Annotated in this window: 50 protein-coding genes, 1 pseudogene and 1 riboswitch (1 of these 52 cut by a window edge); of the genes and pseudogenes, 9 read left to right on the forward strand and 42 right to left on the reverse strand. The window is 42.6% G+C overall.

The features are described from left to right. Positions 1–71: riboswitch (TPP riboswitch) on the reverse strand; it reaches 61 nt to the left of the window's first position. A gap of 120 nt (positions 72–191) precedes the next feature. The 14 genes from K5R16_RS10400 to K5R16_RS10465 form a co-directional block, all read right to left on the reverse strand. Beyond that, on the reverse strand, positions 192–581 hold the full coding sequence (locus K5R16_RS10400) for a YcfL family protein (protein ID WP_220737492.1): 390 nt from the start codon (positions 579–581) through the stop codon (positions 192–194). A gap of 51 nt (positions 582–632) precedes the next feature. Further along, positions 633–1,103 carry a PaaI family thioesterase gene (locus K5R16_RS10405; protein WP_220737493.1) on the reverse strand — a complete coding sequence of 157 codons (471 nt, stop codon included), beginning with the start codon at positions 1,101–1,103 and terminating at the stop codon, positions 633–635. Next, positions 1,096–1,599 carry a PaaI family thioesterase gene (locus tag K5R16_RS10410; protein WP_220737494.1) on the reverse strand — a complete coding sequence of 168 codons (504 nt, stop codon included), beginning with the start codon at positions 1,597–1,599 and terminating at the stop codon, positions 1,096–1,098. The genes K5R16_RS10405 and K5R16_RS10410 overlap by 8 nt, the downstream gene beginning before the upstream one ends. Further along, complete coding sequence (gene hinT, locus K5R16_RS10415; RefSeq protein ID WP_220737495.1) at positions 1,596–1,952, reverse strand: purine nucleoside phosphoramidase; 357 nt, start codon at positions 1,950–1,952, stop codon at positions 1,596–1,598. Before hinT ends, K5R16_RS10410 begins: the two co-directional genes overlap by 4 nt. 237 nt (positions 1,953–2,189) lie before the next feature. Further along, a complete protein-coding gene (locus tag K5R16_RS10420; protein ID WP_220737496.1) occupies positions 2,190–2,825 on the reverse strand; it encodes a LuxR C-terminal-related transcriptional regulator in 636 nt (211 codons plus the stop codon). 682 nt (positions 2,826–3,507) lie between these two features. Beyond that, on the reverse strand, positions 3,508–4,602 hold the full coding sequence (locus K5R16_RS10425) for a tetratricopeptide repeat protein (RefSeq protein ID WP_220737497.1): 1,095 nt from the start codon (positions 4,600–4,602) through the stop codon (positions 3,508–3,510). Between the two features lie 128 nt (positions 4,603–4,730). After that, positions 4,731–6,527 (reverse strand): bifunctional protein-serine/threonine kinase/phosphatase, encoded by a 1,797-nt coding sequence (locus tag K5R16_RS10430; RefSeq protein ID WP_220737539.1) that lies wholly within the window; start codon positions 6,525–6,527, stop codon positions 4,731–4,733. Between the two features lie 58 nt (positions 6,528–6,585). Next, complete coding sequence (locus tag K5R16_RS10435; RefSeq protein WP_374758392.1) at positions 6,586–8,067, reverse strand: NarK family nitrate/nitrite MFS transporter; 1,482 nt, start codon at positions 8,065–8,067, stop codon at positions 6,586–6,588. 15 nt (positions 8,068–8,082) lie between these two features. Continuing rightward, on the reverse strand, positions 8,083–8,409 hold the full coding sequence (nirD, locus tag K5R16_RS10440; protein WP_220737498.1) for a nitrite reductase small subunit NirD: 327 nt from the start codon (positions 8,407–8,409) through the stop codon (positions 8,083–8,085). Next, a complete protein-coding gene (nirB, locus tag K5R16_RS10445; RefSeq protein WP_220737499.1) occupies positions 8,406–11,036 on the reverse strand; it encodes a nitrite reductase large subunit NirB in 2,631 nt (876 codons plus the stop codon). The genes nirD and nirB overlap by 4 nt, the downstream gene beginning before the upstream one ends. Positions 11,037–11,344: 308 nt before the next feature. Next, complete coding sequence (locus tag K5R16_RS10450) at positions 11,345–11,902, reverse strand: ANTAR domain-containing response regulator (RefSeq protein WP_220737500.1); 558 nt, start codon at positions 11,900–11,902, stop codon at positions 11,345–11,347. Next, positions 11,893–13,074, reverse strand: a complete 1,182-nt coding sequence (locus tag K5R16_RS10455) for a glycosyl transferase (RefSeq protein WP_220737501.1) — start codon at positions 13,072–13,074, stop codon at positions 11,893–11,895. Before K5R16_RS10455 ends, K5R16_RS10450 begins: the two co-directional genes overlap by 10 nt. Next, positions 13,067–13,984, reverse strand: a complete 918-nt coding sequence (cobA, locus tag K5R16_RS10460) for a uroporphyrinogen-III C-methyltransferase (protein ID WP_259649837.1) — start codon at positions 13,982–13,984, stop codon at positions 13,067–13,069. Before cobA ends, K5R16_RS10455 begins: the two co-directional genes overlap by 8 nt. Beyond that, positions 13,984–16,800 (reverse strand): molybdopterin-dependent oxidoreductase, encoded by a 2,817-nt coding sequence (locus tag K5R16_RS10465; protein WP_308440811.1) that lies wholly within the window; start codon positions 16,798–16,800, stop codon positions 13,984–13,986. Before K5R16_RS10465 ends, cobA begins: the two co-directional genes overlap by 1 nt. Here K5R16_RS10465 and K5R16_RS10470 point away from each other — a divergent pair. Further along, positions 16,682–17,053 carry a hypothetical protein gene (locus K5R16_RS10470; RefSeq protein WP_220737544.1) on the forward strand — a complete coding sequence of 124 codons (372 nt, stop codon included), beginning with the start codon at positions 16,682–16,684 and terminating at the stop codon, positions 17,051–17,053. The genes K5R16_RS10465 and K5R16_RS10470 overlap by 119 nt on opposite strands. A gap of 1 nt (position 17,054) precedes the next feature. On the opposite strand, the gene K5R16_RS10475 is transcribed toward K5R16_RS10470, so the two are convergent. From K5R16_RS10475 to bioB, 6 genes are all read right to left on the reverse strand, one after another. After that, positions 17,055–17,402, reverse strand: coding sequence for a cytochrome c3 family protein (locus tag K5R16_RS10475; RefSeq protein ID WP_220737503.1), 348 nt, complete (start codon positions 17,400–17,402; stop codon positions 17,055–17,057). Between the two features lie 302 nt (positions 17,403–17,704). Next, positions 17,705–18,568 carry a protease HtpX gene (htpX, locus tag K5R16_RS10480; RefSeq protein WP_220737504.1) on the reverse strand — a complete coding sequence of 288 codons (864 nt, stop codon included), beginning with the start codon at positions 18,566–18,568 and terminating at the stop codon, positions 17,705–17,707. A gap of 296 nt (positions 18,569–18,864) precedes the next feature. Continuing rightward, entirely contained in the window at positions 18,865–19,530 is a 666-nt protein-coding gene (gene bioD / locus K5R16_RS10485; protein WP_220737505.1) for a dethiobiotin synthase, read from the reverse strand. Positions 19,531–19,555: 25 nt separating this feature from the next. Further along, positions 19,556–20,326 carry a methyltransferase domain-containing protein gene (locus K5R16_RS10490; protein ID WP_220737506.1) on the reverse strand — a complete coding sequence of 257 codons (771 nt, stop codon included), beginning with the start codon at positions 20,324–20,326 and terminating at the stop codon, positions 19,556–19,558. A 55-nt stretch (positions 20,327–20,381) separates the two neighbouring features. Further along, the gene (locus K5R16_RS10495) at positions 20,382–21,569 is read right to left on the reverse strand and encodes an 8-amino-7-oxononanoate synthase (protein WP_220737507.1); all 1,188 of its coding nucleotides are present in this window, start codon (positions 21,567–21,569) and stop codon (positions 20,382–20,384) included. 103 nt (positions 21,570–21,672) lie between these two features. Continuing rightward, positions 21,673–22,725: a biotin synthase BioB gene (bioB, locus tag K5R16_RS10500; protein WP_220737508.1), complete on the reverse strand. Its 1,053-nt coding sequence runs from the start codon at positions 22,723–22,725 to the stop codon at positions 21,673–21,675. A gap of 249 nt (positions 22,726–22,974) precedes the next feature. Between bioB and bioA the strand changes: the two genes are divergently transcribed. Continuing rightward, complete coding sequence (gene bioA / locus K5R16_RS10505; protein WP_220737509.1) at positions 22,975–24,315, forward strand: adenosylmethionine--8-amino-7-oxononanoate transaminase; 1,341 nt, start codon at positions 22,975–22,977, stop codon at positions 24,313–24,315. A gap of 51 nt (positions 24,316–24,366) precedes the next feature. On the opposite strand, the gene K5R16_RS10510 is transcribed toward bioA, so the two are convergent. Together K5R16_RS10510 and K5R16_RS10515 are read right to left on the reverse strand one after the other, a co-directional pair. Continuing rightward, positions 24,367–25,236 (reverse strand): hypothetical protein, encoded by an 870-nt coding sequence (locus K5R16_RS10510; protein ID WP_220737510.1) that lies wholly within the window; start codon positions 25,234–25,236, stop codon positions 24,367–24,369. Positions 25,237–25,477: 241 nt separating this feature from the next. Further along, positions 25,478–27,433, reverse strand: a complete 1,956-nt coding sequence (locus K5R16_RS10515) for a methyl-accepting chemotaxis protein (protein WP_220737511.1) — start codon at positions 27,431–27,433, stop codon at positions 25,478–25,480. A 399-nt stretch (positions 27,434–27,832) separates the two neighbouring features. Between K5R16_RS10515 and fusA the strand changes: the two genes are divergently transcribed. Beyond that, positions 27,833–29,923 carry an elongation factor G gene (gene fusA / locus K5R16_RS10520; protein ID WP_220737512.1) on the forward strand — a complete coding sequence of 697 codons (2,091 nt, stop codon included), beginning with the start codon at positions 27,833–27,835 and terminating at the stop codon, positions 29,921–29,923. Positions 29,924–30,174: 251 nt separating this feature from the next. Further along, on the forward strand, positions 30,175–31,116 hold the full coding sequence (locus tag K5R16_RS10525) for a hypothetical protein (RefSeq protein WP_259649838.1): 942 nt from the start codon (positions 30,175–30,177) through the stop codon (positions 31,114–31,116). An 8-nt stretch (positions 31,117–31,124) separates the two neighbouring features. On the opposite strand, the gene K5R16_RS10530 is transcribed toward K5R16_RS10525, so the two are convergent. Together K5R16_RS10530 and cobB are read right to left on the reverse strand one after the other, a co-directional pair. Then, positions 31,125–31,595 carry an AAA family ATPase gene (locus K5R16_RS10530; protein WP_220737513.1) on the reverse strand — a complete coding sequence of 157 codons (471 nt, stop codon included), beginning with the start codon at positions 31,593–31,595 and terminating at the stop codon, positions 31,125–31,127. Positions 31,596–31,600: 5 nt separating this feature from the next. Then, positions 31,601–32,335 (reverse strand): Sir2 family NAD+-dependent deacetylase, encoded by a 735-nt coding sequence (gene cobB, locus K5R16_RS10535; protein ID WP_220737514.1) that lies wholly within the window; start codon positions 32,333–32,335, stop codon positions 31,601–31,603. Between the two features lie 268 nt (positions 32,336–32,603). Between cobB and fur the strand changes: the two genes are divergently transcribed. Continuing rightward, positions 32,604–33,035 carry a ferric iron uptake transcriptional regulator gene (gene fur, locus K5R16_RS10540; protein WP_220737515.1) on the forward strand — a complete coding sequence of 144 codons (432 nt, stop codon included), beginning with the start codon at positions 32,604–32,606 and terminating at the stop codon, positions 33,033–33,035. A 71-nt stretch (positions 33,036–33,106) separates the two neighbouring features. Here the strand turns inward: fur and K5R16_RS10545 are convergent, their stop codons facing one another. Then, positions 33,107–33,607, reverse strand: a complete 501-nt coding sequence (locus K5R16_RS10545) for a GNAT family N-acetyltransferase (protein ID WP_220737516.1) — start codon at positions 33,605–33,607, stop codon at positions 33,107–33,109. Positions 33,608–33,824: 217 nt separating this feature from the next. Between K5R16_RS10545 and K5R16_RS10550 the strand changes: the two genes are divergently transcribed. Beyond that, entirely contained in the window at positions 33,825–35,501 is a 1,677-nt protein-coding gene (locus tag K5R16_RS10550) for an FMN-binding glutamate synthase family protein (RefSeq protein ID WP_220737517.1), read from the forward strand. Positions 35,502–35,517: 16 nt separating this feature from the next. Here the strand turns inward: K5R16_RS10550 and K5R16_RS10555 are convergent, their stop codons facing one another. From K5R16_RS10555 to sdhC, 10 genes are all read right to left on the reverse strand, one after another. Then, positions 35,518–36,441 (reverse strand): AEC family transporter, encoded by a 924-nt coding sequence (locus K5R16_RS10555; protein WP_220737518.1) that lies wholly within the window; start codon positions 36,439–36,441, stop codon positions 35,518–35,520. Between the two features lie 233 nt (positions 36,442–36,674). Then, complete coding sequence (locus K5R16_RS10560; protein WP_220737519.1) at positions 36,675–36,983, reverse strand: hypothetical protein; 309 nt, start codon at positions 36,981–36,983, stop codon at positions 36,675–36,677. Between the two features lie 296 nt (positions 36,984–37,279). Then, positions 37,280–38,152 carry a succinate--CoA ligase subunit alpha gene (sucD, locus tag K5R16_RS10565; RefSeq protein ID WP_220737520.1) on the reverse strand — a complete coding sequence of 291 codons (873 nt, stop codon included), beginning with the start codon at positions 38,150–38,152 and terminating at the stop codon, positions 37,280–37,282. Continuing rightward, the gene (sucC, locus tag K5R16_RS10570) at positions 38,152–39,318 is read right to left on the reverse strand and encodes an ADP-forming succinate--CoA ligase subunit beta (protein WP_220737521.1); all 1,167 of its coding nucleotides are present in this window, start codon (positions 39,316–39,318) and stop codon (positions 38,152–38,154) included. The genes sucD and sucC overlap by 1 nt, the downstream gene beginning before the upstream one ends. 81 nt (positions 39,319–39,399) lie before the next feature. After that, positions 39,400–40,590 (reverse strand): 2-oxoglutarate dehydrogenase complex dihydrolipoyllysine-residue succinyltransferase, encoded by a 1,191-nt coding sequence (gene odhB / locus K5R16_RS10575; protein ID WP_220737522.1) that lies wholly within the window; start codon positions 40,588–40,590, stop codon positions 39,400–39,402. A gap of 32 nt (positions 40,591–40,622) precedes the next feature. Beyond that, the gene (gene sucA, locus K5R16_RS10580; RefSeq protein ID WP_220737523.1) at positions 40,623–43,445 is read right to left on the reverse strand and encodes a 2-oxoglutarate dehydrogenase E1 component; all 2,823 of its coding nucleotides are present in this window, start codon (positions 43,443–43,445) and stop codon (positions 40,623–40,625) included. 205 nt (positions 43,446–43,650) lie between these two features. After that, positions 43,651–44,358 (reverse strand): succinate dehydrogenase iron-sulfur subunit, encoded by a 708-nt coding sequence (locus tag K5R16_RS10585; protein WP_220737524.1) that lies wholly within the window; start codon positions 44,356–44,358, stop codon positions 43,651–43,653. A gap of 12 nt (positions 44,359–44,370) precedes the next feature. Continuing rightward, a complete protein-coding gene (gene sdhA, locus K5R16_RS10590) occupies positions 44,371–46,137 on the reverse strand; it encodes a succinate dehydrogenase flavoprotein subunit (protein ID WP_220737525.1) in 1,767 nt (588 codons plus the stop codon). Then, positions 46,138–46,485 (reverse strand): succinate dehydrogenase, hydrophobic membrane anchor protein, encoded by a 348-nt coding sequence (gene sdhD / locus K5R16_RS10595; RefSeq protein ID WP_220737526.1) that lies wholly within the window; start codon positions 46,483–46,485, stop codon positions 46,138–46,140. Then, the gene (gene sdhC, locus K5R16_RS10600) at positions 46,479–46,874 is read right to left on the reverse strand and encodes a succinate dehydrogenase cytochrome b556 subunit (RefSeq protein WP_220737543.1); all 396 of its coding nucleotides are present in this window, start codon (positions 46,872–46,874) and stop codon (positions 46,479–46,481) included. The genes sdhD and sdhC overlap by 7 nt, the downstream gene beginning before the upstream one ends. A 410-nt stretch (positions 46,875–47,284) precedes the next feature. Here sdhC and K5R16_RS10605 point away from each other — a divergent pair, with 410 nt between their 5' ends. Both K5R16_RS10605 and gltA read left to right on the forward strand, forming a co-directional pair. After that, complete coding sequence (locus tag K5R16_RS10605; protein WP_220737527.1) at positions 47,285–48,574, forward strand: citrate synthase; 1,290 nt, start codon at positions 47,285–47,287, stop codon at positions 48,572–48,574. 86 nt (positions 48,575–48,660) lie between these two features. Beyond that, positions 48,661–48,813: pseudogene (gene gltA / locus K5R16_RS22695) on the forward strand (citrate (Si)-synthase); the annotation flags it as partial. Positions 48,814–49,205: 392 nt separating this feature from the next. Here gltA and K5R16_RS10610 read toward each other — a convergent pair. The 3 genes from K5R16_RS10610 to K5R16_RS10620 all read right to left on the reverse strand — a co-directional run bounded on the left by K5R16_RS10610 (position 49,206) and on the right by K5R16_RS10620 (position 51,715). After that, entirely contained in the window at positions 49,206–50,168 is a 963-nt protein-coding gene (locus K5R16_RS10610; protein ID WP_220737528.1) for a hypothetical protein, read from the reverse strand. Between the two features lie 165 nt (positions 50,169–50,333). Further along, complete coding sequence (locus tag K5R16_RS10615) at positions 50,334–51,218, reverse strand: pirin family protein (RefSeq protein WP_220737529.1); 885 nt, start codon at positions 51,216–51,218, stop codon at positions 50,334–50,336. A 65-nt stretch (positions 51,219–51,283) separates the two neighbouring features. Further along, entirely contained in the window at positions 51,284–51,715 is a 432-nt protein-coding gene (locus K5R16_RS10620; RefSeq protein ID WP_220737530.1) for a DoxX family protein, read from the reverse strand. 55 nt (positions 51,716–51,770) lie between these two features. Here K5R16_RS10620 and K5R16_RS10625 point away from each other — a divergent pair, with 55 nt between their 5' ends. Continuing rightward, a complete protein-coding gene (locus K5R16_RS10625; protein ID WP_220737531.1) occupies positions 51,771–52,658 on the forward strand; it encodes a LysR family transcriptional regulator in 888 nt (295 codons plus the stop codon). A 514-nt stretch (positions 52,659–53,172) separates the two neighbouring features. On the opposite strand, the gene K5R16_RS10630 is transcribed toward K5R16_RS10625, so the two are convergent. From K5R16_RS10630 to K5R16_RS10645, 4 genes are all read right to left on the reverse strand, one after another. Further along, positions 53,173–53,958 carry a hypothetical protein gene (locus tag K5R16_RS10630; protein ID WP_220737532.1) on the reverse strand — a complete coding sequence of 262 codons (786 nt, stop codon included), beginning with the start codon at positions 53,956–53,958 and terminating at the stop codon, positions 53,173–53,175. A gap of 117 nt (positions 53,959–54,075) precedes the next feature. After that, positions 54,076–54,615: a hypothetical protein gene (locus K5R16_RS10635; RefSeq protein WP_220737533.1), complete on the reverse strand. Its 540-nt coding sequence runs from the start codon at positions 54,613–54,615 to the stop codon at positions 54,076–54,078. Between the two features lie 124 nt (positions 54,616–54,739). Next, positions 54,740–54,994: a hypothetical protein gene (locus K5R16_RS10640; protein ID WP_220737534.1), complete on the reverse strand. Its 255-nt coding sequence runs from the start codon at positions 54,992–54,994 to the stop codon at positions 54,740–54,742. 137 nt (positions 54,995–55,131) lie between these two features. Next, positions 55,132–55,413, reverse strand: coding sequence for an Imm27 family immunity protein (locus K5R16_RS10645; protein ID WP_220737535.1), 282 nt, complete (start codon positions 55,411–55,413; stop codon positions 55,132–55,134). Positions 55,414–55,746 lie beyond the last annotated feature (333 nt).

The following is a 55,746-nucleotide window of genomic DNA, read 5'->3' on the forward strand; positions in this document are numbered from 1 at the left end:
TTCAACATCTCAGTTAAGCCTATAAAATTACAACTTTCGCTCTATAGACTTTAACACCCCTTGGCGCGACTGATTATACATGAATTTTACAAAACCATGACACCCTTCTTGCGTTACTTGAACGTTTCGCATAAAAAAACGCCAGATCTACTGACGTTTTATTAACATATGTGAACCTGAGCGGTTAACGCTTAATTTGAAAATGCTTTTCTTACGTACAATTCAAAACGACTAGCATTAGCATTTGGTGCAACGGCTGAGACTTGTAGTTGTTGCTTACCGTGAAGCTTTACCGATTTCCAACTGACACCTTCATCATCGATTGTCATACCGCTAGTATCGAACCAAGTAAATTTATACTGTAGGCGTAAATCTGTAGAGACTTTGCTGATAATCGTTCCACTGCCTTGTAGAAAGCCTCCCTCAGGACGAGCCATTACGCTTTGAACTTCGACCTCTTTACCAAAGGTACTGTTATCTATTCGGACTTCGCCTTTTGAACCAGCCATCAAGCCTGCAGTATGTGGCGCACAAGCCGTTACAAGTAAGGCGGTAAACAAGCCTAGGATCAGTTTTTTCATATTAGTCCCCTGAAATATACTCTTTGATTGTTAATACAAGAATAAGCTAGTTTAATCGATTAAGAAATGTGCTCTTGCGGTTGCGATTAAATGCTTACGGTTAGTCTGCCAACAATTAATACTCACATTTGCCACTCGTCGACCTTGGCGGGTTATTTTACACTCTGCAAAGCTATCTTTATGATAACCAGCCCTTAAATAATCAATTGAAAAATCGACAACTTTAGGCACTTTACTGGTTTGCATAAATACCATTAATTGAACGATTGCGGACATCTCCATGAAGCCCGCAATAACACCACCATGAAGTGCCGGCAATACAGGGTTACCAATATTGTCATCGTTTGCGGGTAGTTTAAAAATTAACTCGTCACCAAACCGATCGACTTCCATGCCAATGAATTTTGCATAGGGGACATGTTCAAGTAGATGGCCAAAATCATTGAGCTCTGTGGCTTTACGAATAATACTTTTTACATCGAGCTTGGCTTGTTCACACTCATCAGCGCTTGGGTTAGTCATTACGTGGTTCCCCCATTAAAGCCTGTCTAAACTCTTCACCGACCATTTCGGGGCTAATACGCATAAATGAACCCACCGCATGGGCAATCGGATCATCTATAGAGTCTTGATAAGCAATCGCTCGAGTAAAAGCAACGCTAGATGACAATTTATAGCACTGGGCGAAGCCGTATACTGGTTTAAAAGGCTCTGCAGGTTTCATGTAATCAACTCTAAGATCGAGCGTTGGTGAAATTTCTAACGAGCGAAACTTATCAAAAATAGAGCAAACAACGGCGCAACCACTAGCAGTATCCATTAAGGTTGTGATAACACCGCCATGAATGACGCCAGTATCTGGATAACCGATAAGTTGAGTGTCATAGGGAAGCTCCATCAGGACATGTTTGCTACTGCCTTCCAGCACTTTCAGTTTTAACTTTTGGCATTGTGTGAGCTGCGCTACAAATCGACTTGCCATCTCCGTTAACGGGAAAACATCGGCAGTTTCTTTCATCGGTTTTTACTCAACATAGGGCCTAATGAGTGGCCTCCAACTAGGTGCATATGAATATGAAACACCTCTTGTCCAGCGTGTTCATTGCAGTTCATGATCAATCGATAACCATCTTCAGCAATTCCCTCTTCTTGCGCTAACTTAGCCGCTACAGACATCATTCTTCCAAGCGCCTTTTCATCAGATGCTTTTATATCGTTTGCTGTAGGGATAAGGTGGTTAGGAATGATTAGAATATGGGTAGGAGCTTGAGCACTAATGTCTCTAAACGCAGTTACCAGCTCATCTTGGAATAGAATATCTGCAGGGATCTCACGTCGAATAATTTTACTGAATATGGTTTCTTCGGCCACTTTGCTGTCCTCATTAACATAAGTTATGTACTAGTATACTCGAAAAAGCGCATCAAGCGATTGACGAATTTTAGCGTACAAACAGCAAACTAAGTATGGATAAGAGCAATTGTGTAGTGATAAAGGCTAAAATAAATAAACTTAATGTCGCCATACATAAAAGCGACAAAATCTAAGATCAATGTATCGGTGTTGCGCTTAGGTAAGCGCTAATGAAATCAGCTTAAATGATGCTAATTACAACACCACTTCATGCATGTTCGTTTGCGCCCATGCGATCGCTTGACCACGGCTCGATACACCTATTTTTCTAAAGGCTCTATAGAGATGAGTTTTAATGGTACTTTCACTTACAAATAATTGATTTGCAATATCAATATTAGTACTGCCAGATCGCAATACCTGCAATACCTCTCGCTCTCGCATTGTTAACGTATCAGACTCTTCATCTTCTTCAACATTATTTAAATGCGCACGATTAAACTCATCAGGGATTGCAGTTTGTCCTTGCACAATTTTAGACATTCCAATACCTATGCTGTCCAAGGTTGCATCAGAGTAGAACACACCTGCGGTGATATTATGCTGTACTAAAAAACGTGCATCGACTTGCTGAGGGTAATGTATAAACACCACCCTTACGCCACTGCGCTCTTTATCTAATTTTTTCTGGATTTGATATGCCTTTTGAATATCTACACTTGAAAGATCGATTAGCACTAGACCAACACGGTTCTCAGTAAAATTATCAATAATATTATCTGGTGCAACATTATGAATTTTGACTAAAAACTGTTGGGGCCAACGAGAATTAAGCAGATCAACTAATATTTGTGAGCGGGTAACCATAACCCAGTGCATAACCTTAAACATCCTACTCTCCATGTTTTTCGTATAACAATCCTTGTGTGTATAAGTGTAATACACATTAAAGATAATAAACGAACGAAAAGAATTAAATATTGAAATATTCTAATGTTTAAGCTGCTAACACTGCGTCAGTCTCCAATGCCTATATATGTAGCTAATACAACTATATAGCTAGCACTAATGACTGACTCGCTACAATGAATAACATTAAAGTGAAATTATATATTTACAGAAATAGACCTAGAACACTTAACGATACCTATCAGGTAAACTTAATACCGATAGTATGAAAGAGCAGCTCTCACATATAACAACCACTAAACCACTGATTTATAGATATTTATAGTATAAGATCAAAAAGCAGAGATAGTTTATATAAAATAATGTAACTCAAAATTTTTTAATATCTCTCTTGTAAAAAAGCATTACAATTAACAGGGTATACTACTTAAAAACAAGAAAATAATTCATGTTTTAATTTTCAGCCTCATAAATTCAGCCCCCCATGCCATTAGAACAAATAGTTATTAATTACAATATAATGACAGAATACTTGCTATCACTTTATCAACTAAAACAACTCTACTTACTCGTTTTTGAATAAAACGCTATGAGATATGAAAATAGAGTTTTTAATTTAAAAACTCTATTTCAGATTAAAGCTTGGCGTTAATACGAGCAACCGTTAACGTGACTTTAGCCATGCTAGCTTAGCTTGATAACGCTGTTGGTTCTCGGGTAACTCCGTATAATCGAGTGCTTTGCGGAGTGCTTTTTTGGCCAGCTCTGGTTCATCAAGTTTAAAATGAACCTTTGCTAAATCAAAATACGCTTTATGAAAGTAATATGTGTTATCGATAAATTTGTTGAGGTACACTTTTGCACTTAAATAGTCTGCAGCAGCTATCGAATCTTGTGCCACTAAATACCATTTATACGGGCTGGTATCATCTAATACAAGCAATTGGTTCTTCACTGCTAAGGCTTCAACTATGCGACCTTGGCGAACCAGCAAATAATGATAATTACTCAACAAAGTTACTTTATCTTCTGAAACCTCTAATCCATATCGATACAAGCTCTCAGCGGTTTCTACATCGCCTAATCGGCGTAAAACAACTGCCAACATATTAATAGATGGCGCATATGCCTTGCTAAAAGATAAGCTTTTCTTAAGTAATAAATAGGCTAGTGGTAAGTCATCACTGAACAATGCATCCGCAGCTAAATTTCGATACAGCATCGCGAAGAACTCATCGGTATCAACCATTTTTCCACCTCTGTCATAACGACTGGGAAAGTAGTCTATTACAACGCTTTTGTTAGCAGAAAATAACGTGTTGCTTTCATCATTACTGCTCTCATAAAGAAATGTTCTAACATGATCTGACGTTACAGAGTATCGGTCTGTTACATCAAGTAAAACAGGCATGGTATGTAGCTGTTGAAATGATATATCGACTTGAAACTCGCTAGCGATGGCATAGGTTAAAAGAGCCAAGGACATACAGTTACCTTGGTTCAGTTCTAGCGCCTCTGCAGCACTGTAGTTTTTGCCTTCATAGTTAAAGTTGACCAAGCGTTTTTCAAGAAAATGTTTGACCTGTTGAAACGGGAGTAATGTGTCGACATCACTCTGTAATTGAAAGCGCTTAAACTCTGCAACTTGCTCAGTAGTTAAAGAAAATAAGCTTTCAGGCTCAGGTATTTCATAATCACTGGCATCTACTTCATACGCTAATATCGGCATCTGAGCAGGCTGTTTAGTCGGAGCAGACATTGTCTGGCAACCGCTCACAATAAAGCATACTAACAACAAGTACTTCATAAGTTCCATTTACATTGTGATCTCCATATATTCAAAGATATACCAAGCAGATGCTAACTACAACAGTACGGTAAGCAAGCTCAGAATAGCGCAAGTAGCACCACAGCTAACCCCAGCAACAGGCTCAATGAACGCCAGAATAGCAGCGGGTTACGCTCTATTAATGCAGGTTTACCCACTGAACGTTGCCATGTCTTTACCGGCTCAGTCATTTCAAAGAGCCATTCACTGCAGTCCGCTTGACGTTGTTCAGGTGTCAAACTCAGCGCCTTTTTAAGAGCATCATCCATCCAGATGGGGATCAAAGGGTTAATCTCATAACTTGGAATATACTCAAGCCTTACAAAATCTAATTTGGATTTGCAGGCCTGCTGCTTACCATTAAAAGGTAACTGACCCGTTAGCATTTCAAAAGCGATGACGGCAATAGAGTAGAGGTCAGTGCTTTGGGTCACTTGATAACCAAGAATACTTTCCGGCGCAGAGTAATCAGCTGTTCCAAGTATTCTGTCTCGCTCAAGAGGACTGGAGATCTCAGCAATGCCTTTAATATAACATGAACCAAAATCAATGATTTTAAGCTGGCCATTTTTGGTCAATACTAAGTTGTCAGGTTTTAGATCTTGATGTAATGTTTCTTTACGATGAAACGCTCTCACTCCCATTTCTAATTGCTTTAACAGAGCCAACACCTCTTGTATATCTGGCGTCGGGTTATGCTTTATCCATTGGCTTAATAACTGTCCATCGAGGTATTCAGTTAAGTAGTAAAGCGCAGATTTCCGTTTATCACGCTCTATAATTGAAACCACATGGGGACTATTAATTCGTTTTCCTATCCAGCTTTCTAATAGAAACCGTTCTATATAAGCTGCATCATCTAGATAGTTAACTGAAGGCGTTTTCATACACAATAAATCACCTTGCTGATTTTTGACGAGATAGACTTGGCTTCTTTGGCTTTGATGCAAAACATCTACCACGATATAGCCGTCGAGCTTCATTCCAACACTTAGTGGTGGTGGGAAAGGCAACCTAGAAAGATGCTGATACACTTCATCAATGGATTGCTCTGGTAAAGTGCCAATTCCTAGTAACTGACAACTAACATTGTCTTGGGAGCCGGTTTTGAGGGCTGTATTTACCAATTCATGGCAAAATCTATCACACTTTTCATCAGTGAAATGTTTGCTAAAACGACTGCTTTGTTGAGTTTGATGAACTCGCGCTAATTTCTTCTCTATTTCAAAGTCTGTTACAACATCATGCAAACCGTCAGTCGTTAACAGGTATAAGTCTCCCTCCTCTAGCGCTAACATGCGATAGTCCACCTCAACATTAACATCTAGCCCCAACGCTCGGGCAAGGTAACACTGATTATTGCCCACTATGCTGGTGTGGTCGTGGCTTAGCCTTTCCAATTTACCATCACGGTAGCGGTAAACTCTTGAATCTCCTACATGAAAAAGGTGCAAATGACGAGATTTAAAAACCAATGCACTAAAGGTACAGACATAGCCTCTGCGTGCATCTCGATAATCTTGTCCCAATCCATAAAGCCAGCGATTCAACGCTGTTAATACTTGCGTACTTGATTTTTTTACTGACCAAAGATCAGGTGTTGAGTAATAGTCAGCGAGAAAATTACTCACGCTAATAGCAGATGCTGCCGCGCCGCCCTCGGCGGTACTCACACCGTCACTGATAGCTGCAACAACCCCTTTTGTCGTTAACATTAGGCCACTAGGAATACGGATCCCAATGGCATCTTCATTGGCTGTTTTAACGCCTTTATCAGAATACTGACCAGCCTTAATGACTAAACAGTGCTTTTGCTTGTGGCGTGCAATATCATGACTCGTGGCCAATGAGGCCATTGTGTCATTGAGATCATTAGCAACCATAACTTTCGCAACCATACTCATTGAGCCCCTTCTAATTAACACTTATTAGGGTTACTTCTCCCTTTTCATTCACTTCAGCAATGTGGCCTTTTGGCTCCGTCATTAAGAACACGGTTAAAAACCCAACTAGCGCACTCACAGCAATGACATAGAAAAAGGTTTGTGTAGATACCATAGAGTAAACAGTTAAGAAAAATACAGCACCAACATTACCGTAAGCCCCAGTCATGCCTGCGATCTGTCCCGTTAAACGACGTTTAATAAGCGGCACAGCAGCAAATACAGCGCCCTCTCCTCCTTGCACAAAGAAAGAACATGCCATCACCATAATGACGGCTAAGGGTAATGCCCAATCAACATCAATCTGCGCAACGCCTAAGTAGCCTAGCGCTAAGCCTGCAGTTAATATTAACAATGTGGATTTGCGGCCAAAACGATCACTAAGCCATCCGCCACCTGGACGCGACATCAAGTTCATAAATGCATAAGAGGATGCAACTAATCCCGCCTGCGCTAGGCCTAAGTTAAACGTTTCAGCGAAGAACAGAGGCAACATTGACACGACTGCCAGTTCAGATCCAAATGTAGAGAAATACAACACGTTGAGTACCGCAACCTGTTTAAATTCATAGCGCTCAAATTCAGGAACTGTGCCGGTAAACACTTGCTTATTGACTTGATAGGTTTGATAAATATCGACGATTAAAACTAAGCAAAGTAACGCATAGATCCCATAAACAACTTGATGACTAAACATGCTCACTCCCGCAGGAGATAGCTTCCAACCCAACAGTGCGAGTGTGGCGTACATGGGTAATTTCATCACCAGTAAAAGTACAAAGTCGCCTTTACTGGTAACTTCAAGTGCACCTGCTTTTTTGGGTTTGAAATAAGTGGAACCTTTAGGTGTATCAGTCACATTGAAATAGTAAATAAATGCAAAAGCTAAACTCAACAGTCCCGTTAAAGCAATAGCGTAGCGCCATCCGTCAGCACCACCAAATGCAAGTGCAATCGCTGGCAGAGTAAAAGCGGCGGCGGCAGAACCAAAGTTACCCCAACCACCATATATCCCCTCGGCGGTGCCTAGCTCTTTTGCAGGAAACCATTCACTAACAATGCGGATCCCCACCACAAAACCCGCACCGATAAACCCGAGTAGGAAACGCGCGAGTGCCAACTGCTCAAACGTTGTCCCGAGTGCAAACATAAAACAGGGAATGGAGCAAAACCCCAACAACAATGAGTAAACCAGTCTTGGCCCATACTTATCGGTTACCATGCCTATCAGCACTCGGGCAGGGATAGTTAAAGCAACATTAAGAATAAGCAGTGTTTTTATCTGTGATTTGCTAAGGCCAATGCTATCTGCAATAACGCTCAGCAAAGGAGCAGCATTAAACCAAACCATAAAAGTGATAAAAAACGCCATCCAGCTCAAGTGCATCACTTTCATTTTTCCTGAAAATGAAAAAAGATTAAATCCAGTCTCAGCAATATTTTTGCTATTCATACTTCCCCCTCATCCTTAAGCGAGTAATCGCGCTAATATCTTGCCTGATTGACGTTTGATTTCATAAATATCAACGCTCAGCGTTTCATTTTCTAGACAACGACCAGTCGTTAGGCTGTAGTGTTGCTTATGTAGCGGTGAAGCAACAAATAACTCATTATCTAATTCACACAGCAGACCGCGTGATAGCACGCTCACACCCGTCGCTGGGTCGACATTATCAATCGCATAAATTCCCGCATCTCCAAGGTGGAAAACCGCCACAGGCTTACCTGCAACCCACGCAGCGACACCTCTTTTGGCCGGTAAAGCCTGCTCATCACAAATAGTTACCCAATTCATACCAACACCTCCTCTTCATCCAACTGCGTGATAGCAATATCACCTGCTGTTGATTGCTTATGATTAACCGCGCTGAACGTTTGCACCTCAGAACTGATAGGGAATTTTTGATCTCGCTGATATTGATACTGTTTTGTATCAATTAGAGGGTCATCATTAGGATTGATAAACTCGCTAAAACGCTGCAGAAAAGCATCATCTTGTAAGCTGGTTTTCCATTCACACTGATAATTGGCAACCACTTTGTGCATCTGACTTTCTAATTCATCCGCCAAGCCCAAAGCATCTTTAATCACCACAGATTGCAAATACTCAAGCCCGCCAGCTATCGACTCAAGCCACACCGACGTACGCTGTAATCGCGCAGCTGTCTTGCTATAAAACATGAGTATTCTGTCGATATAACTAACAAGTTGTTCAGTTGATAGATCGGTTGCAAAGAGGTCGCCATGTCTAGGCCGCATTCCTCCGTTACCGCAGACAAATAGATTCCAGCCCTTTTCTGTGGCGATAACACCGATATCTTTACTCTGCGCTTCAGCACATTCTCGAGTACAGCCAGAAACGGCAAACTTTATTTTGTGAGGTGCACGAAGGCCTTTGTATCGATTTTCTAGCGCAATCGCTAACCCTACAGAGTCTTGAACGCCGTAACGGCACCAGCTATTGCCTACACAAGATTTAACGGTGCGTAGTGATTTACCATAGGCGTGTCCTGTCTCAAAACCCACGGCAATTAGCTCTGACCAAATGGCTGGCAAGTCAGACAGTGCGGCACCAAACATGTCTATACGTTGGCCGCCGGTGATCTTGGTATAAAGATCATATCGTTTGGCAATCTGCCCCATAGCAATCAGTTTATCTGGGGTGATCTCGCCACCAGCAACTCTCGGCACCACTGAGTAACTACCATCTTTTTGTAGGTTACCCAGATATGCATCATTACTATCTTGAAGGGCTACGTGCTTTTCATTAAGCACATATTCATTTTCCAAGGTGGCAAAAATGGAAGCGGCAACGGGTTTACAAATATCACAGCCTAGTGCTAACTGAGAGGCGTCGTCTTTGGCATGAAGCTGATAAAGTTGCTCAAAATCACTGATATTTTCTACTTGGCATAGGTGAAATAAAGCTTGTCGATCGTAATCAAAGTGGCAACAGATCCCGGACTCTGTTTCTAAACCTTGTGCCAGCATGGTTTCATCAATTATCTGCTGCACCACAGCAGCGCAACCTCCACAACCAGACGCTGCTTTGGTGCAACTTTTTATCTCCGCGAGCTGATGCTTACCGGCAACAACTTGCTCAACAATGTCGGCTTTAGTCACTTGGTGACATGAACAAACAATCGCGTTGTCTTTTAGCGCTAGAGGCGCTGAATCATCAGCCATGAGTAATGTGACGGCGGGATCTTCTAATGCTTCTCCCGACAAGTATTGGCTAAGTAGATGACTGTACTCATCAACATTGCCTACCAATACTGCCCCTCGTAGATACTCCCCAGTCTCATCAAGCCAAAGCTTTTTATAAACCCCAGCTTGTATATCACTGAGTTCAACATATTGCGCATTCTCAAATCCACGGCTCTCGCCGATAGATGCCACATCAACCCCGAGCAGCTTTAACTTAGTGCTCATGTCTGCACCAGTGAACGTTATCTGCTCAGTTGTTGACGAGACTAATGAGTTATCAAGTAAATGCTTGGCTATTTGAGACACGGCAACTTTTGCCATTTGATAACCTGGAGCCACTAAGCCAAAGATCTGTTGTTGCCATAAGGCGCACTCTCCGATGGCGTACACATCCTTGGCGGAGGTAAGACAGCAGTCATCTATAACAATACCACCGCGGTCACCAATGCTGATGCCACTCTCTCTGGCTAATGCATCTTGAGGACGGATCCCTGCGGAAAATACAATCATATCGGTTTCTAAAAAACTGCCATCACTGAAATTAAGTCGATGCTGCGCTCGCTCACCATCAACTATCTCTTGTGTCGCCTTGCTTAAATGCACTCCAAGCCCTAGCGCTTCAATTTTTTGCTTTAAAAGTTCGCTACCTCTGTCGTTCAATTGCACTGACATCAACTGCGGCGCAAACTCAACCACATGAGTATCGAGTCCTAAAGCATTGAGAGCATTTGCCGCTTCAAGCCCCAATAAGCCGCCGCCGATGACTACGCCAGATTTAGCCGTGATTGCGGCCTGTTCAATCGCTTTTAAGTCATCAATAGTGCGGTAAACTAAACAATCGCGACGCTCATTGCCCTTTATCGGCGGGACAAAAGGAAATGAGCCCGTTGCCAATACAAGCTTGTCGTAAGAAACCGTCGTGCCATTCGCTAGTAACTGCTTATTCTGTTGGTCGATATTGCTTACCTGTTGACCTAAGTGTAAAGACACACCTTGCGCTGCATAGTCAGCTTGTGTCGCTAACATAAGGCTGTCAGCGCTACTGGTTTCGAAATACTTTGACAGTTGAACTCTATCGTACGCAGGTAAACTCTCTGCGCCATAAACCGTGACGTCATAATGCCGGTTTAGCTGTTGCTCACATAGCTGCTCTACAAAATGGTGACCAACCATGCCATTGCCCACTATCACTAACTTGGGTTTATCTATTCTCATGCTTTGCCCCTTTGTGTCTTAAATTATTTTTCCAACAAAAAGGCGCCAATCTCCCTGTAGGAGATGGCGCCTTTGCCAAAAAACTTCAAATTTTTAATTTCTAGTAAAAACTGATCAAAACAGCTGCTTAATTACTTATCTAAGGAGAAGCGAAGACTGTGCCAGAATTTCCCACCATTAAAAATAGCTGTCATCGTGTTGAATATATTGATTTTATTAGCGCTTTAACATTCAGCGTTACTTTCCTTTTAATTCACGTAGATGTCGTTTGCACCATTTTGGCTTGGGAGTGTTTATTTATGTGCAAACTAACGCAGCTGATTTTTACAAAGGCTTGCAGCACTGTCAGGTAGGCTTATTCTTTTCTCCATAGCTACTTGCTGGATAACTCTGTGGGCCGCTTGTTCAGACAGACCCGATTGTTGCAGCTCATGCTTGGCCAGCTGAATCCGTTTATCGTCCGCTAGAGAGTGTTCAAGTTCCACGACTTTATTGTGTAACAGATTAGCCGATTCAAAACGAATTTGTGCCAGTTGCACAACTTTTGCGAGGCGGGAAAAATCAAACTGCTGCGGTACGAAGGTAACTCGGCCACACTGCAACAGCGCAGATAATTGCCGCTCAGCAGCATTTGTGGCTGTTACGATTAAAGGCGCAGGTGCGAATGTCATCAGCCGCTCAACAAACTGCAAGTGCGAGGCCGTAATAGTGTCAACAACCATAAGCACAATATCAGTGGCATTGTTAAGTTCGAACCGCTCAAATTCAGATATTGATTTCAAACTAACTAAATTAAAATCATGACTCGCAGCATAATGTGTTAACCCGCTCGTTTCAGTAACCTCGACCAAACTTACTATGCGCATGCTTTGCCTCCTGAACCGATAGAGTCGGCATTTGGTTGACTGCGACCTTGTGTATTTAGCTGAGTAACACGCTTTATTGAAACGCTCTGGTGTCGCTGTTGCCAAAATGTCGTAGCCATTTTTTTAGCCACATCAATTTGAATACTGGAATCCAGCAACATCAGTATAGCCATCACATTTGTGATAACAGCAGCCTGTGCTCGTTCAGCCTCTGGGGAATCAAGGGCGTGACCGCCATTGTTATTGCTTGGAAAGGATAGTTTCAGCCAAAGCAGAGATAACCACGGAGGAGACAATTCTGAAGCATTTGCTTTACTGCCAATTAAGCCATCAAGCTGAGTCGGCAGATTGATTTGACGCTGGCCACTTAGCTGAAAAATATTAATCACCGCAGAGGTTCTAGGACTCAGTTCACACTCACCTTGGTAACCTTTAAATATGGCAACCTTGGATTGACGCAGTTGTGAATCACTTTCGGCCATTAAGCGGGCGACATTGAAGTGAATATCACCTAGCCCCGAGTGAAAATAACTTCTCAGACTAAGTGCTGCATTTGACGGGTTGATACAGCGAATAGCACTTTGAAACAGACTTCTAAGTCCGAGCTCTTTATGAATATCGCTGAATGATATAACAAGCCTAGACAGCTTATCGGCATTTACGTAACAGATCCCCGCAGACTTTAAAGCAGCATCAGCTTCTTCGGCAGTTGAAACAGAGTTAATTCCTAATATATTAACAAATTTTGCAATATGTTGCCGATGGGGTAATGCACTATCATCCCCATGCAATAAAATCCGATACCCCTGAAGCGCTAATAACTTGGCACTGAGTAACAGGTAAGGCAGTTGATCTCGCTTTGCGCCATAACAGGGCCAATCAATATCAACATCAAGCTGTTGCCAACCACCATCGACTGTCGTTCTTAGTGCCATTGCAGCGCCAGCGATCTCTTCAGCACTCTCCCCCTTAACCCGCATAAGCATTAGGGCGACACTTAACTGAGTAACACTAGCGTAATTATCATAAAAGCCACGAATAAGCTGGTAACTTTCAAGGAATGTCAATGAACGAGCGCTCTTCTTTCCCCGAGCAAGTGTTCTAATTAACTGCTTATACTCATTAGGCTCAGTGATATTAATGAAAGGCGTTTTACTACAATGACTATCCATATGCACACTCAAGTGGCAAGTTGTTAACCATTTGTCCAAGGTCAAGCTCACTCATGCAGTTAGCAAGTTGTTGTCCAATAGCGACAACCTCACCGACAATTAACAATGTAGGGCCATCAACCTTTATCGAATCTGCAACTTCAACCATCTCTTTAACTGTTGCTGTAGTTACCTGTTGATCCGTACGTCCACCATTAGAGATAAAAGCGACCGGCAATGACAGCTTCGCACCGGCCTTTAATAAACCGTGGGCGATAAATGCGGCTCTTTCCTTCCCCATATAAAACACCAAGGTACTTTTTGATGCCAGTAAACCGCTCCATTCAACAGCAGAGTCATCACAATTATGTCCAGTTACAAAAGTCACTGAACGAGACACTTTTCGGTGTGTCAACGGGATCCCTGCGCTCGCGGCGCAGCCTAAAGCAGCAGTGACTCCAGCGATAAATTCACTTTTAATGCCATGTTGAGCGAGAAAAAGCGCCTCTTCGGCCCCACGACCAAATACATTTGGATCGCCACCTTTAAGACGAATAACCACCTTACCTTGTTGGTTCAATTGAAGCAGTTTTAGGTTTATCTGTTCCTGAGTAGCACTAGGCTCACCAAAGCGTTTCCCCATATAATGCATTTCACAATCATCAGCGGCTAATTGTAAAATATCTTTACTAACCAAATTGTCATAAACGATTGCCTGAGCACTAATAATCGTCTGCGCCGCTTTAATAGTCAGCATATCAATCTCACCACAACCAGCTCCGACAATCGCAACCGAATTAGCGTCAGTCTCATCAACACTTCGCTTGTTTATACGACTCATGAGTGCAAAGAGTAAGCTGTGAGTCGGCATTTTGCTCTGGTAAGCCTTGTTATCCCTTGGCTCGAATTTATTGATGGCATTGAATTTCATTAAGCGACCTCCCTGTTTTGTCTCTGCTTTTGCGCGATCACAATATCGGCAATACCCTTAACTTGATTTAGGCAACTACCACATACCGCACTGCAGCGTAATTTTTGCTGCACTTTGTCAATCAGCGATAACGCATTATCAGCACCGGTTGCAAAATCTATATTCATCTGCAATTCAATATCATTTTGGGTCACCCCCGTGCAGGCGCACACAATTTGACTACGACCTGCGCGAAGTATTTGGTGCAATTTTTTAGTTGATCCCGCACTAAATGATTCATTTATCAGTGACTGAATGGCATTGCTATCAATATCTAACGGCTCAATGGCTGTGATTACGAGCGTTTTAAGACGCCCTTTGTTCACCATGCAAGTAATCAGTTTATGTTGATATTTCCACTGCATCACATGCCCATTCGTACTTAACTTTGATGGTGGGAACTGTGTGTTTTCAACCTCTGTCAGCGACAGACTAAAAGCTATATTTGCCGCGACGTGACGGCAAACCCCACCTTGAAGCTGCTGCTTTACATCCCAGCAAAGCAATTCGGGATCAACGACAGATTGTCCCCACTCCGTTCCCTGTTCCACCACTTGTACCGGTTTGATTTCTACCCATTGATTCTTAAATCCAGGTTGTTTTGAGTGGGGATCTACCGCTACTGAAAGCACATTATTAACGCCGCCACTCTTGCTGAATTGTGATGACCAATGCATAGATAAAAAAGCACTATCACTAAGCAATGACGGCTCAACGGCGGCCCTAGCAATCAAGGGATTAGCTTGGTTCCCAGTGACAATTGCAACTAACTCTCCCTCTAGCAAACCGTGTTTAGTCAGTGTTGATTGATCAAGCTTTAATTCAGGCTGGTATTCTGCAGCAGCCAACTTGGCTATATGGCCAGTCTTGGTCATCGTATGCCACTGATCTCGACTACGACCACTGTTTAGTCGAACTTTATTTATATTTGACGCTGTATTATCAAGCAGGTGTGATGTAATAACTGCAGTAAATGGCGTTGCAACAAACTGCGCCTTACCTGTTGTAGTCGCAAATAGCCCATCACTAAAGAGACGTAAATTCTTTTGCCCCATTGCTTCAACATCATTGATTGGCCATTGAGTTGGCACGAGGCGTTCATATTGTTGCGCTGTTAAATCCGCTAACCCAGCAATTGAGAACTGCTTATGCGGAAAACTTTGCTTTACCCTTGCACTTAACTGCGCGTATTCCTTAAACACATCGGCGCTGCTTTTAAAGTCAAATTCCTTGCTAAAACCCAGCGCATTGGCAACTTCACACAATGCCCACCAATCAGCCTTAGAATCACCTTGAGGTTGAACAAAACGTCGTTGACGACTAATCGTGCGTTCACTATTGGTAACAGTGCCCGATTTCTCTGACCAACCCTGGGCTGGCAACAGGATATCAGCGTACTGAGCAGTATCGGTATCAGCAGTAATGTCAGATACCACAACAAATTCACACTCAGTGAGTGCTTGCTTGACTAATGCCGTATCTGGTAGAGAAACGACGGGATTAGTACCTAAAATCCACACAGCTTTTATCTCACCGCTTGCCATCGCTGCGAAGATCTCCGTCGCGGTTTTTCCTTTTGACTTTGGCAATCTATCAGTGTGCCAATAGTTAGCGACTAACTGGCGCTCCTGCTTAGAAAAACCGAGGTGACACGCAAGTTGGGTAGCAAGGCCTCCGACTTCACGCCCTCCCATAGCATTTGGTTGACCAGTTAGAGATAGTGGTCCACTGCCAGCTTGCCCAATATCCCCTAATGCCAAATGGCAATTAATAATCGCATTACTGGTATTGGTGCCTAAAATAGACTGATTGACGCCTTGGCTACTGGCGGTAACCACTCTATTACTTTGCTGATACAAGGCGTAAAATTCAGCGATTGTTTCCGGATGAAGCCCTGTATGAAGGGCTATATCGATAACGCTACCAGCGCTTTCTTGCGCCATTTTTAGTGCTTGCTCAAACCCTTCTGTACTTTGCTCTATGTATTTATCGTTACAGTTTTTATCACTTGCGATGGCACAAAATAATCCATTGAATAGTTGTAGATCTGAGCCTGGAATGAGCTGAAGATGAAGATCGGCCTGGGAAGCTGTCGCCGTAACACGCGGGTCGATAACCACCAGCTTAGTGCCATGTTCAACTCTTGCTGCCAATATTTTTTTAAACAGAACCGGATGTGTCCAAGCAGTATTTGCACCGACTAGAACAACAACATCTGCAAGCTGAAGATCTTCATAGCAACCAGGAACGACGTCTTCACCAAAGGCTCGCATATGGGCGCTCACTGCGGAAGACATGCATAACCTAGAATTAGTATCCACATTTGCACTACCAATAAAGCCTTTAGCTAATTTATTAGCAACATAATAATCTTCCGTAAGCAGCTGGCCAGATAGGTAAAATGCAACAGAATCTGGTCCATGCTTATCAATTGTACTTTTAAATTTATTCGCGACTTCTGATATCGCCTTAGACCAGCTTATATCTTCATATTCACCGACCGCTTTTTTCATACGTGGGTATAGCAGTTTATTGGGAAGGTTTAAGCTATCTAATAGTGCCAAGCCTTTCCCACACAGATCACCACTGTTTGCAGAGTGATCCATGTCCCCAGCAAGAGTCAGAAAATCGCGGTCTGAAGCATGAAAGGCTTGATCATTGAACCTGTTCTCAACCTTAATCCCGCAACCAACACCACAATATGCACAGGTTGTTTTACAGCTTGGCATGACTAGCTTCCCTTTAATTTGCTCTGCTTGTGATATCGCAAATCTCATGCCACAAATTAAAACACTGTTTTTAATGCATATTTTTAAAATTATAGCTTTTTGTCTTGTGAGCATGTGCTACAACGGGGCAAAGGTACGCACCGAAATCACGCAAGCCATTGATAAATATAAAGGAGAGTACCTACAAGGAGGTATTTGGCGGATGCTAAAAATGAGCCATTTAGTCGCTAATAGTCATAAGGAGCAAAATTCAGGCACAAAAAAACCAGCTATTAGCTGGTTTTTATCGGTAACAGATTAAGTTACTTAAGTACTGACTCTGCAGTACGACCGTCGTCATGACAGCTGTCACAAGTTGGCTTATCACCGACGTTCATTTCATGTGGTGCGTGACAATCTGCACACATTAGCATGCCATCGTGTGGTTGATGCACTGCGTCCATCTCTTCTAGCGTACCGTGACAAGATTGGCACTGCTCAAATTCGTATTCGCCATCTGCAGATGGAGAACCGTCAGCGTGACACGCTTCACAACCATCCATTTCTGCATGCATTTCAGCCAACTCTTGGCCTTCAGCAAAAACAGAAGGAGATAACGCTAATGCTGCGATTGCCGCACCAAAAATTGCACTTAGTAGTTTTTTGCTCACAATTGTATCCTCATTTGATGTTCGCATAGTGGAAACTTTATAAGTAAGTTTCGTTTCCATCTTGCGATCAATATTATTAGCACGACTAAGCTTAATTTAGCTAAGCATTAGCTAATTCGCAACTAATTTAGTTTGAAGATCATAACATTGTGATTATTAGCAAAACGTGCGCTCCATCAAACTATGCCACTCAGTCGAGGCATAGAATGTAATATGGCGGCATTTATCACCTTGATTTAGACTAATAAAAACACAATCCGTATCAGCTAGACCCGCACTGTGTTTTATTAGTTAGCGCTGAATTAACTCGCGCGAAGTGCTGCGATACGCTTCTCAAGTGGCGGATGGCTCATCATCAATTCGGCCATTGATTTTTTACCGTTAATACCAAGAGCTGACATCGATGCCGGCATAGCGCCTGTTTCAGGGCCCTGCTTTAATCTATCAAGCGCTGCAATCATCTTATCTTTGCCCGCTAAGCGTGCACCACCTTCATCTGCTTTAAACTCACGAATACGAGAGAAGTAGGCAACGATCATTGAAGCAAGAATACCGAAAAGCATATCAAGTACGAAGACAACTGCCATATAAGCAAACATGCCTAGACCTTCGCCCTCTTCATCGTTACTTGCAACAAAGTTATTGATGATGCCAGCAACGACGCGAGCTGCAAATATAACAAAGGTATTCACGACACCTTGGATAAGCGTCAACGTAACCATATCGCCGTTAGCCACATGGCTAACTTCATGGGCAAGTACCGCTTCGATTTCATCATGGTTCATGCCATAAAGCAGACCGCTACTCACTGCTACTAAGGAGTTATTTTTACTCGGTCCTGTAGCAAAAGCATTGAACTCTTGCGATTGGTAGATAGCAACTTCTGGCATTTTGATACCAGCTTGCTCAGCTTGACGTGCAACGGTTTCAACTAACCAACGCTCAGTGTTGTCGCGAGGGGTAGTGATAACTTCACAGCCCATGGTCTTTTTTGCCATCCACTTAGAGATAGCCAAACTGATAAATGCACCACCAAAACCGAATATTGCAGCAAAAACTAACAAGCCACTCATGGTTGATGTGTTAACACCTAAAATAGACATCACGATTGATGCCACTAGTAAGATCGCCATATTAGTAGCAATCAGTAAAAATATACGCTTCATTTAAGCTCCTGTAGGATCGAAATAATCCTGATAAACATTCTTAAAGACATAATATGTCCCAAATTGTTTTTTTCAAGGGGGAACTGAGTAAAAAACAATACGACCGCTTTAATTCTAGCCCAGTCGCTTTCTTTATCAGGTTGGGTGATTTTATGCAGTTTTCATTAATCTAATCTTAATTCGAGTCGAAATTGACATAGATACAGATTAATCTTTTTTAACAGGAAGATAGCCCTAACAAAAGTGGGTGAATTTACCTCATTTGTTAGGGTTACTGATATGAAGGTTGTTAAGGGTTAAGACAGTAGTGCTACATCAAGATGTTTAGCAGCGTTGTTTGCAGTAGCATTTTCAAGATGAGGGATATGGCCAAGAAACGGTGCAGAGATCATCTGTTGCAGTGATGCTAAGTTTTGTTGCTGATTTTTCATTGTTGAATCGATTTGATTGCTTACCCAGCCAGCGATAACAAGACCATCTAGCTCAATTGCTTCTACCGTTAATAAAGCATGGTTGAGACAACCCAACTTCATACCTACTACCAAAATAACCGGCAAATTCATAGCTTGAACGACTTCAGACATATAATGCCCATCACCTAACGGTAAACGCCAGCCACCCGCACCTTCAACAACAACAAAATCTGCACCTAAATGCTGCGCCATATTGAGTTGTGCTTGGATGCGTGTAGGAGTCAAAGTCACATTTTGTTCGGCTGCTGCGATATGCGGTGCAATAGCAGGCGCAAATGCAAAAGGATTGATGTCATCATAAGGCAGCTTAATGCTAGATGCAGCCATCAATGCAAGAGCATCACCATTCCTTAATCCCTGCTCCGTTCTCTCACAACCGGAGGCCACAGGCTTAAACCCTACCGTTTCACCAGCTACTGCGGTTAATAACGCTGATGACACTAATGTTTTGCCGCAATCAGTGTCGGTACCAGTCACAAAATAAGTCATGCATACTCCAAGGTTTCAGCCTTTATTAACGCGTCTTTGTCGCTTTGATAAAACTGATATGATAAGTCAAAGGCAGCCCCTCAGGGGCGCGGCTTAACTCTGCCTTATTAACTAATTTTTGCCAATCACCTCGCCCTCTCAGTGTGACGTGGCGTTGATTTAGCTGATGTTTAGGATCAACAGTTGATGCCCCTACTCCTTTAATCGACAGCAATAGCGACTTGAAATTAGCAAAGTAAACTGTGATTGCACGAGTCTCAATATGGACATCGTGCCATAGCTTTAGATCAAAACAGCGCTTGATAACTTGTTCACTGTTAAAACTGTTAACGTTTAAGCCTAAATCGGCCAATTGACACAGGCTGTTCTCGCTAACAATACTGGCATTAAACTCACCACCAACTTTCAGTACCCGATTAGCTTCGCTTATTGCGCCACCCAAGTTACTGCACCATTGCAACGCAATATTAGAATAAATGGTATCAATAGAGTCACAAAGCAAAGGCAGATTGTGCGCGTCACCGCATAGGGCATGATGCGCAGGAAAGTCCGTTGTAAAGGTATTGAGCATCCCCTGAGCGATATCAACGCCGATAACTTCATTTACAGTTTCAAATTGACTAAAAGATGTCCCAGGACCACAACCAAGGTCGAGTAATCGAGCAGATGGTGACATCTGTTCTAATAGCTGCTTAGCGGTAATACGCTGTAAAACATCATGAGAATGGTATGACGATGCCGCTGCAGAAAATCGATTTGCAACATTAGTCGTTAATTGCTCTTCCCCGGTATTCACGTTATGGGATCCTATACGCTATGGGAGTTTATAATCATGCGGTTAAACAAGACCACTACTGGTCTTGTAAAATACCTGCAAGTACGGCAACAAACGCGTGGATATCCTCTTCACAATGCTCTGCTGTTAACGTCACTCTTAATCTTGCACTTCCTTGAGCAACTGTCGGAGGTCTAATTGCACCAACCCAAAAACCGTGTTCTTTTAGCCTTTTAGCAATGGCCAGTGTCCTAGCACTATCACCGATAATAATAGGTTGTATTGCTGTGGTTGAACCGGTTAAAACAATATTTGCAGCCTCACAGCTAGCAATAAAAGTGACTACGTTAGCCTGCAACTTTTGATTCAGTTGCGGCGTAGTCATAATGGTATTGATAGATGCCGTCACTGCGGCGGCGTTTGCCGGTGAAAGTGCTGTCGAATAGATATACTGGCGCGCATTTGCCACTAGGTAGTTAATCAAATCCCGGCTGCCAAGTATCGCTGCGCCCTGTCCGCCTAAAGCTTTCCCAAATGTAACCACTTGCGCATCGATATGAATGCCCTCGGCCACTGCGGAGGCGCCCATGCCATTATCTCCGATAACGCCAAAGCCGTGGGCATCATCAACGATGAACCAAGCTCCTTGTTGTTGACACAATGCCGATAGTTCTGCCAGCGGTGCTACATCACCGTCCATACTAAAAACACTTTCAGTGATCACAGCGCATGGAGCGTGGCGTTCAACATTTTGAGTGGCTGAGGCAACATCATTATGGATAAATCGTTTTAGTGTCGCACCACTATCTTGCAAGCCATCAATCACAGATGCGTGCACCAACTTGTCAGTGAGCACCCTATCGGAGTCATTAAACAAGGTTTTCATCAAGGCATGATTTGCTGTAAAGCCAGAACAAAAAAGCAGTGCTGCTTCATGACCTGTCGCGTTACACAATGCCTGTTCAAGCTGCTGGTGTGCCTGATTATATCCAATGACTAAAGGCGAAGAAGCACCACCAGCACCAAAATCTTTTGCACCGCTATACAGGGCTTCAATTACATTTGGATCTCTAGACAGTCCTAAATAATCGTTACTGCTAAAGTTAATATAGGGTAAGTCATCGACTTCAAAACAGCTGGCGTGTTCAGGGTCAAGCATAACTTTAACCCGTTTTCTTAACAGCCCTTTGTCTGCCAAAGACCGATTAGCCTCTACCACCCTATCGTGAAGCGGCTGTAATTTTTTCGTGGCGACATCAGACATAACATTACTCAATATGAGAGCGAGACTTAATTACCGTTAGCAGCCATCGCTGTTAACGGTATATTTCTGTTAAAGCAGTTTCTAAACTAATTCGCTTAGGTATTTACAATGCACCAGCATCATAAAAAGCGGAAGCTTTCTTATCTTGCTGCGCGGCCGCTTTAGCAAGCATAGCTTCATCTTGCTCTTTGGTCGCAGCAATACCCTGCTCAGGGTGTAATCCTAGACGTCTAAACAAACTCATGTCGTCGTTTTCTTCTGGGTTAGGTGTGGTTAACAGTTTGCAACCATAAAAGATTGAATTAGCCCCGGCAAAGAAACACATCGCTTGCAATTCATCGGTCATATTCTCACGACCTGCCGACAACCGTACTCGCGATTTAGGCATGATAATCCGCGCAACGGCAATCGTTCTTACAAACTCAAGCGGATCTAAATCATCAATCTTTTCAAATGGTGTGCCTTCCACTTTAACCAGCATGTTAATCGGTACTGAATCCGGGTGTTTCTCAAGGTTGGCTAACTGTTGCAGTAGACCCGCTCTATCCGTTGCTTGCTCGCCCATACCCACAATACCACCTGAACAAACTTTCATGCCTGAAGCACGAACGTTAGACAAAGTATCGAGTCGGTTTTGATAGGTACGTGTTGTAATTACATCACCATAATACTCTGGTGAAGTATCTAAGTTATGGTTGTAATAATCGAGTCCTGCATCAGCGAGTTCGCTAGCTTGATCGGCAGAGAGCATACCTAAAGTCATGCACGTTTCCATGCCCAGAGATTTAACCTCTTCGACCATGGTTTTTAGGTATGGCATGTCACGCTCTTTAGGGTTACGCCATGCGGCCCCCATACAAAAGCGCGAAGCGCCAGCGGCCTTTGCACTACGGGCTTCAGTTAACACGGTTTCCATTGCTAACAAGCGTTCTTTTTCAAGGCCCGTATCATAACGGGCACTTTGCGGGCAGTATTTGCAATCTTCAGGGCAAGCGCCAGTTTTAATCGAGAGTAAGCGACTGATCTGCACTTCGTTAGGATCGAACTCTTGGCGATGTACGCTGTGGGCTTGAAACAACAGATCATTCATCGGTAACGCAAATAAGGCTTCAATCTCATCGCGGTTCCAGTTATTTCTCACTTGTACATCTGACATCTCTTTTTCCTTTTCTAGCTCACACTAGTTGCAAAATCATGCTTTTTAATCGACGCGTGCATTTTGTTAACGAAAACGGAGTAGATAAAGCTATTACTGACTGTTTACGCTTATAAAATAAACCTTTATAAACAGCCTGTTAACGTATTTACATTGCGTGATTTAATTAATATTTATCTTGCCTAGGATACCTGTAAGCCTTAACCTGTCAATGCCAATCAGCTCAGAAGGTTTACTAGCGGTTATTTTATGAACACACAAAAGCAAATCAGTAATCAGTTTATCGATTTAGATTTCGATGCAAAACATCTATGGCACCCTTACACCTCGATGAATAATGCATTGCCCACCTATGGTGTAGTGAGCGCTGAAGGTGTTGAGTTAACATTAAACAGTGGCGCCAAACTGATTGATGGCACCAGCTCCTGGTGGGCATGTGTTCATGGTTACAGCCACCCTAAAATTGTCACTGCGATGCAGCAACAAACAGCACAACTTAGCCATGTGATGTTTGGTGGGATCACTCATCGACCTGCTGTCGAGCTAGCAAGAATGCTTGTCGACATGACAAGTGAGCGCCTAACCAAAGTGTTTCTCGCTGATTCAGGTTCCATTGCTGTCGAAGTCGCGATGAAGATGGCGTTGCAATATTGGCAAGGGCGAGATAAACCCAACAAACAAAAGATCCTGACGGTGAAAAGCGGTTATCACGGCGATACATTTGCCGCCATGAGCGTGTGCGATCCCGAGGGAGGCATGCACACTATGTTTGGTGAACTCGTCACAGAGCAACTGTTTGCGCCAGAGCCAAAGACGCGTTTTGTCGAAAACTTCGATGCAGAAGAGCTTCTTACTATTAGCAGCATGTTTGAAGATAACCATCAACATATTGCCGCAGTGCTTATTGAACCTATTATGCAGGGTGCAGGCGGAATGCGCTTTTACCACCCAGAGTATTTGAGCGCACTGCGAAAATTATGTGACAAATATGATGTGTTATTGATTCTAGATGAGATTGCAACTGGCTTTGGCCGTACCGGCAAGCTCTTTGGTTATGAGCATGCTAACGTCGAAGCGGATATATTATGCTTAGGTAAAGCACTTACTGGTGGTTATATCTCACTGGCAGCAACGATGTGTAGTGATGAAGTAGCAAAAGGTGTGAGTGATTCTCCAGCAGGTGTTTTCATGCATGGACCAACATTCATGGGTAACCCACTAGCCTGCACAGCAGCCATTGCGAGCCTTGAGCTTATTAACGAACAACACTGGCAAACACAAGTTGCCAATATTGAATCTCAAATGAAAGTAGAGCTTGCAGATGCCGTTAACTACACCAATGTTGTTGATGTTAGGGTACTTGGCGCTGTTGGCGTATTAGAGATGAGTTCGACCTTAAACACCGCAGAGCTTCAACAACAGTTTGTTGATCTCGGAGTATGGATAAGACCCTTCTCAAACCTTATCTATATTATGCCCCCCTACACTATATCAAGTGAACAATTGACCCGATTAACCCGTGCCATGAAAACCGTTGCAAGCCAAATATCACTGCCGGAAAATGACACCAGCTTTATCAGCCACGGTTAGAAAAGCAGACGCTATAACTCGGTAATCGCAAAGGTATTCACATCTTGGCGGCTAAGGTATTACAGCGTAATGATGTACGATAGCGTCTAGTTGCTCAGTGGTTATCTTAGGAAAATCAGTACGCTTGGCGTATTTAACATATGTAGAATAAAAAATGTTTGTCCCAGCGATTTTATCAAACTGTTGCGTCAGTCCACTTCCACTGCTGTTTGCCGTTATGCAGCACTGGCTATACTGAGCAACGACTTGGGACAAACTACTTCCCCTTTGAAGCAATAAAGCGTCGACTTCAGCAAAATAAGCGGCACCAGACCAATAAACCCGCATGTAAGCGTGTTTTCGCCACATATCATTAGAGACCATGCTCAACTTACCGGGTTGAGAAATAGTATTAAGCCTCCCCCTTTCTAATCCCGCTTGTAGTTTATTAACAAAGGTTGCCTTGTCTATGACTTGGCTTTGTAACATAACAATATTTTGCATGTACGTTGCAAACCCTTCGTTTAACCAAAATGAAGGGTAATCTAAGTAGGGAATATAAAGATGTGACAACTCATGATAAAGCGTCCAGTCATCAACAAAGTCTTGCAAAGGCCAGTCTGTATTGATCTGTAACCTGACTTTGTTCGTCCTCCCCCTAATCACTTGTGCAAAAGGCACGGGTTCGTTGGCAAAAGACTGAGTAACGAGTTCAATGTCAATGTTTCGTCCTGGCATTGTGCCCAGAGATAACTCAACCGCTTGTATCCCTCCCGTTATCCATTGCTGCATCTTTTTGTGTTCATTGAGAGGCGAGTTTCCCATATCAATTTCAACTTCAGCGCCAAAGGCCACGCCGAAACAGCTGACGAGTACAGTGCTAAATAGCAATGTTCGAGAGAAGTGTTTGCTCTGTCGGGCTTTGTTTGACGTCTTTAGCATGTCCACTCCCTCACCTGCCTGTAGGACTGTTATCGGCTAATGGCTAACTTAAACCACAAAACACCTTGGAGCCTGTTTTTAAAATTACGTTAAGCACCAGCCAGCAGATCACCTTAGTTGGTTCTGTAGATGCTAGTGCAGTTCGTGGCAAGCCTGTAGTATCCTCTGTAACAATCGATGACAGGACCCATGATAAATGTCTTGTATTGCTGGAATTCCGGCCATTTTATCAATTAAATTGTTACAATCTAAACCCCGAAATTTGCAAGGCTAACCGTTGCGAGTCTTTCGCTAAAGTCTTACCAATAGATGACGCTTCTTTAGCAGCGATTAAAGCTAAATCAGCGCCTTGTTTAATGGCATCGGTGCGGGTATCCATCGAAGCTGACACCTCTCGTTGGGCAACAACAGTTTGAGTTATCTGCCCACTAATAACGACAATATCCTCAACATTGCTTGCCAAAGTCGCAATACTTTCGCTAACCAAGCTAGCCTGCACGACCCCTTCGTTGGCCTGCATTGAACCTGACTCCATTGCTTTAACAGCTTGTTTTGCCCCTTTTTGGACCAGCTCTATCATGGCTTCAATCTCTTTCGTTGAAGACTGAGTGCGACTCGCCAACGTTCTCACTTCATCAGCAACGACTGCAAATCCCCGTCCTTGCTCTCCCGCTCTTGCCGCTTCAATCGCTGCATTCAACGCCAGTAAGTTGGTTTGCTCAGCAATCGAGCGGATAACATTCACCACCGCACCAATATCACTGCTGTGCAATGCCAGCTGGTTAATGACTTCGGCACCTGTTGCAACCTCTGCGGCAATTTTATTAATCCCATTCACTGTACCAGTAATGACCTCTTTGCCATTTTGCACGGAATGAAGCGCATCGGAGGTCACTTGATTCGCATCATGAGTACAGCGTTCAACGCTGTCTGCAGAATCAACCATATCGGTAATGGCCTCAGCAACGCTGTGAGTCTGCGCTTGCTGCTTTGTCAACGTTGACTCTACATCTGAGGTTACCAATTGCATTTTTTCGCTGGCATTAACTACATCTAGGCTGACTTGCTTTACTTCTGTTATAAGCAACCTCACACTGGTCAACATATGATTAAAAGCCTCGGCGATTTTTGATAATTCATCATTTCCAGCAACCTCTAGATCCGCCGTAAAGTCGCCTTTCGCCACCCGAGATGTCAATGCCTCGATAGCCACCACTTTCTCGATAATCGCTTTATAAATAACCAGCAGGATCAGCACACTGGTAATCACCACCATTAGCGCTCCAATAATGAGCCAGAACATGTGTGATAGCTCTCTATCAAGGCGAGACTGGATCTGCAACTCAAGTTCTTGGGAAGTTGTGTCGCCTAGCAATTTCAAAGCTGCGGCCACTGTATTTGATTGAGTGTTAAACCCAGCTAAGTCGACGCTCAACTCATCGGGTGAAATAATATCTTTATCGATTGTATTAACAAAATCACCAACTAACTCTGCGGACTCAGCTAGTGCGTTTTTCAGTGGCAACATCTCTGTATCTGCTACTGTTGCAATTAGTCGGCTTGTGCTTTTTTTCAGTAAAACTTGTTGTTCTTCCAACCTTTTATTAAGTGCAACAATCTGAGTATAAGACTGGGGAGTAAAGCCACCTTGCTGCAATATGTTCGACGTTAAAGCTGTCACTAACGAATAATATTCAGTAATTTGAGCAATGCGATTAATGTATAGTTCAGCAAGATAAAAGCCACTGGGTTCACCGTCAAGCGCAACTCCTGACAAAGCCGATATATCTTCTTTTGCACTCGCTATACTAGCTGCCAATAGCGTTGCGGTGTCTTTATCATTTCTGTCGAATTCAAGTGACAGTTGTCGTAAAACACTGACGGAATTGGGCTGCAGGTTTACTGTCGTTTGCAGTTGCTTAATGCTCACTAAAGCAAGTTCTTTAACCCCATTGTAATTTTGCCAATCATTTGCGCGACTATGCCGATAATCGTGTTCAACACGACTCAACTCAGTTAAAACCGACAACCCCGCAATCTCATCATTGAGTAAATTTAGCGCGTCTTTTTGCTGCATAACAATGATGCCAGCACCGAAAATGAGAGGCAAAAGAGTAACAATGGCTAGAAGAGTGAACTTCTTCTTAAAGCTCAATCGGTTGGCTATATGCATTCCTGCAGAAATAAAGGCGTTCATTCAATATTGAGTCCGTTCTGTTACTAGTTGGTAACATATGACCCGTCGTCATCAGATTTTATTTCATTTTGCTTTCTATTAACCCAGCAAATTAGTTCTAAACTTAATGTTGGTCAATTTTTGCAATATCGCTTTTCGCTGACAATGGACAACGACCAGCAGTACAATATTAATTCTCTGTCCCCCTAAAAAAGACAATTATCTGCAACATTATGGATAAATTAGCAGCCAGTAAGAGCTAGAGGACAATTAGCAAACGATGATTTTGGGCTCAAAATGTGATTATTTCATGATATTTAGCTTAAATTAGCGCTGAATGATAAAAATCGATAAAAAAAATGGAAAAGTATTGCTATACTTGCGCGGAATTTTAGAACGTAACTCCAATAGAGTAGAAAAATGACTGATTTATCAAAGTACAGAAACATTGGTATCTTTGCTCACGTTGACGCGGGTAAAACCACCACAACTGAGCGTATCCTTAAGCTTACCGGTAAAATCCATAAGATAGGTGAAGTTCATGACGGCGAGTCAACAACTGACTTCATGGAACAGGAAGCTGAGCGTGGTATTACCATTCAGTCTGCTGCTGTTAGTTGTTTTTGGAACGACCACCGTTTCAACGTTATTGACACCCCTGGCCACGTTGACTTCACAGTAGAAGTTTATCGTTCTCTTAAAGTTCTTGATGGCGGTGTTGGCGTATTCTGTGGTTCTGGTGGTGTTGAGCCACAATCAGAAACTAACTGGCGTTATGCGAACGAATCAGAAGTTGCGCGTATCATCTTCGTAAACAAGTTAGACCGTATGGGTGCTGACTTCTTACGTGTTGTTAAGCAAACTAAAGACGTACTAGCTGCTAACCCACTAGTTATGGTTCTTCCTATCGGTATCGAAGATGAGTTCAGTGGTGTTGTTGACCTACTATCTCGTAAGGCTTGGATATGGGACGAAACTGGCGAAGCTGAGAACTACAAGATTGAAGAAGTTCCTGCTGACATGGTTGAGCTTGTTGAAGAATACCGTGAGATGCTAATCGAAACTGCTCTTGAGCAAGACGATGACCTATTAGAAGCTTACATGGAAGGCGAAGAGCCATCTATGGAAGACATTCAGCGTTGTATCCGTCAAGGTACTCGTACAATGGACTTCTTCCCTACATACTGTGGTTCTGCATTTAAGAACAAAGGTATGCAGCTTCTTCTTGACGCTGTTGTTGATTACCTTCCAAACCCAGTTGAAGTTGATCCACAGCCACTTACAGATGAAGAAGGCGAACCTACGGGTGAAGTTGCTTTAGTTTCTGTAGATGAGCCATTTAAAGCACTAGCATTCAAAATCATGGATGACCGTTTTGGTGCCCTAACCTTCGTACGTATCTACTCAGGTAAGATCAACAAAGGTGACACCATCCTTAACTCGTTCACAGGTAAAACTGAGCGTGTTGGTCGTATGGTTGAAATGCAAGCTGATGAACGTAACGAACTTGATTCAGCACAAGCTGGTGACATTATCGCTATCGTTGGTATGAAGAACGTGCAAACTGGTCACACTTTGTGTGATATCAAGCACCCTTGTACTCTTGAAGCTATGGTATTCCCAGAGCCAGTTATCTCTATCGCTGTTGCGCCGAAAGACAAAGGCGGATCAGAGAAAATGGGTATCGCTATCGGTAAAATGATTGCAGAAGATCCATCTTTCCGCGTAGAGACTGACGAAGACTCAGGTGAAACTATTCTTAAAGGTATGGGTGAGCTTCACCTAGACATTAAGGTAGATATCCTTAGACGTACATACGGCGTTGACCTAGTAGTAGGTGAGCCTCAAGTTGCTTACCGTGAAACTATCACTAAAGAAATTGAAGATAGCTACACGCATAAGAAACAGTCTGGTGGTTCTGGTCAGTTTGGTAAAATTGACTATGTTATCCGTCCAGGTGAGCAAAACACTGGCTTCACTTTCAGCTCTAAAGTTGTTGGTGGTAACGTACCGAAGGAATTCTGGCCTGCAGTAGAAAAAGGTTTCGCATCTTTGATGGATACTGGTACTGTCGCTGGCTTCCCTGTATTGGACGTTGAATTAGAACTTCTTGATGGTGCTTTCCACGCAGTTGATTCGTCAGCTATCGCGTTCGAAATCGCTGCTAAAGGTGCTTTCCGTCAGTCTATGCCTAAAGCCGGTGCACAACTTCTTGAGCCTATCATGAACGTTGACGTATTCAGCCCAGATGACAACGTTGGTGATGTTATTGGTGACCTTAACCGTCGTCGTGGCATGATCAAAGACCAAATGGCTGGTGTTACTGGCGTTCGTATTAAAGCTGACGTACCGTTATCAGAAATGTTCGGTTACATCGGTTCACTACGTACAATGACATCTGGTCGTGGCCAATTCTCTATGGAATTCGCTCACTACTCACCATGTCCAAACAGTGTTTCTGAAAAAGTTATCGCTGAAGTTAAAGCACGCGAAGCTGCTGCTAAGAAGTAACTATTAATTTAGTTATGACTCTTAACGAGTTTTAAGCTTTAACAAAGGCCTATAGATGCAAATCTATAGGCCTTTTTTTGTTTATCACTTTGCATCAATATTTCCACTCAATGTAAATAAATGAGCACTTACCTCATCCTGCTAGCTTCAATTAATCTTAATTTTGCTATCTTTCTCTCACATTTCTCATAGCCATTTGCGTTGATAGAACAAATCGTTAAAGTACAGCGTCGCTTTCTAAACACAATATTATGACACCTCAACTTCACAAGATTATCGCGCTGTTATTCATGTTACTCAATGCTTCACCCGCCATCGCTAACAGTGAACTAGACACTACCGTACAACAAATAACGCCCAAGCATTGGAGTGGATTACCGCGACTTGCCGACAAAGCACTAGAACGAGGTTATGAGCTGCCAATACCCATTGGGATAACCCTGTTTTACAATGATATTGACGCTGACTACATCGCTACAGATGATTTCAAAGTACAGGTCGATGGCGGCTTACTTGGCCTAAGAGGGCCTAATGATTATCTTGTGCCTGCAGAAGACGTCACCATCACTGGCAGAGATAAAAGCGTTCAATTAAAGCTGGATGCGTGGATTTTGCCTTTTTGGAATGTCTACGGGATCTTCGGTTACACCGAAGGCCATAAAGATATTAGAGCCAAACTGGATAATGTTGAAGGCTTACCCTGTGGAGACAGTTGCAACGGTGTGGTCCTTCCTATTCCGATAAATTATACCGCTAAAAATTATGGCATTGGCACTGTGTTCGCTGGCAATATCGATCCCATTATCGGCGACACTCCCTTCACGATTATGGCGATTGGCGCGATCATCAAAGCAAAGACAGATACGACAGATAGCCTCATTAAAACCGAGCTGGCTTCAGTGCGTATTGGCCAGCGTTTTGATGTTGCGGGCGATAAGCTCGCTTGGTTTCTAGCATTTAGCCATCAAAGCGTAAAACAGAATGTGACAGGGGATTATTCTTTTCAAGGGACTGAGCTCGCCCCCTTGATGGAAAATGTAAAATTCGATATCGATCTTGCTAAGCAAGAAACTAAAAACATCTCATTTAGCTTAAACTATGATTTTGGGCCTCGCAATGAATGGAACCTCTATGCTGAATACGGGTTTCTAAACTGGAAGCATCTAATTATTGGAATGGGACGCCGTTTTTAATTGATCAACTAAATAGATTCAAACATCGACGCCATACGTTTGATACTTTGCAATGGCACACCATGGCTATTTCGTTTTGCACAAAGCTGTTGATGTTTTACCGAGGCAGGATCGCCTATTTGCTCAATACGTACTTGGTAACCCAAAGCCTTTGCTGCTGCGCTATAAGCTTTAAACTCCCAATAAGCTATGTTGGTATTATCACAAATAACCAACGGCAATCCGTCGGCCATGCCTTGGATAAACGCGGTTAAGTTTAACTGGTGATATTTTGGCAGCAGCTTAGGGTTAAACTGGTACACTCCCTCGTTATAAAAGAAACTGTCGGTTGAAAATATAACGTATTGCTTTTCAGCCTCAATCAAACTGTCGCTATGCTGATAAGTAGCAACAAACTCTCTTGCCCAATAGCTTTTTCCGCTACCTGGAAGCCCGCGCATAATAATCGCAAGCTTAGCCTCAGTATGTTTACCAAGCATATTGATTAACCAGCCTGCAATTGATCATTAACCACTTTACCTTGCAGAATTTGCTCGACCAATTTAGGTAATACTTCGCTCGCCTTTCCCTGCAAGTGGTACTGGAACTGGCTATGCCGATCTGCTGGCATTAGATTAATATCGACAGTTTGTGCTCCATGATGGTTTGCAGTGTCAACAAACCCTGCAGCAGGATATACAGTGCCAGATGTACCAATAGCAATAAAAAGATCACAGCTGTCTAATGCATGTTGAATACGATCTAAACCGATAGGCATCTCACCAAACCAAACGACATGAGGACGAAGTCTTTGCGCTGGAATACAACAAGTGCAAGTATGCTCAGGGCCGAATGGCTCTCTCAGTAAAAAGGTTTGCCTAGAACGTGGACACCGCCCTTTCGACAATTCACCATGCATATGTAACAAGCGCTTTGAACCTGCCCTTTCATGAAGATCATCGATATTCTGGGTGACAACGAGTAACTTACCTTCAAATTCACGTTCCAGTTTAGCAAGAGCATCATGGCCGGCATTGGGCTCAATGCAACCATTATGAAACTGTTGCCAGCGCTCATTATAGAATTGTTCCACCAATTGCGGGTTTTTCTCATAACCTTCAGGGGTCGCCACCTCTTCTATCTTATGCTCCTCCCACAAACCATCTTGATCTCGAAAGGTGCGTAATCCAGATTCTGCCGAGATCCCGGCGCCAGTTAGTATTACTATCTGCTGGTACATCTACAGTCCTATTTCTTAGTATTGTTATTCCCATTTTGCCAAGGAAATAACGATTTTTACATTAGGCGTTAGTATAAACGCTAATAACAATACAAAAAGTATGCTTAAATTGCTTGTTTTATATCAGCTTTATCGCTTTTATTTACATTAGATGGCTTATTACTATATCAAAGGTTTAAGTTTTCTAATTGTGCACATATAATGGATTGAATACCCACATATGAACTGGCTCGAGTTGACAGGCCGTTCTGCAATCAAGAGAACAATAATGACAGATGGAAATCAAGCGCTAAAGAAAGCGGGTTTGAAAGTAACCTTACCACGAGTCAAAATTTTAGAATTGATGCAAGGACCAGAGAATCAGCATATCAGTGCTGAAGATCTCTATAAAAAGCTACTGGATTTGGGTGAAGAGATCGGCTTAGCGACGGTTTATCGAGTACTTAACCAGTTTGATGATGCAGGCATTGTGACTCGTCATCATTTCGAAAGCGGCAAAGCGGTTTTCGAACTTGCAACACAACACCACCATGATCACCTTGTATGTTTATCATGTGGCAAAGTCTTCGAATTCTCTGACGATATGATTGAACAACGTCAAGATGAAATTGCCATGAAGCACAACATTAAACTGACAAACCACAGTCTTTACCTTTACGGTGTATGCACCAATGACAACTGTGAGCATGGTGAGTCTTAAAGTTTATTGAAATAAAAAACCAGCTTCAAGCTGGTTTTTTTGTGGGTGATGGTTAACTAAATAACGCTTGGCTAAAGATATTTGTGGAAAACATTGACCTTATGTCCCATAAACTTATCCCTACCACGCTCTTGCATACCCAACTTTTTTGCCACACCTTCAGAGCCTTTATTGCCAATGAGGATTAAAGCGATAGCTTCTTGTATATCATAATCAATAAATTTAGATAAAGCGGCAGATCCCGCTTCAAAGCCAATACCTTTGCCCCAATAGGCAGGAAGGTAACGGTACCCGAGCTCCACTTCATCAAACTCTTCAATATACTTTGGGCCACAAAAACCAATAACTTTAGCATCAGCTTTGTGTTCTACCGCCCAACGCCCGTAACCAAATTGCTCATAGTTACTTAAGATCATATTCTCCAAGATCTCTTCAGCCTGAGAAATATTAGTCATAGGTGCACCAGGGATATAGGTGAGGATCTCCGGGATACTGTTGAGCAAAAAAATAGCTTTAGTATCTTTTGACTCAAATCGCCGTATTATCAGCCTCTCGGTTTCAGCTATTATCACTTTAAACTCCTTGGTATTGCGCTTTCCATATGACTGCAACATACAAATTGTTGAACATAGTATGCTTATCTGTATTCACGACTTCTTGACTATAATCGATACTAATATAACTAATTTCTGTTTAAATTAGAAAGTATTAAAACAAGATTGCCTAATCGGCAAAAATGCCTTTCAATAAGACAAACCGCTATCAGGTGCTTAATAGTAAGGAATACTTATGACCATCATGCAAAAATTCTTGTGGATTATCGCTTCTTTGGGAAACTTAGTTGCCATAAACCTCGCCATTAGCCAAACAAGTCTTGGCAGCGTTTTTTTACTCTTATTGACTATCAGTTACAGCGCTATTGGCTACTTCGATATGTATCATAGTAAACATACACTCAATCGACTCTATCCTGTTGTCGCACATATTCGCTACTTTCTGGAATCTTATAGAGTTGAGATTCAGCAGTATTTTATTGCTAATGATACCGAGGAAAAGCCGTTTAACCGTGAACAACGCTCTTTAGTTTACCAACGAGCCAAAAATGTCAGAGATACCATCGCTTTTGGTACACAGCGTGATCTGCTTGAGGATAACTATTTAAGCCTTTGGCAATCGCTGCACCCTAGAGAAGTCGTCGCGGATGCTAAACGAGTACGCTTTGGTGGCCCTGATTGCTTACAACCTTATGATGCTTCCTACCTCAACATATCCGCTATGAGCTTTGGTTCATTGAGCTCAAACGCAATTGAAGCGCTAAATTTAGGTGCGCTAAAAGCCGGCTGTTATCACAACACAGGCGAAGGTGGTGCTAGTCCTTACCACTTAAAGCACCATGGAGATGTAGTTTGGCAAATTGGCTCAGGTTTATTTGGCTGTCGTGATAATGAAGGTAACTTTAACCCCGAAACGTTCGCAGCTATGGCGACTCGTCCGCAAATAAAGATGATTGAAATTAAGCTCTCTCAAGGAGCCAAGCCTGGCCACGGTGGAGTATTACCTGCGGCAAAGATTACTGATGAAATTGCGGCGATTAGGCACATATCCAAAGATAGAGATTGCGTATCACCGGCAGTAAATCCAGAATGCACCACCCCAAAAGACCTACTTAATTTTGTCGTCAAACTGAGAACGTTAAGTGAAGGAAAGCCCATTGGGTTTAAACTTTGTATAGGAAATCCAGTCGAGTTTTTAGGCTTGTGTAAAGCAATGTTAGAAACCGGGATAACACCCGACTTCATTACTGTGGATGGTGCAGAGGGAGGCACGGGTGCAGCGCCAGTCGAGTTTTCTAACCGTTTAGGCATGATGTGCTTAGAGGGTGTCTATTTTACTCACAACGCGCTTATAGGCGCAGGATTGCGAGATAAAATAAAAATTATCGCTTCAGGTAAAACAGCATCAAGTTTCGACCTTTTGGCCAAAATAGCAATGGGAGCCGACACCGTTAATGCAGCCCGCACCATGATGATGTCACTTGGATGCATTCAATCCCGCCACTGCAATACCAATATGTGCCCTACAGGTATTGCCACTCAAGACCCCGCTCGAAGCAAAGCCGTAAATGTTATTGAGAAAAGTGAGCGAGTAAAAAACTACCACCACAATACCATCGAAAGTTTTTTTGAACTGGTTGGCAGTATGGGCTTGGACAATCCCGCTAAGTTAATGCCTCATATGCTAAAAAAGCGCACTCCATACGGGCTATTGATGTCAGTTGGCAGCCTCATCGAGCCATTAAAGGAGAACGAATTGTTGCAAGAGAAACACATTGAGGGACCTTGGAGTGACTGGTGGCGTATGGCAAGAAGTGATGATTTCTATAGTGAAGACACCTATATCCTATCGCCGGCTGAGTTCTCTCGCGCCAGACATGCTAGTAGTAAACTAAACCCTACACAACCCTAGGTAAATGTTGCGTTAATCATAATAAAACCGATAACCAAAAGCCCATCGTAAACACACACAGTACTGTGGAAAGCACCACAGTACTGGCGATTACAGCCTGTTGAGCTTGAACTTGCATGGCAACAAGATAAGCATTAATGCCAAGCGGTGAAGCACTGAGCAATACCAGTACAGCTAATAAATTAGCTTCTAGCCTGAACATCGAACCTAGGGCGTAGACTAGAGCTGGCAGAAAGATCAATTTGACCATTGAGGCGATTAAAGCCAGTTTCCAATCTTTAGCTATTTTATAAAAGCTCAGATTAGCGCCTAATACAAACAGCGCACATGCTAATGCCGGTTGGCTGAGTAAATGGATACCATTGGCTAAGTTATCAGCTAAGGGGAGCTGTAATAAATTGAATGTTAGTCCTAAAGAGATACTCATCACAATGGGGTTAAACACAATCCCTTTTATAAATGGCCCTGCTTTAAACTCTGCTTTGCTTCTGCTTAAAGCCAAAATAAAAGTCAGTGAAAAAAGCAATGCACTATGAAAGGTAATTATAATAAACACATTGCCCATCATCTCCTGTCCTAACGCGCCAACGATAATCGGCAACCCCACCAGAATAGTGTTTGAATAACTACAACCTAGACCGTAAGCAGCACTATTACTTATCCGTTGCTCTTGCCCGCTTCGTACAAAATAGAAGATGAGAAAACCTATGCCGTAAGCAACTAATACTGGCAAATAGAAGCTAGCTAATGCACTAATATCAAAGCTTTTATTTAGGTCAGCCTGATACATATTGATGAATAAAAAAGCAGGAATACTGAGATAGAAAGTGAATAAGCTTATCCCACCGATCTGCTCTTTTGAAAAAACGGATCTAATGGTGAGTATATAACCTAATACGGCCATAAAGATAAGGGGAAAAACAATTGAAATAATGGCCATTAGAGGGTTAATTTATCCTAGAAAAGGTAACAGGAATTACCTTTTCTAATCCCTGTATAAGATCAACAATCATATCAAATAAATCAGGAGGATTAGCCAAGTTAAAAGATTCTTTTTACAGACATTATATGATACATCATCGGTATTGAGGTAACTGGCAAGGCTAGTAAACAAGCATCCGCTGCTACAAAAAGCCTAAATTTGAAAAGTAAACAAGCACACTTGGTGGAACACTAATTACTAGAAATATTCAAAGGGATGACATTGCAAAATATCTCTTTCTCAAACTGCTGCTCTAACTTCTCTCTCCATGATTGTTTATTGATCGGCACCAAATAAAAATTCTCTCTCGATGTGTCCGTAACAAAAGCCAAATCATGACGCATTAGCTCAAAATGAATGTCATTAACAAAATCGGCTGAGAAATTCTGCCGCCCTGTTAGCTGATTAATATCCTTACGCGATAAAGATACCCCTTCATTGAGGCCTTCGAACCTTAACCTTAACCAATCTGAAAACTCTTTTGCGCTGACCATAGACATAAAATCTACCTACAAGTTCCTCTATAGATAAATTAGGTATAACAGATCAGTGTTATATCGCCATATTTTCAGCTAAAACCTTCACTTATATCACCAGATATTCTAGCTAGACACTTATATGCAATATTTTACTCTAAAAAAAATCCTCCGATTTAGAAAAAACACGCTAAGGTACTGCCGCTATTTCGGAAACTTTATAATGTAACCTCCAGTTCACAGAGCTCTACAGGTTCCCATTAAAACATTTACCCATAAAAAAGCCGCTCTAAAGAGCGGCTTTTAATCAGACTAGGTTATTACCAACCAGTCTTAGTACGTAGAGCTTTACCAATGTCAGCAAGAGAACGCACAGTGGTAACGCCTGCAGCTTCTAGAGCAGCAAACTTATCTTCTGCTGTACCTTTACCGCCAGCGATAATTGCGCCAGCATGACCCATACGCTTGCCTTCCGGTGCAGTAACACCAGCAATGTATGAAACAACTGGCTTAGTTACGTTAGCTTTGATGAATTCAGCCGCTTCTTCTTCAGCAGTACCACCAATCTCACCAATCATCACGATTGCTTCAGTTTGTGGATCGTTTTGGAACATTTCCAATACGTCGATGAAGTTAGTACCAGGAATAGGGTCACCACCAATACCTACACAAGTAGATTGGCCAAAACCTTCATCAGTCGTTTGCTTAACCGCTTCGTACGTTAATGTACCAGAGCGTGAAACAATACCGACTTTACCAGGCTTGTGGATATGACCAGGCATAATACCAATCTTACACTCACCAGGAGTGATAACACCTGGACAGTTAGGACCAATCATACGAACGCCAGTCTCTTCAAGTTTAACTTTAACTTGAAGCATATCTAACGTTGGGATCCCTTCAGTAATACAAACGATTAGCTCAATGCCACCGTCGATTGCTTCTAGGATTGCATCTTTACAGAAAGGTGCAGGAACGTAGATAACAGTAGCAGTAGCGCCAGTTGCAGCAACAGCATCTTTAACAGTATTAAATACTGGAAGATCTAAATGAACCTGACCGCCTTTTCCTGGAGATACACCACCAACCATCTGAGTACCGTAAGCGATAGCTTGCTCAGAGTGGAAAGTACCTTGACCGCCAGTGAAACCCTGACAGATTACTTTAGTATCTTTATTAATTAATACAGACATTATTTGCTCTCCGCAGCTTTAACGACTTGCTCAGCTGCATCAGTAAGACTTGTAGCAGCAATGATGTCTAGATCAGAGTTAGCAAGAACTTCACGACCAAGATCAGCGTTAGTACCTTCAAGACGAACAACAACAGGAACTTCAACGCCAACTTCTTTAACAGCGCCAATGATGCCTTCAGCAATCATGTCACAACGAACGATACCGCCGAAGATGTTCACAAGAACAGCTTTAACGTTAGAGTCAGACAAGATGATCTTGAATGCTTCAGCAACACGTTCTTTTGTCGCTCCGCCGCCAACGTCTAGGAAGTTAGCTGGCTTGCCACCGTGCAGGTTTACGATATCCATCGTACCCATTGCAAGGCCTGCGCCGTTAACCATGCAGCCAACGTTTCCGTCTAGTGCTACGTAGTTAAGCTCGAACTTAGCCGCGTGAGCTTCACGAGCATCATCTTGTGATGGATCGTGCATTTCACGGATTTTAGGCTGACGGAATAAAGCGTTACCGTCGATACCAATCTTGCCATCAAGACAGTGAATGTTGCCTTCGTCTGTGATTACAAGCGGGTTAATTTCAAGCAGCGCGAAATCATGATCTTCAAACATTTTCGCTAAGCCCATAAAGACTTTAGTGAACTGCTTCATTTGAGTTGGAGTTAGACCCAACTTAAAGCCAAGATCACGAGCCTGGTATGGCTGAGGACCTGTTATAGGGTCAATGATCGCTTTGTGAATTAGCTCTGGCGTTTCTTCTGCCACAGTTTCAATTTCAACGCCGCCTTCAGTTGATGCCATGAACACAACACGTTGTGTAGCACGGTCAACAACAGCACCTAAGTACAATTCATTTGCAATGTCAGTACAGCTTTCTACTAAGATTTTAGCAACTGGCTGACCCTTCTCATCAGTTTGGTAAGTCACTAAGTTCTTACCTAACCAATTTTCAGCAAATGCTCTTATCTCTTCTTTATCGCCAGTGACTTTAACGCCACCTGCTTTACCACGGCCGCCTGCGTGTACTTGACACTTAACAACCCACATATCACCGCCAATATGGCCTGCAGCTTCTACAGCTTCTTGAGCTGTATCACATGCAAAACCTTCTGACACTGGTAAACCATATTCGGCAAATAAAGATTTTGCCTGATACTCATGCAAATTCATGATGATCTATCCATTATACTTCTTGTCAATTTTTCAACAGGCCCTATTGGGCCTGCAACGAGGGTATTGTCTGCCTTAACCTTAAAGGTCAAGTAACAGACGAGTTGGGTCTTCTAGGAAGTCTTTAATGGCAACCAAATAACCAACCGACTCACGACCATCTACGATACGGTGGTCGTAAGAAAGTGCGAGGTACATCATAGGCAGGATTTCAACCTGACCATTTACTGCCATAGGACGATCTTTGATGGCATGCATGCCTAAAATCGCGCTTTGTGGCAGGTTCAAAATTGGGGTAGACATCAATGAACCGAATACACCACCGTTAGTCACTGTGAAGTTACCACCAGTCATGTCAGCAACGGTTAATTTACCGTCACGTCCCTTAAGTGCAAGCTCACGAACATTACGTTCGATATCAGCAAGGCTCATCTTATCGGTATCACGCAAAACAGGAGTCACAAGGCCACGAGGCGTTGAAACAGCAATGCTGATATCGAAGTAGTTGTGATAAACAATTTCATCACCGTCAATTGAAGCGTTAACTTCAGGGAAGCGTTTAAGTGCTTCGGTCACTGCTTTAACGTAGAAAGACATAAAGCCCAAACGGATACCATGACGCTTCTCAAAAATCTCTTGATACTGCTTACGGATATCCATAATTGGTTTCATGTTAACTTCGTTAAACGTTGTTAGCATGGCAGTCGAGTTTTTAGCTTCTAACAGACGATTAGCAATCGTCTTACGAAGACGTGTCATTGGTACACGTTTCTCGCTACGATCAGCAAGCGGTGCAGCCACTGCAGCCGGAGCGCTTGCTGGCGCTGGAGCTGCTTTAGCATTCTTAACGAAGGCTTCTACGTCTTCTTTAGTGATACGTCCGCCAACACCGCTGCCTTTAACGGCTGCTGCATCAACGTTATGTTCAGCAATTAAACGACGAACTGAAGGACTTAGTGCATCACTTGTCTCTTCAGTTTCTGCCGGGCTTGCTGCTTCTGCTTCTGCTTTAGTCACTTCTTGACCGGCAACTGCGCCGGCAACAAAGTTAGCGATAACAGCTTCGCCTAAGACAGTTTCGCCCTCTTCCGCTAGGAATTCAGCAATTTGACCATCTTCAGGTGCGACAACTTCAAGTACGACTTTATCAGTTTCAATATCAACAAGGATTTGATCACGAGAAACTTGCTCGCCAGCTTGAACATGCCAAGTAGCAATAGTTGCATCAGCAACAGATTCTGGCAGAACGGGTACCTTAATTTCGATACTCATGGATAACGATCCTTTTTATATAATGTCTATTACTACAGCTTTAATGCGCTGCTAATTAACGATTCTTGTTGCTGAGCGTGCAATGCAGGGTAGCCACATGCTGGCGCAGCTGAAGCTTCACGACCGGCATAACTCAATTGAGCTCCTGCAGGTATAACGCTCCAGAAGTGATGCTGGCTACAATACCAAGCACCTTGGTTTTGAGGTTCTTCTTGGCACCAAACGAAATCTTTAACGTGAGCATAGTCAGCAAGCGCTGCGGCAGCTTCTTCATGTGGGAACGGATAAAGCTGTTCAACACGAATAAGTGCGACGTTATCTTGACCTTCTTTGCGACGACGCTCTAGTAGCTCAAAGTAAACTTTACCGCTACAGAATACGACTCTGTCGACCTTACTCGCGTCAAGTTCATCGATTTCGCCGATAACATTCTGGAATGTACCTTCAGCAAGCTCTTCCATACTCGAAACGGCTAATGGATGACGAAGCAATGACTTCGGTGACATAACAACAAGTGGACGACGCATTGGACGTACGACTTGACGACGCAACATGTGGTAAACCTGCGCCGGTGTAGATGGCACACAAACCTGCATATTGTGGTTAGCACAAAGCTGTAAGAAACGCTCTAGACGCGCACTTGAGTGCTCAGGCCCCTGACCTTCATAACCATGAGGCAGCAACATAGTAAGGCCACATAAACGGCCCCATTTTTGTTCTCCAGATGATAAGAACTGGTCAATGACCACTTGTGCACAGTTAGCAAAATCACCAAACTGAGCTTCCCAAAGTGTTAGTCCACCAGGTTCTGCAGTGGCATAACCATATTCAAATGCAAGCACTGATGCTTCTGATAAAACAGAATCAGTCAGGTCGATTGGACCTTGCACGTCAGCAATATTACGCAGTGGCATGTACGCCGTTGCGTCATTTTGATTATGCAGCACAGCATGACGATGGAAGAAAGTACCACGGCCTGAATCTTGGCCGGTAATGCGGATACGTTTCTTATCTTCAAGAATTGACGCGTAAGCTAATGTCTCAGCAAAGCCCCAATCTAGCAGCTTCTCACCTGACGCCATCAATAAACGATCTTTATAGATTTTGGCAACACGAGATTGAAGCTTGTGGCTTTCAGGAACATAACTAATTTTGTCAGCTAGGTTCTTGATTCTATCCATCGACATATGCGCGTCGTAGTCATCATTCCATTCAGCGCCAATATACGGTGTCCAATCAACTGAGTGTAACGTCATTGGACGCCACTCTTTAACGACACAATCACCGTCATCTAACGCATCACGGTAAGCATTCACCATAGAAGTTACGTCATCCGCACCCATTGCGTTTTCTGCAATGAGTTTGTCGGCGTAAATCTTTCTTGGTGTTGGATGCTTCTTAATTTTGGCATACATCAGTGGCTGAGTTGCACTCGGCTCATCGGCTTCGTTATGGCCATGACGGCGGTAACAAACCAGATCAATAACCACGTCACGCTTAAATTCGTTACGGTAATCAACAGCAAGTTGTGACACGAAAGCAACCGCTTCAGGGTCGTCAGCATTCACGTGGAAGATTGGCGCCTGTACCATCTTAGCGATATCGGTACAGTACTCAGTTGAACGAACATCTTCAGTCAGGTTAGTGGTAAAACCGACTTGATTGTTGACAACAATACGGATTGAACCGCCAACCTTGAAGCCGCGAGTTTGCGACATGTTAAAGGTTTCTTGAACAATACCCTGACCAGTTATCGCAGAATCACCGTGAATGGTAATTGGCATCACTTGCAGGCCAGTATCACACTCGCGTCTATCTAAACGTGCACGTACTGAACCAATAACCACTGGATTGACGATCTCTAAGTGAGATGGGTTAAAGGCGAGTGCAAGGTGGACGTTTCCGCCAGGCGTTTCAAAGTCTGATGAAAAACCTTGGTGATACTTAACATCACCACTACCGTTAAGCTCATCGCTGTGCTTACCAGCAAATTCGTCAAACAACTCTGACGGTTTTTTACCAAGCACATTAACAAGAACGTTCAAACGACCGCGGTGAGCCATACCAATAACCACTTCTTTGGTACCAGCATCACCCGCACGATAAATGATCTCACGCATCATAGGAACAAGCGCATCGCCACCTTCGAGTGAGAAACGTTTTGCACCTGGGAACTTAGCACCTAGGTATTTTTCGATACCTTCTGCAGCATTAAGTCCTTCAAGAATTCGAGTTTTATCGGCTTTTGAGTAGTTTGCAGCACCTAATGATGGCTCAAGACGTTGTTGGATCCAACGCTTTTCATCGGTATCGGTAATGTGCATGTACTCTGCGCCAATCGAGCCACAGTATGTCGCTTTCAAGGCTTTTACCAATTCAACGAGCTTCATGGTTTCACCACCATGAGCAAACGAACCGGTATTGAATTCACGCTGCATATCATCGCTATCTAGACCATGGAAAGCCGGGTCTAATTCAGAAACGGTATCACGTTTCCAAATGTCTAGCGGATCTAGATTCGCGTTCTGGTGACCACGAAAACGGTGCGCGTTAATCATCTGTAGGACTTTAACTTGTTTTGCATCGACTTCATGATCGGTCACCTTAGGTGAACCTTTCTGACGTCCGTCTAATGCAAGACTACGAAAATAGTCACGTACTTTAGAGTGGGCAGCTTCAGGCACTTCACTAGAGGTACCATTCACTAGAGGGAGGTTATCAAACACGACACGCCAGTCTTCGGTTATTGACTGAGGGTCTTCTTGATAGGCTTCATACATCTCTTCTACATAGGTCGAATTCGCGCCATTTAGATGAGACGATTCAAGCCAGGCTTTCATGATGCCTTGGTGCATTTCTATTCCTTTCAAACTGTATACACGTGCTTAGCCAAAGTCATAAATACAGATAGTTTGAGCAAACTCAAATTGTCTGTAATCTCTGTAGCCCCGAGAGTTCCAGATTATCTTTATATTTGTCTTCCATGACACAAAAAGAGTCACTTCCAATAAAGAAAGTGACTCTCATAGAGCTATATCAATATCGGCTCTTTAAACTGCATTAAATGGCTCTCTTCAAAAGCATAGACTTAATGTGTCCAATTGCTTTCGTCGGATTAAGCCCTTTAGGACAAACGTCAACACAGTTCATGATGCCATGACAGCGGAATACACTGTACGCATCATCAAGCTCTGATAGACGTTCTTCAGTCGCGGTATCGCGGCTGTCGATCAAGAAGCGGTATGCGTGCAGCAAGCCACTTGGACCGATGAACTTATCAGGGTTCCACCAGAATGATGGACAAGCCGTAGAACAACATGCACACATAATACACTCATAGAGTCCATCTAAATGCTCACGTTCTTCAGGTGATTGCAGATGCTCACGCGCAGGCGTTTTTTCATCGTTAATCAAGTACGGCTTAATCTTTTCATACTGAGTGTAGAACTGAGTTAAGTCGACGATTAAGTCGCGCACTACAGGCATACCTGGTAGTGGGCGGATCTCAATCTTCTTGTTCTTGAAGGTAGAAACTGGCGTGATACACGCAAGTCCATTTTTACCATTCATATTTACACCGTCACTACCACACACACCTTCACGGCATGAACGTCTAAATGACAATGTTGAATCTAACTCTTTTAGCTTTATCAGTGCATCCAGTACCATCATATCGGTACCTTCATCCACTTCTAAAGTGTAATCCTTCATGTATGGCTTAGTATCTACATCAGGATTGTAGCGATAAACTGCAAATTCCAATTTCATCGGGGCTTCTCCTTAGTAAGTACGTTTGATAGGCGGGAATGCGGCACGAAGCTTAGGCTCCATGTTCACATCACGCTTAGTCATTAGCTCGGTAACTGGGTCAAATACACTGTGGCATAACCAGTTTTCATCATCACGGTCTAAGAAATCTTCACGTGAATGCGCACCACGACTTTCCGTACGGAAGTTAGCTGCGGTTGCAGTTGCAATCGCTGTCGCCATCAAATTATCAAGCTCTAAACATTCGATACGTTGAGTATTAAACTCAGATGAATTGTCAGACAGCTTGGCATTCTCTAAACGGGTACGAATCGCTTTAAGCTCTTTAAGGCCTTCAGCCATTGCGTCGCCACTTCTAAATACAGAGAAGTTAAGCTGCATACAAAGTTGTAGATCTTTACGGATAACCGCAGGATCTTCACCGTCTTTGTTGCTTTCCCAACGATTCAAGCGAGCTAGCGATGATTCGATATCAGCATCTGAAGCATCTTTAGGATTAGGTGTTGCATCAAGTGCTTTACCTAAGTGTTGACCCGCAGCTCGCCCAAATACCACTAAATCGAGTAGTGAGTTACCACCTAGACGGTTAGCGCCGTGTACTGATACACAAGCAATCTCACCCACAGCGAATAAACCAACGATATCTTCTTCAGTGCCGTCGTCATTTTGACGAAGAACCTGACCACTTACTTTAGCTGGCAAGCCACCCATCATATAGTGACAAGTCGGTAATACTGGAATTGGACCATCTGCAGGATCGATATGTGCGAATGTACGAGACAATTCACAAACACCAGGAAGGCGCGCTTCAAGGGTTTCTTTACCTAAGTGATCAAGTTTTAGTAAACAGTGCGGACCTAAAGGACCGTCAAGACCACGACCTTCGCGGATTTCAGTCATCATAGAACGTGCAACCACGTCACGAGATGCCAAATCTTTAGCGTTTGGAGCATAACGCTCCATGAAGCGCTCGCCGTCTTTGTTCAGCAGGTATCCGCCTTCACCACGACAACCTTCAGTCACAAGAACACCTGCGCCAGCAATACCCGTTGGGTGGAACTGCCACATTTCCATGTCTTGCATTTGAACGCCAGCGCGCATCGCCATGCCCACACCGTCACCAGTGTTAATGTGCGCGTTAGTGGTAGATGCGTAAATACGCCCTGCTCCACCAGTCGCTAGAATGGTTGCTTTTGCTTTAAAGTAAACGATTTCGCCAGTTTCAATTTCGATTGCAGTACAACCGACAATGACACCGTCTTCGTTTTTAACTAAATCGAGTGCGTACCACTCTGAGAAAACTTCAGTCTTATGTTTAACATTTTGCTGGTATAAGCAATGAAGAAGCGCGTGACCGGTACGGTCAGCCGCTGCTGCGGTACGTGCAGCTTGCTCGCCACCAAAGTTTTTAGACTGGCCGCCGAATGGGCGTTGGTAAATAGTACCGTTTTCAAATCGAGAGAAAGGTAGACCCATTTGCTCAAGTTCGATGACCGCTTCCGGTCCGGTTTTACACATAAATTCGATAGCTTCTTGGTCACCGATAAAATCAGAACCTTTCACAGTATCGTACATGTGCTGTTCCCAGTGATCTTCATGGGCATTACCCAGCGCTACGGTAATACCACCCTGCGCAGATACTGTATGAGAACGAGTAGGGAAAACTTTAGATAACAGCGCGCAGCTCTTACCTTCTTTAGAAATTTGTAGTGCCGCGCGCATACCTGCGCCACCAGCGCCGATAACAACCGCGTCAAATTCGCGAACTGGAATACCCACTTAAACACCCCACACTATCAAAATGCCTGCTGCCAAATAAGAGAAGGCTGCTACGACAAAAACAAACTGAAGTACACCACGTAGAGACACACACTTAACGTAATCGGTAAGTACCTGCCAAATACCAATCCATGAATGGACTAGAATCGCAACCAGTGCGAGAAGTGTGAAGACTTTCATTGGCAGAGCACTGAACAACCCGTGCCATGCATCATAAGTCAGTGGAGAGCTACATGCGATAAAACCAACCATAAAAATAGTGTAACAGGCTAGAATTACTGCACTTGCACGTATAAGAATAAAGTCATGGACACCGCTGCGACCAAGACTTGCTGCATTTGTTACCATACCCAAATCCCCGCAATGATTGAAAACACTACTGACAATGCAATAGCGACTTTAGCTGAAGTTAATCCTGAAGAGAGTTCTTCCCAGTAACCGGCATCCATCACTAAGTGGCGCAAACCCACTATCAAGTGATAACCCAGTGCAGTAAGAATTCCCCAAACGATAAACTTAACGATAAAGCTATCAAAAAGAGATTGGACGCCAGCAAAACTTTCCGCGGATGCTAATGATTCATTAAGCAACCAGATAAGGATACCGACAGCAAACAACATAATAACGCCCGATACACGATGTAGGATGGACGCGATGGCCGTTGCAGGAAACTTTACAGTCTGCAGATCTAAATGGACAGGTCTTTGCTTTTTCACGTTCTGCTCACTCTGCTCAATTGAGCTAATTTTTGTTATACGAACCGCTTTTGCTTGGATCTTCATCCGTGAACTAAGTCACAGTTTGCGCCCTTCACAAAAGAAAACTTTAAACAAACATTTAACAGTTTAGCGAGCACTAATTAAGTATGTAAAAAAGTGATAACTATTCGCTAATGTCTGCAGCTCATCTGAGCCGCAGCAAGTATACGTGGGTGAAATGTCAAATACAAACATCACATTATGGAAATATAGTTTTTTTGGTAAAAAAATCTGCCAAGTGGCTGTTGCAACAAGTGGTTACACTTGAATAAGACCATGGTCTAAGAAATTTAAACGCTTATTTAAATTGAAATGTGACCCAGATCCACTGTAAAGTATTGGCGTTTGATAAGCCGCACTCAATAAGAATGAAGTAAGGAGAATGGGGTATGGCTGAAAATATAGCCAAGTTAGAACTACCAGGGAATGATTCAATCGATCTGCCGATCAAAAAAGGAACGGCAGGATTTGATGTAATTGACATCAGTAAACTAGGTAGCAAAGGGCACTTTACCTTCGATCCAGGATTTCTCGCAACAGCCTCCTGTGAATCAGCAATCACTTATATCGACGGCGCACAAGGGATCTTGCTTCACCGCGGTTACCCAATTGGCGAGCTGGCCGTAGATTCTGATTATTTAGATCTATGCTATTTGTTGCTTTACGGAGAGCTTCCGAATAAAGCACAGTACGAATCTTTCGTGCATATGGTTAAAAACCACACCATGGTGAATGAGCAACTTGCAAGCTTCTTTAGAGGTTTCAGACGTGATGCTCACCCAATGGCGATGCTATGTGGTGTTACAGGTGCCCTATCGGCATTCTACCAAGACTCTTTGGACGTGAATGACGAACGTCACCGTGAAATTGCTGCTTTCCGTTTGGTATCTAAGATGCCTACAATTGCGGCGATGTGCTACAAGTACTCTATCGGTCAACCGTTTGTATACCCACGTAACGACCTAAGCTACGCAGGTAACTTCCTAAGCATGATGTTTGCTGTGCCATGTGAAGAGTACAAGGTTAACCCAATCGTTGAACGTGCAATGGATCGTATCTTCATACTACATGCCGATCACGAGCAGAATGCATCAACTTCAACTGTACGTTTAGCAGGTTCATCTGGGGCTAACCCATTTGCTTGTATCGCTGCGGGTATCGCGTCTCTTTGGGGACCGGCTCATGGTGGTGCAAACGAAGCTTGCCTAAACATGCTTGAAGAGATTGGTAGTGTTGATCGTATTCCTGAGTTCATTGCACGTGCCAAGGATAAAGAAGATCCTTTCCGTCTAATGGGCTTCGGACACCGTGTTTACAAGAACTTCGACCCTCGCGCAAAAGTAATGCGTGAAACCTGTCATGAAGTTCTGGCTGAACTTAACGTTAATGATCCATTGCTAGATGTTGCAATGGAACTTGAACGTATCGCACTAGAAGACGAGTATTTCGTCTCTAAAAAGCTATATCCAAATGTTGATTTCTACTCAGGGATCATCATGAAGGCTATTGGTATTCCAACGAGCATGTTCACTGTACTGTTCGCCCTAGCGCGCACAGTGGGTTGGATTGCACATTGGAAAGAGATGCTAGACCAGCCTGGTCACAAGATCAGCCGTCCACGTCAGTTATACACTGGTGATGCAGAACGTAGCTTTGTTGCTAAAGACAAACGCGGTTAATTGCACTTAATTAAGTAATTAACACTAAAAGGCACTCATTGAGTGTCTTTTTTATTGCCAGACATAGCATGTTCACCCAGTTATAGTTCGCCCTTGCGCGCACAGTAGGTTGGATTGCACATTGGAAAGAGATGCTAGATCAGCCTGGTCACAAGATCAGCCGTCCGCGTCAGTTATACACTGGTGATGCAGAACGTCTTTTCATCATGGAAAGTGTTGCTAAAGACAAACGCGGTTAATTACACTTAATTAAGTAATTAACACTAAAAGGCACTCATTGAGTGCCTTTTTTATTGGCTGACATAGCACGTTTACCTTTTGCTATCTGTCTAGCAACTCACCCTGAAGCAGAGCCGAGTGTTCACCCATTTAGCATCAGTGGTTTCGATAAACTGCGGTGCTGCTGAACAGGATATTTGCATGTATTGACGCATAGAAGTGAACGAATGACCGCATGTGCAGACGCGACTATCTCTCAGGACTCAGGACTCAGCACTCAGCACTAACTATAAACGTTAACTCTGAACATTTATTCTTGATGGTAGAGCGCATATTTCAGAATATAAATCTGCTCAACAACTCGGTTTTCGATACTAAGAATAACCGAGTAGTCGGACATGCTGCAGTATTTCTAGCTTTTAAGATATACAATCTCGTGTAAACTGCTTTCGTTATAAACCTTGGTTTTATTATTCCGAGTAACAGTTAACACCTCTTCACCAATATAACGATATACATCTTCACCCGGTAGCAACTTGCCCTCTTCTATCATCACAATATCAGCAAGCTTAACGTTCAAGGTGAAGCTTACATCTTCCTTTGTCCCAGATAAGGTGAACTCTTTTGCAAATGTATAACCCATCGTTTCATCAGTCATTGTTACGTTTACTTCGCCATCAAAACTAACAGGGTTGTCTCCATCTCTTGCATCTGTAGGAGTCATTAACAAGCTATCTTCGGTGGTCACTAAAGCAATGGGCATTCCGACAGTATCATCGTCATTCATAAACATCGCATAGTCGATAGATATGTCAGGAGTATGAACTTTACCCCAGTACCAGTTTTTGAAAGTACCCGCTAGATTTTTATCCCCCCAATTATGATCGTGGTAACCTACACCTTTAACCATAGTAGTTTGACCATCTTTGTAGATCTCCCCTTCGATATCGCCAGAAGGCACTGCAACCGTCCAAGGTAACGGGAATGGGACACCCTCGGTAGTAAATGGATGATTCTTTTTGCTTAGGCGAAGCTTTGCTCCATATCCCTCAATCAAAGTATAGATTTCATAATAGTCACCACAGTCACGGCAATACTCCTCGCCAAAGGTAACATCACATTTGTCGTAACTAGTTGTCACTTCACTTTCAGGATAGATCGTCATTTTCCAAATATCGGGCTTACCTTGAGGGTATATGTTCAACCTTACTGAAGGCGCTCGAGGCTTAAGTCTTGTATCATTAAGAGAGTACATCACCACGATGTGGTCACCATTATCAAGATGCGCATCGAAATACCACCACTCAAAATGTTCTTCCCGGTTCGAAATTGGAAAGTCGATATGTGTTGCATCAGCTTTAACATAATTATTCATTTTTATGCCTCTTATAGTTAAAAAGTAGATAAATATACAATTTGCAAAAGTCCGAATACGCTTGAGGGATAGGCTTCATTCACAGGAATAAATCACTGTTAAGGTTATCTTCCAGGCCTAAACACGGTGTTCAAGAATATAAACTTCGATGTCATTTCAATTTAATCAAATCTCTCCTGTTATTTGATAGTCAATCTTTCCGTATTTACCGCTACGAAAGTCCTCGTAGGCCTGACCAATTTCTTCAACGGTGTTCATAACAAAGGGCCCGTGGGATACTATTTTCTCTTCATAAGGTTCACCACCAAATAACAGAATCTCTAGTTCTTTATTTGCCTTATTGGAAATAGTAATACCTGTATCATTGCTATCAAAAACGACTAATTCTCTTGCACTAATCTCAATATCGTTGAAGAGTGCATTTCCATTAGGTAAGTAACCGCCATACTCTAATCCTTCGAGAGTCTTCAATTCTATCGATGCTTTACCAGACAACTTTATGTGCCAAATGAATTGCTGAGTAAAAGCTGGTATGGGAGAAGATTTACCGCCATATTCCCCTAACAGAACTTTTAACGTGGCTTGTCCATCAGCTAGCTGAATAAGTGGTAATTCTTCAGCTTGAACTGGCATGTAATCAGGTGCTTGCTCTTTAATTTCAGCCGGAAGGTTCACCCAAAACTGAAAGCCGTAGAATGCCCCTCCACTAACACGAAATTCTTCAGGTATAACTTCATCATGGATAACACCGTTTCCCGCATTCATCCACTGCACACCACCCGCCTTAACTCGGCCATAGCCGCCATTACTATCGAAATGAATTAGCTCCCCTTTCAGTAAGTAGGTAAAAGTAGCAATGCCACGATGAGGATGTGCAAAAGAGCCATTTGGCGCTGAAAACTCACCTGGTAATAAGTTTTTCTCAAGAATATGATCTAAGAATATAATTGGCCCGACTCTAGGAGTTAAATCGCTAGGTAAAGCTCTCACGATATCAATAGGTCCCACTTTGTCCGCTATAGCCTTCTCTTTAGTAATAATTGGTTTCATAGTTCCACCTATAAATGCTTACAACAGGTATATCTTCTGTCTTGCTAAAATGACCAATAACCCAATTAGGACACTAATTTTGCTTTAACTGCAGAGCGGTTGAGCCAAGCCAGAATTCCACATAGCATTAAAAGAATGATGCCTGGCAACGCCGCTTTTTCAGGATCAAGCACTAAGTGATATGCGATTGCACCAACCATTATTCCTGAAAGCCCTAAAGCTGCTAAAAATCGAAATTTGGGAACAAAAAGCCCAATCGCACCAGCTATTTCTAACACACCAACAACTTTAGCCATTGCAAGCATATTCATATGAACAAATGGGAGCAGAACTTGCTCTACGCCCACTAACTTAGCCCCACCAGCAGCGACAAAAACCAATCCGAGGAGCCCCGTTAGTAGCCAATGTGTAATAGACTTCTTAGTAATCTGAGCCATGCAATATTTCCTTAAATTTAAATGTTGTAAAAAGATTAGCGTAGAGCGAGTAAAATACATATTTATACTTTATTATTAAAAATATAACTTTTACTTAAGTTGATCGAGATTACAGATGAAATTAGAACAGTTAAAAGTCATGCAAGCTTTAATAAAAACAGGTTCGGTCAAATCTGCCTCTGAACTACTACACAAAACACAACCCGCAATTAGTCAGGCTTTAAAGGCATTAGAGTTTGAAAGTGGGGCTAAGCTATTCGACCGTTCAGGTTATAGATTAGAGCTAACCTCAATAGGACGGCGGTTTTATCAGCAATCTTTGAGGGTGCTAGAAGAAGCTGATGATTTGTCACAACTATTACTTCACTTTAATAAAAAGAACGAAGAAAAAATATGCATAGCGCTAGATGCAAATACGGATTTAAATGCTTTAGCGCCTATGCTTAAGCTGTTGCAGAATGAGTATCCTGAAACACAAATTAAATTAAAAACAGAAGTTCTCTCAGGAACAATTCAAATGATAAAGGACGGTAATGCTGATATTGGTATCGCTCCCATTATGCCATTCTTATTAGAAGAAGAAGGGTTTGACTATCTTCCACTCTATCAATCACAGCTACGAAATGTCGCCACTCCAGCGCTTGTTGAGCAGATGAAAAGTGCAAAAAAAGTGTCTGACTTAAGGCGGTTTCAACAAGTCATTATGAATGATTCAGGCAAAGCGGAAGGAGTATTTAATCGAAACTTTGGCGTTCAGATGGGCCAAAGGCGATGGTTGGTCAGTGATTTAGCAACCAAAAAGCAATTACTCGTTACAGGGTTGGGCTGGGGGCGGTTACCCGCGCACTTAGTTGATGATGAAATAAATAAAGGATTACTATCAGAAATTAAGCTTGAAGATACCCACTTGGCATTGGATATTAACTTCTTTGCTTTTAGAAGGAACTCTCCCGCCATTAATGGCCCTGTGGCCTCAACTATTTGGGAGGTTTTAAAGAATTAGATATTCCATGGTTTTTTGTGAGCCATTATGTAACTTTGCGATTAGACATAATAGATTTATACATTCACTCCTTTAGTACAACGTGACTCAAGCGTTAACGACTCATACAGCGCAAACATGTCAGCTTTGCCAATTATAATGTTTTAAATGCCAACATCTAACAGTAACAAGAGTCGTCATCGTGAGCTTTACACTAGTGAGGCAGCACGTAGCTTTATTGCTAATGACTCAACTAATCGCTCTAAGTTAAGTAATTAGCACTAAAAGTTCACTCTTAGCTGCATTTTTATTGGCTCGCCAGCATGTTCAGCGTTTGCTATCTGCCTAGTAACTCACTTTTGGACAAAACCTTGTTAGAGTTAAAGCGCTTGGGGTGTTGAGTTTCTTTAGGGAAAGTATGGCAAACGGATATGCGGTAACGCCTCGTTAAGAGGCAAATAATGGTTGGCTAAAATAGCGAGGAACGAGCAAAAGCAAACTGTTTTTTGTCCGTTTAAGCAACTTTTTAAGTTTGCTATTTCAATAACTGAACTACTTCTAACACATCTTCTTCAGGTATTTTATCAAGGCTAAATACTTGATAAAAGTTATGCCCTAAATTTGTTGCATAAAGCCAAGCGGGGATTAATGAACCTAGACCCCAAGTTGTTCGTAATTCTTGTTTATGATCACCTTGATATATAAGATTGAGATCCTTTATATCTTGTACCTCTTGCAAGATACTCCAAAGCTCACCAGTAACATTTTTACCTGTTAAATCATGATCCCTTGTTGGGTTACCAATTCGACAAAAAAGATTCATTAAACAAAGTTGTCTATACGTCAATTTTTCAAAGACTTGTAAAAAGTAACTAGCTCTATTTATATCGATATCATCTCGAAAAGAAATATTTGAAAAGAATTTTCCACCATATTGTACCTTTCGTTCTTCATAAGAGGTTTTACACTTAAGAAGAGTGCCTTCTAAAATATCTTCAGCATCACTTCTCTTTGCGCTATTTTCATTAAAAAAGCCATCATCTCTGATTTTTTCACCTGAATTTAGCCTATCACTTATGTCAGCAAGAGCTATGGCTACACCTGCGCCAATTCGCATTTCTTCTTTTGGTGAGATGTAACTATCATGGATATCGGAACCAATAGAAGTTATTGCTTTTCCTAAGGCAGTCCCTGCAGCAGCTCCTGCTGCTAGTCCAATTGGCCCTGAAGCCAGAAAACCTAATGCTGCGCCAATTGCACTGCCAGCTAATTCTCCACCATGGTTTATTAGGCTTTTTGTTTTATCACTTTTCTGATTCATAAGCACCTATAGTCGAAAGCAAATTTAACGCCACATTAAGCGGCAAATAAATAGTTGGCTAAAATAAGCGAGGCACGAGCAAAAAGCCAACTGTTTTTTGTCCGTTTGAATGCCTTGTTAGCTTGCGGTTACAACTTTATCTGGGTGCTTTACTACATAATTCATTGCTGCAGATGTACCATAAGAAAACAATAAAGATAGAACTGCTACAAAACTATTGAGAACACTAAACCACTCTGATATTTCCTCTGCTAATGTTAGCCAAAAAACTAGTGCAGCACAGCTCATGAAAAGTGCCATAAAACATAATTGAAATACTAATAACCCAGCGACAGGAAGCTTACCTTGAGCAGACGATGCTCCTTTAAGTAAACTAAACATTGCTATTCCTGCAATGATCATTGCCGCCATAGGCAATTCAGGACTTAACAAAAAGCTTTGAAAAGAACTATTTAATAAGTGCGCGATTGAATATAAAAGAAAAGGGAATAAGACAAATGCTATTTCCACTCCTGCTTCACGATAAGCCCAAACTTTATCATTAGATCTGTCTTTAACATTACCAAATAGCATTGCATAAACCATAGGTAATAACATGAAGAGTAAAACATTGCATGCCCAAAAAAATGGGGAATCAAAAGGTAGTGAAGGTAACAACTTATTCTCCTTAGAAAGCTAACGCCTCATTAAGAGACAAATAATTGTTGGCTAAAATAGGCGACGAAGGAGCCAATAGCCAACTGCTATTTGTCCTGCTTTAATGACTTGTTATAACGGCTATTTAGCCGCACTTGGTTTTTATTGTTAAGCCATCTTTATACGCAAAATATTCGGTGCAACTTTTACCGTTAATTTTAACGATTCTTTCACCTGAAGATGAAACATAATCAGCTTCGCTAAAGCTAATAAAGCCACTTTTATCAAGATCCATTTCAGTAAACAAATATCTGGAATCTAAGATGTTCGTTATGTAGAAAGCAAGTGAAGCAAGTGAAGCAAGCACAATTAGACTTAAGAAACCCATTAGATATTTCATAAAAACTCCAACCACACTCGAAACTCTTTAGCGTTATAACGCCCTAATAATGGGCAAAAAATTGTTGGCTAAAATGTTGAGGAACGAAAACAGCCAACTGTTTTTTGTCCTTATTTATTAGCTTGTTAGGTGTACGATTACACCATTATTATATTATTAATCTTATCTACTGCCACAGCACTTAAAGTTGGTGGACCACCACCATGCAAGTGGCTTTGAGGGTAAGATAAAAGCCAAAAACGACCGTCTATGAGATCGGTGAAAAATATATCCCAACCACATTCAGATGAACCAACCTTTTTCAAGTGATGATTAACGAGCCATTCAATACGCTTACACACAGGATCAGCTATTACACTTTTACCCGACTCCAACCAACGACCAGTTAATAAAGACTCAGATGGTTGCAGTAAATCCATTTAGTACACCTAACAGCTTATTCATTAGTCGCTCGATAACGTTCTTAGCAACTCGTTAATTTTTTAACAAGTTATCACTGCTAAGGCATTGCTGTAAATAGATAATTTCTAAGTTCAAGCTACATAAACTGCCTTGTTGAGTGAGGAGAAAGAGAGCCTAGGGTGTTCAATGGGTCCGTGTATCACTTTTTTATATTTTACATCAGTCTGATTTTTATAGGTTTTGTGAAATGTTACAAAATTATCGATGCCTAGCAGGACAGCTTTTGGCATCTTTATTTGCGCGATAATGGGTCTTTTTAGTCACTTTTAGTTATACCTGTATAAATATCC

The organism is Shewanella sp. c952 (assembly GCF_019654975.1).
Taxonomy (GTDB): domain Bacteria; phylum Pseudomonadota; class Gammaproteobacteria; order Enterobacterales; family Shewanellaceae; genus Shewanella.

What these genes read in the sequence shown, in the direction of transcription:
- K5R16_RS10400 (WP_220737492.1), bottom strand. Translation starts at nt 581, where the DNA reads ATGAAAAAACTGATCCTAGGCTTGTTTACCGCCTTACTTGTAACGGCT.
- K5R16_RS10405 (WP_220737493.1), bottom strand. Translation starts at nt 1,103, where the DNA reads ATGACTAACCCAAGCGCTGATGAGTGTGAACAAGCCAAGCTCGATGTA.
- K5R16_RS10410 (WP_220737494.1), bottom strand. Translation starts at nt 1,599, where the DNA reads ATGAAAGAAACTGCCGATGTTTTCCCGTTAACGGAGATGGCAAGTCGA.
- K5R16_RS10420 (WP_220737496.1), bottom strand. Translation starts at nt 2,825, where the DNA reads ATGTTTAAGGTTATGCACTGGGTTATGGTTACCCGCTCACAAATATTA.
- K5R16_RS10425 (WP_220737497.1), bottom strand. Translation starts at nt 4,602, where the DNA reads ATGTCTGCTCCGACTAAACAGCCTGCTCAGATGCCGATATTAGCGTAT.
- K5R16_RS10430 (WP_220737539.1), bottom strand. Translation starts at nt 6,527, where the DNA reads ATGGCCTCATTGGCCACGAGTCATGATATTGCACGCCACAAGCAAAAG.
- K5R16_RS10435 (WP_374758392.1), bottom strand. Translation starts at nt 8,067, where the DNA reads ATGAATAGCAAAAATATTGCTGAGACTGGATTTAATCTTTTTTCATTT.
- nirD (WP_220737498.1), bottom strand. Translation starts at nt 8,409, where the DNA reads ATGAATTGGGTAACTATTTGTGATGAGCAGGCTTTACCGGCCAAAAGA.
- nirB (WP_220737499.1), bottom strand. Translation starts at nt 11,036, where the DNA reads ATGAGAATAGATAAACCCAAGTTAGTGATAGTGGGCAATGGCATGGTT.
- K5R16_RS10450 (WP_220737500.1), bottom strand. Translation starts at nt 11,902, where the DNA reads ATGCGCATAGTAAGTTTGGTCGAGGTTACTGAAACGAGCGGGTTAACA.
- K5R16_RS10455 (WP_220737501.1), bottom strand. Translation starts at nt 13,074, where the DNA reads ATGGATAGTCATTGTAGTAAAACGCCTTTCATTAATATCACTGAGCCT.
- cobA (WP_259649837.1), bottom strand. Translation starts at nt 13,984, where the DNA reads ATGAAATTCAATGCCATCAATAAATTCGAGCCAAGGGATAACAAGGCT.
- K5R16_RS10465 (WP_308440811.1), bottom strand. Translation starts at nt 16,800, where the DNA reads ATGAGATTTGCGATATCACAAGCAGAGCAAATTAAAGGGAAGCTAGTC.
- htpX (WP_220737504.1), bottom strand. Translation starts at nt 18,568, where the DNA reads ATGAAGCGTATATTTTTACTGATTGCTACTAATATGGCGATCTTACTA.
- bioD (WP_220737505.1), bottom strand. Translation starts at nt 19,530, where the DNA reads ATGACTTATTTTGTGACTGGTACCGACACTGATTGCGGCAAAACATTA.
- K5R16_RS10495 (WP_220737507.1), bottom strand. Translation starts at nt 21,569, where the DNA reads ATGTCTGATGTCGCCACGAAAAAATTACAGCCGCTTCACGATAGGGTG.
- bioB (WP_220737508.1), bottom strand. Translation starts at nt 22,725, where the DNA reads ATGTCAGATGTACAAGTGAGAAATAACTGGAACCGCGATGAGATTGAA.
- bioA (WP_220737509.1), top strand. Translation starts at nt 22,975, where the DNA reads ATGAACACACAAAAGCAAATCAGTAATCAGTTTATCGATTTAGATTTC.
- K5R16_RS10510 (WP_220737510.1), bottom strand. Translation starts at nt 25,236, where the DNA reads ATGCTAAAGACGTCAAACAAAGCCCGACAGAGCAAACACTTCTCTCGA.
- K5R16_RS10515 (WP_220737511.1), bottom strand. Translation starts at nt 27,433, where the DNA reads ATGAACGCCTTTATTTCTGCAGGAATGCATATAGCCAACCGATTGAGC.
- fusA (WP_220737512.1), top strand. Translation starts at nt 27,833, where the DNA reads ATGACTGATTTATCAAAGTACAGAAACATTGGTATCTTTGCTCACGTT.
- K5R16_RS10525 (WP_259649838.1), top strand. Translation starts at nt 30,175, where the DNA reads ATGACACCTCAACTTCACAAGATTATCGCGCTGTTATTCATGTTACTC.
- K5R16_RS10530 (WP_220737513.1), bottom strand. Translation starts at nt 31,595, where the DNA reads ATGCTTGGTAAACATACTGAGGCTAAGCTTGCGATTATTATGCGCGGG.
- cobB (WP_220737514.1), bottom strand. Translation starts at nt 32,335, where the DNA reads ATGTACCAGCAGATAGTAATACTAACTGGCGCCGGGATCTCGGCAGAA.
- fur (WP_220737515.1), top strand. Translation starts at nt 32,604, where the DNA reads ATGACAGATGGAAATCAAGCGCTAAAGAAAGCGGGTTTGAAAGTAACC.
- K5R16_RS10550 (WP_220737517.1), top strand. Translation starts at nt 33,825, where the DNA reads ATGACCATCATGCAAAAATTCTTGTGGATTATCGCTTCTTTGGGAAAC.
- K5R16_RS10555 (WP_220737518.1), bottom strand. Translation starts at nt 36,441, where the DNA reads ATGGCCATTATTTCAATTGTTTTTCCCCTTATCTTTATGGCCGTATTA.
- K5R16_RS10560 (WP_220737519.1), bottom strand. Translation starts at nt 36,983, where the DNA reads ATGTCTATGGTCAGCGCAAAAGAGTTTTCAGATTGGTTAAGGTTAAGG.
- sucD (WP_220737520.1), bottom strand. Translation starts at nt 38,152, where the DNA reads ATGTCTGTATTAATTAATAAAGATACTAAAGTAATCTGTCAGGGTTTC.
- sucC (WP_220737521.1), bottom strand. Translation starts at nt 39,318, where the DNA reads ATGAATTTGCATGAGTATCAGGCAAAATCTTTATTTGCCGAATATGGT.
- odhB (WP_220737522.1), bottom strand. Translation starts at nt 40,590, where the DNA reads ATGAGTATCGAAATTAAGGTACCCGTTCTGCCAGAATCTGTTGCTGAT.
- sucA (WP_220737523.1), bottom strand. Translation starts at nt 43,445, where the DNA reads ATGCACCAAGGCATCATGAAAGCCTGGCTTGAATCGTCTCATCTAAAT.
- K5R16_RS10585 (WP_220737524.1), bottom strand. Translation starts at nt 44,358, where the DNA reads ATGAAATTGGAATTTGCAGTTTATCGCTACAATCCTGATGTAGATACT.
- sdhD (WP_220737526.1), bottom strand. Translation starts at nt 46,485, where the DNA reads ATGGTAACAAATGCAGCAAGTCTTGGTCGCAGCGGTGTCCATGACTTT.
- K5R16_RS10605 (WP_220737527.1), top strand. Translation starts at nt 47,285, where the DNA reads ATGGCTGAAAATATAGCCAAGTTAGAACTACCAGGGAATGATTCAATC.
- K5R16_RS10610 (WP_220737528.1), bottom strand. Translation starts at nt 50,168, where the DNA reads ATGAATAATTATGTTAAAGCTGATGCAACACATATCGACTTTCCAATT.
- K5R16_RS10615 (WP_220737529.1), bottom strand. Translation starts at nt 51,218, where the DNA reads ATGAAACCAATTATTACTAAAGAGAAGGCTATAGCGGACAAAGTGGGA.
- K5R16_RS10620 (WP_220737530.1), bottom strand. Translation starts at nt 51,715, where the DNA reads ATGTATTTTACTCGCTCTACGCTAATCTTTTTACAACATTTAAATTTA.
- K5R16_RS10625 (WP_220737531.1), top strand. Translation starts at nt 51,771, where the DNA reads ATGAAATTAGAACAGTTAAAAGTCATGCAAGCTTTAATAAAAACAGGT.
- K5R16_RS10630 (WP_220737532.1), bottom strand. Translation starts at nt 53,958, where the DNA reads ATGAATCAGAAAAGTGATAAAACAAAAAGCCTAATAAACCATGGTGGA.
- K5R16_RS10640 (WP_220737534.1), bottom strand. Translation starts at nt 54,994, where the DNA reads ATGAAATATCTAATGGGTTTCTTAAGTCTAATTGTGCTTGCTTCACTT.
- K5R16_RS10645 (WP_220737535.1), bottom strand. Translation starts at nt 55,413, where the DNA reads ATGGATTTACTGCAACCATCTGAGTCTTTATTAACTGGTCGTTGGTTG.